General features: G+C 32.8%; 53 protein-coding genes and 1 pseudogene (2 of these 54 cut by a window edge). 29 read left to right on the forward strand and 25 right to left on the reverse strand.

Features of this window, described 5'->3' with window-relative positions; translation table 11 throughout:
- The 3 genes in view from PKK00_01675 to PKK00_01685 are tightly spaced (at most 35 nt apart) and all read left to right on the forward strand, a layout consistent with a single transcriptional unit that may run on beyond the window.
- Positions 1-976, forward strand: the end of a protein-coding gene (locus tag PKK00_01675) for a TonB-dependent receptor (GenBank protein ID HNW97104.1). 1,754 nt of this gene lie to the left of the window's left edge; 976 of the gene's 2,730 nt are visible here — the last part of the coding sequence; its start codon lies beyond the left edge, outside the window; its stop codon occupies positions 974-976.
- Between the two features lie 26 nt (positions 977-1,002).
- Complete coding sequence (locus PKK00_01680; GenBank protein ID HNW97105.1) at positions 1,003-1,791, forward strand: DUF5689 domain-containing protein; 789 nt, start codon at positions 1,003-1,005, stop codon at positions 1,789-1,791.
- 35 nt (positions 1,792-1,826) lie between these two features.
- Positions 1,827-3,134: a DUF5689 domain-containing protein gene (locus PKK00_01685; GenBank protein ID HNW97106.1), complete on the forward strand. Its 1,308-nt coding sequence runs from the start codon at positions 1,827-1,829 to the stop codon at positions 3,132-3,134.
- Positions 3,135-3,187: 53 nt separating this feature from the next.
- Here PKK00_01685 and mfd read toward each other — a convergent pair whose 3' ends face one another.
- A complete protein-coding gene (gene mfd, locus PKK00_01690; GenBank protein HNW97107.1) occupies positions 3,188-6,571 on the reverse strand; it encodes a transcription-repair coupling factor in 3,384 nt (1,127 codons plus the stop codon).
- A 126-nt stretch (positions 6,572-6,697) separates the two neighbouring features.
- Between mfd and PKK00_01695 the strand changes: the two genes are divergently transcribed.
- From PKK00_01695 to PKK00_01705, 3 genes are read left to right on the forward strand one after another with little or no spacing between them, the layout of a single operon-like run.
- Complete coding sequence (locus PKK00_01695) at positions 6,698-7,585, forward strand: hypothetical protein (GenBank protein ID HNW97108.1); 888 nt, start codon at positions 6,698-6,700, stop codon at positions 7,583-7,585.
- 13 nt (positions 7,586-7,598) lie between these two features.
- On the forward strand, positions 7,599-7,943 hold the full coding sequence (locus tag PKK00_01700) for an STAS-like domain-containing protein (protein HNW97109.1): 345 nt from the start codon (positions 7,599-7,601) through the stop codon (positions 7,941-7,943).
- 3 nt (positions 7,944-7,946) lie between these two features.
- The gene (locus PKK00_01705; GenBank protein HNW97110.1) at positions 7,947-8,492 is read left to right on the forward strand and encodes a PIN domain-containing protein; all 546 of its coding nucleotides are present in this window, start codon (positions 7,947-7,949) and stop codon (positions 8,490-8,492) included.
- A 65-nt stretch (positions 8,493-8,557) separates the two neighbouring features.
- Here PKK00_01705 and PKK00_01710 read toward each other — a convergent pair whose 3' ends face one another.
- The 3 genes from PKK00_01710 to PKK00_01720 are packed head-to-tail and all read right to left on the reverse strand — an operon-like array spanning position 8,558 to position 11,740.
- Positions 8,558-9,793 carry a 6-phosphofructokinase gene (locus tag PKK00_01710; GenBank protein HNW97111.1) on the reverse strand — a complete coding sequence of 412 codons (1,236 nt, stop codon included), beginning with the start codon at positions 9,791-9,793 and terminating at the stop codon, positions 8,558-8,560.
- A gap of 31 nt (positions 9,794-9,824) precedes the next feature.
- A complete protein-coding gene (locus PKK00_01715) occupies positions 9,825-10,769 on the reverse strand; it encodes an NAD(P)-dependent oxidoreductase (protein HNW97112.1) in 945 nt (314 codons plus the stop codon).
- 56 nt (positions 10,770-10,825) lie between these two features.
- A complete protein-coding gene (locus tag PKK00_01720) occupies positions 10,826-11,740 on the reverse strand; it encodes a diacylglycerol kinase family lipid kinase (protein ID HNW97113.1) in 915 nt (304 codons plus the stop codon).
- A gap of 140 nt (positions 11,741-11,880) precedes the next feature.
- Between PKK00_01720 and PKK00_01725 the strand changes: the two genes are divergently transcribed.
- Complete coding sequence (locus tag PKK00_01725) at positions 11,881-13,905, forward strand: DUF2723 domain-containing protein (GenBank protein HNW97114.1); 2,025 nt, start codon at positions 11,881-11,883, stop codon at positions 13,903-13,905.
- 12 nt (positions 13,906-13,917) lie between these two features.
- Here the strand turns inward: PKK00_01725 and PKK00_01730 are convergent, their stop codons facing one another.
- Both PKK00_01730 and PKK00_01735 read right to left on the reverse strand, forming a co-directional pair.
- Positions 13,918-14,091, reverse strand: a complete 174-nt coding sequence (locus PKK00_01730) for a DNA-binding protein (protein ID HNW97115.1) — start codon at positions 14,089-14,091, stop codon at positions 13,918-13,920.
- A 3-nt stretch (positions 14,092-14,094) separates the two neighbouring features.
- A complete protein-coding gene (locus PKK00_01735) occupies positions 14,095-14,961 on the reverse strand; it encodes an SPFH domain-containing protein (GenBank protein HNW97116.1) in 867 nt (288 codons plus the stop codon).
- Positions 14,962-15,070: 109 nt separating this feature from the next.
- On the opposite strand from PKK00_01735, the gene PKK00_01740 reads away from it, so the two are divergent.
- Positions 15,071-16,339, forward strand: a complete 1,269-nt coding sequence (locus PKK00_01740; protein HNW97117.1) for an Nramp family divalent metal transporter — start codon at positions 15,071-15,073, stop codon at positions 16,337-16,339.
- Here the strand turns inward: PKK00_01740 and rsmA are convergent.
- The 3 genes from rsmA to PKK00_01755 form a co-directional block, all read right to left on the reverse strand.
- Complete coding sequence (gene rsmA, locus PKK00_01745) at positions 16,336-17,100, reverse strand: 16S rRNA (adenine(1518)-N(6)/adenine(1519)-N(6))-dimethyltransferase RsmA (protein HNW97118.1); 765 nt, start codon at positions 17,098-17,100, stop codon at positions 16,336-16,338. The two genes, PKK00_01740 and rsmA, sit on opposite strands and share 4 nt — an antisense overlap.
- Positions 17,101-17,143: 43 nt before the next feature.
- Complete coding sequence (locus PKK00_01750; GenBank protein HNW97119.1) at positions 17,144-18,208, reverse strand: hypothetical protein; 1,065 nt, start codon at positions 18,206-18,208, stop codon at positions 17,144-17,146.
- A 304-nt stretch (positions 18,209-18,512) separates the two neighbouring features.
- The gene (locus PKK00_01755) at positions 18,513-19,277 is read right to left on the reverse strand and encodes an IS5 family transposase (GenBank protein ID HNW97120.1); all 765 of its coding nucleotides are present in this window, start codon (positions 19,275-19,277) and stop codon (positions 18,513-18,515) included.
- Positions 19,278-19,420: 143 nt separating this feature from the next.
- Between PKK00_01755 and PKK00_01760 the strand changes: the two genes are divergently transcribed.
- The 3 genes from PKK00_01760 to PKK00_01770 all read left to right on the forward strand — a co-directional run bounded on the left by PKK00_01760 (position 19,421) and on the right by PKK00_01770 (position 21,770).
- Complete coding sequence (locus PKK00_01760; protein ID HNW97121.1) at positions 19,421-19,591, forward strand: hypothetical protein; 171 nt, start codon at positions 19,421-19,423, stop codon at positions 19,589-19,591.
- Between the two features lie 71 nt (positions 19,592-19,662).
- Positions 19,663-20,409, forward strand: coding sequence for an ABC transporter ATP-binding protein (locus PKK00_01765; protein HNW97122.1), 747 nt, complete (start codon positions 19,663-19,665; stop codon positions 20,407-20,409).
- Positions 20,406-21,770, forward strand: a complete 1,365-nt coding sequence (locus PKK00_01770) for an O-antigen polymerase (GenBank protein HNW97123.1) — start codon at positions 20,406-20,408, stop codon at positions 21,768-21,770. The genes PKK00_01765 and PKK00_01770 overlap by 4 nt, the downstream gene beginning before the upstream one ends.
- 149 nt (positions 21,771-21,919) lie before the next feature.
- Here PKK00_01770 and PKK00_01775 read toward each other — a convergent pair whose 3' ends face one another.
- From PKK00_01775 to rplU, 5 genes and pseudogenes are all read right to left on the reverse strand, one after another.
- Positions 21,920-22,516 carry an IS3 family transposase gene (locus tag PKK00_01775; protein HNW97124.1) on the reverse strand — a complete coding sequence of 199 codons (597 nt, stop codon included), beginning with the start codon at positions 22,514-22,516 and terminating at the stop codon, positions 21,920-21,922.
- Between the two features lie 285 nt (positions 22,517-22,801).
- Entirely contained in the window at positions 22,802-24,637 is a 1,836-nt protein-coding gene (locus PKK00_01780) for a tetratricopeptide repeat protein (GenBank protein ID HNW97125.1), read from the reverse strand.
- 27 nt (positions 24,638-24,664) lie between these two features.
- On the reverse strand, positions 24,665-25,936 hold the full coding sequence (serS, locus tag PKK00_01785; protein HNW97126.1) for a serine--tRNA ligase: 1,272 nt from the start codon (positions 25,934-25,936) through the stop codon (positions 24,665-24,667).
- Between the two features lie 166 nt (positions 25,937-26,102).
- Positions 26,103-26,366 (reverse strand): 50S ribosomal protein L27, encoded by a 264-nt coding sequence (gene rpmA / locus PKK00_01790; GenBank protein HNW97127.1) that lies wholly within the window; start codon positions 26,364-26,366, stop codon positions 26,103-26,105.
- A gap of 87 nt (positions 26,367-26,453) precedes the next feature.
- Positions 26,454-26,756: pseudogene (gene rplU, locus PKK00_01795) on the reverse strand (50S ribosomal protein L21).
- A gap of 338 nt (positions 26,757-27,094) precedes the next feature.
- Between rplU and PKK00_01800 the strand changes: the two are divergent.
- The 6 genes from PKK00_01800 to PKK00_01825 all read left to right on the forward strand — a co-directional run bounded on the left by PKK00_01800 (position 27,095) and on the right by PKK00_01825 (position 33,512).
- The gene (locus PKK00_01800; GenBank protein HNW97128.1) at positions 27,095-28,042 is read left to right on the forward strand and encodes a ribose-phosphate pyrophosphokinase; all 948 of its coding nucleotides are present in this window, start codon (positions 27,095-27,097) and stop codon (positions 28,040-28,042) included.
- A gap of 44 nt (positions 28,043-28,086) precedes the next feature.
- On the forward strand, positions 28,087-28,776 hold the full coding sequence (locus PKK00_01805) for a 50S ribosomal protein L25/general stress protein Ctc (protein HNW97129.1): 690 nt from the start codon (positions 28,087-28,089) through the stop codon (positions 28,774-28,776).
- 460 nt (positions 28,777-29,236) lie between these two features.
- On the forward strand, positions 29,237-30,067 hold the full coding sequence (locus tag PKK00_01810; GenBank protein HNW97130.1) for a hypothetical protein: 831 nt from the start codon (positions 29,237-29,239) through the stop codon (positions 30,065-30,067).
- 12 nt (positions 30,068-30,079) lie between these two features.
- Complete coding sequence (locus tag PKK00_01815; protein HNW97131.1) at positions 30,080-30,616, forward strand: T9SS type A sorting domain-containing protein; 537 nt, start codon at positions 30,080-30,082, stop codon at positions 30,614-30,616.
- Between the two features lie 45 nt (positions 30,617-30,661).
- Complete coding sequence (locus PKK00_01820) at positions 30,662-31,867, forward strand: hypothetical protein (GenBank protein HNW97132.1); 1,206 nt, start codon at positions 30,662-30,664, stop codon at positions 31,865-31,867.
- Between the two features lie 148 nt (positions 31,868-32,015).
- The gene (locus PKK00_01825; protein ID HNW97133.1) at positions 32,016-33,512 is read left to right on the forward strand and encodes a glutamine synthetase family protein; all 1,497 of its coding nucleotides are present in this window, start codon (positions 32,016-32,018) and stop codon (positions 33,510-33,512) included.
- An 8-nt stretch (positions 33,513-33,520) separates the two neighbouring features.
- Here PKK00_01825 and PKK00_01830 read toward each other — a convergent pair whose 3' ends face one another.
- Together PKK00_01830 and PKK00_01835 are read right to left on the reverse strand one after the other, a co-directional pair.
- Positions 33,521-34,219 (reverse strand): TrkA family potassium uptake protein, encoded by a 699-nt coding sequence (locus PKK00_01830; GenBank protein ID HNW97134.1) that lies wholly within the window; start codon positions 34,217-34,219, stop codon positions 33,521-33,523.
- A gap of 60 nt (positions 34,220-34,279) precedes the next feature.
- The gene (locus PKK00_01835) at positions 34,280-34,948 is read right to left on the reverse strand and encodes a VTT domain-containing protein (protein ID HNW97135.1); all 669 of its coding nucleotides are present in this window, start codon (positions 34,946-34,948) and stop codon (positions 34,280-34,282) included.
- A gap of 221 nt (positions 34,949-35,169) precedes the next feature.
- Between PKK00_01835 and PKK00_01840 the strand changes: the two genes are divergently transcribed.
- Together PKK00_01840 and PKK00_01845 are read left to right on the forward strand one after the other, a co-directional pair.
- Positions 35,170-35,586, forward strand: coding sequence for an Hsp20/alpha crystallin family protein (locus tag PKK00_01840; protein HNW97136.1), 417 nt, complete (start codon positions 35,170-35,172; stop codon positions 35,584-35,586).
- A 139-nt stretch (positions 35,587-35,725) separates the two neighbouring features.
- A complete protein-coding gene (locus PKK00_01845) occupies positions 35,726-36,274 on the forward strand; it encodes an NlpC/P60 family protein (protein HNW97137.1) in 549 nt (182 codons plus the stop codon).
- Here PKK00_01845 and PKK00_01850 read toward each other — a convergent pair.
- A complete protein-coding gene (locus PKK00_01850; GenBank protein HNW97138.1) occupies positions 36,271-37,347 on the reverse strand; it encodes a phosphatidylserine/phosphatidylglycerophosphate/cardiolipin synthase family protein in 1,077 nt (358 codons plus the stop codon). The genes PKK00_01845 and PKK00_01850 overlap by 4 nt on opposite strands.
- Positions 37,348-37,446: 99 nt before the next feature.
- On the opposite strand from PKK00_01850, the gene PKK00_01855 reads away from it, so the two are divergent.
- The 7 genes from PKK00_01855 (at position 37,447) to PKK00_01885 (ending at position 43,070) form a co-directional block, all read left to right on the forward strand.
- The gene (locus PKK00_01855) at positions 37,447-38,175 is read left to right on the forward strand and encodes an SIMPL domain-containing protein (protein HNW97139.1); all 729 of its coding nucleotides are present in this window, start codon (positions 37,447-37,449) and stop codon (positions 38,173-38,175) included.
- Between the two features lie 9 nt (positions 38,176-38,184).
- Complete coding sequence (locus PKK00_01860) at positions 38,185-39,060, forward strand: YicC family protein (GenBank protein ID HNW97140.1); 876 nt, start codon at positions 38,185-38,187, stop codon at positions 39,058-39,060.
- A 27-nt stretch (positions 39,061-39,087) separates the two neighbouring features.
- Positions 39,088-39,660 carry a guanylate kinase gene (gene gmk, locus PKK00_01865; protein HNW97141.1) on the forward strand — a complete coding sequence of 191 codons (573 nt, stop codon included), beginning with the start codon at positions 39,088-39,090 and terminating at the stop codon, positions 39,658-39,660.
- On the forward strand, positions 39,661-41,067 hold the full coding sequence (locus PKK00_01870; protein ID HNW97142.1) for a hypothetical protein: 1,407 nt from the start codon (positions 39,661-39,663) through the stop codon (positions 41,065-41,067).
- Positions 41,068-41,072: 5 nt separating this feature from the next.
- Positions 41,073-41,654, forward strand: a complete 582-nt coding sequence (nadD, locus tag PKK00_01875) for a nicotinate (nicotinamide) nucleotide adenylyltransferase (GenBank protein HNW97143.1) — start codon at positions 41,073-41,075, stop codon at positions 41,652-41,654.
- A gap of 117 nt (positions 41,655-41,771) precedes the next feature.
- Complete coding sequence (locus PKK00_01880) at positions 41,772-42,632, forward strand: universal stress protein (GenBank protein HNW97144.1); 861 nt, start codon at positions 41,772-41,774, stop codon at positions 42,630-42,632.
- A 3-nt stretch (positions 42,633-42,635) separates the two neighbouring features.
- Entirely contained in the window at positions 42,636-43,070 is a 435-nt protein-coding gene (locus PKK00_01885) for an SPOR domain-containing protein (protein ID HNW97145.1), read from the forward strand.
- 167 nt (positions 43,071-43,237) lie between these two features.
- On the opposite strand, the gene fbaA is transcribed toward PKK00_01885, so the two are convergent.
- The 3 genes from fbaA to PKK00_01900 all read right to left on the reverse strand — a co-directional run bounded on the left by fbaA (position 43,238) and on the right by PKK00_01900 (position 47,354).
- Positions 43,238-44,317 (reverse strand): class II fructose-bisphosphate aldolase, encoded by a 1,080-nt coding sequence (gene fbaA / locus PKK00_01890; protein HNW97146.1) that lies wholly within the window; start codon positions 44,315-44,317, stop codon positions 43,238-43,240.
- A 97-nt stretch (positions 44,318-44,414) separates the two neighbouring features.
- Positions 44,415-46,103 (reverse strand): gliding motility-associated C-terminal domain-containing protein, encoded by a 1,689-nt coding sequence (locus tag PKK00_01895; protein ID HNW97147.1) that lies wholly within the window; start codon positions 46,101-46,103, stop codon positions 44,415-44,417.
- Between the two features lie 210 nt (positions 46,104-46,313).
- Positions 46,314-47,354, reverse strand: coding sequence for a hypothetical protein (locus tag PKK00_01900; GenBank protein ID HNW97148.1), 1,041 nt, complete (start codon positions 47,352-47,354; stop codon positions 46,314-46,316).
- Positions 47,355-47,411: 57 nt separating this feature from the next.
- Between PKK00_01900 and PKK00_01905 the strand changes: the two genes are divergently transcribed.
- Positions 47,412-48,179, forward strand: a complete 768-nt coding sequence (locus PKK00_01905; GenBank protein ID HNW97149.1) for a porin family protein — start codon at positions 47,412-47,414, stop codon at positions 48,177-48,179.
- 63 nt (positions 48,180-48,242) lie between these two features.
- Positions 48,243-49,928, forward strand: a complete 1,686-nt coding sequence (locus PKK00_01910) for an NAD+ synthase (protein HNW97150.1) — start codon at positions 48,243-48,245, stop codon at positions 49,926-49,928.
- A 42-nt stretch (positions 49,929-49,970) separates the two neighbouring features.
- Here PKK00_01910 and PKK00_01915 read toward each other — a convergent pair whose 3' ends face one another.
- The 5 genes from PKK00_01915 to lysS form a co-directional block, all read right to left on the reverse strand.
- On the reverse strand, positions 49,971-50,786 hold the full coding sequence (locus PKK00_01915) for a PepSY-like domain-containing protein (GenBank protein HNW97151.1): 816 nt from the start codon (positions 50,784-50,786) through the stop codon (positions 49,971-49,973).
- A 55-nt stretch (positions 50,787-50,841) separates the two neighbouring features.
- Positions 50,842-52,134: an adenylosuccinate synthase gene (locus PKK00_01920; GenBank protein ID HNW97152.1), complete on the reverse strand. Its 1,293-nt coding sequence runs from the start codon at positions 52,132-52,134 to the stop codon at positions 50,842-50,844.
- A 12-nt stretch (positions 52,135-52,146) separates the two neighbouring features.
- A complete protein-coding gene (locus PKK00_01925; GenBank protein ID HNW97153.1) occupies positions 52,147-52,605 on the reverse strand; it encodes a transcriptional repressor in 459 nt (152 codons plus the stop codon).
- A gap of 83 nt (positions 52,606-52,688) precedes the next feature.
- Positions 52,689-54,932, reverse strand: coding sequence for a bifunctional (p)ppGpp synthetase/guanosine-3',5'-bis(diphosphate) 3'-pyrophosphohydrolase (locus tag PKK00_01930; GenBank protein ID HNW97154.1), 2,244 nt, complete (start codon positions 54,930-54,932; stop codon positions 52,689-52,691).
- A gap of 195 nt (positions 54,933-55,127) precedes the next feature.
- Positions 55,128-56,843 (reverse strand): lysine--tRNA ligase, encoded by a 1,716-nt coding sequence (gene lysS, locus PKK00_01935; protein ID HNW97155.1) that lies wholly within the window; start codon positions 56,841-56,843, stop codon positions 55,128-55,130.
- A gap of 284 nt (positions 56,844-57,127) precedes the next feature.
- Between lysS and lipB the strand changes: the two genes are divergently transcribed.
- Positions 57,128-57,671 carry the 5' portion of a lipoyl(octanoyl) transferase LipB gene (gene lipB, locus PKK00_01940; GenBank protein ID HNW97156.1) on the forward strand. 149 nt of this gene lie beyond the right edge of the window, so the window shows 544 of its 693 coding nt (coding positions 1-544); its start codon is at positions 57,128-57,130; its stop codon lies beyond the right edge, outside the window.

The raw sequence follows: 57,671 nt of genomic DNA on the forward strand, positions 1-57,671 counted from the left end.
ACGTAACCCCAATAATTCTTATGGAAATTCTGAAAAAAGTAATTATTTAAATCCATCTGTTAAAGGTGGCGCAACATACAAAGTGAACGGACATAATTATATTGTAGGTAACGCAGGTTATATTACAAGAGCTCCTTATTCTAAAAATGCATTTGTTTCACCTTATATCAAGAACACACTTATTACAGGTATAGAAAGTGAGAAGATAGCATCATGTGATATCAGTTATATTTATAAATCACAAAAGTTTAATGCACGTTTAACAGGGTATTATTCTAACTTCCAAAATGGTTCAAGAGTTATCAGTTTTTATCATGATGATTATGCCACTTATGTGGACATGACCTTAACAGGAATTGAAAAAACCATGAAAGGAATTGAAATGGGCGCTGAAATGAAAGCATCAAGCACCATCAGTGTTATTGGAATTTGCGCTCTTGGCGATTACCGCTATACTTCAAGGCCTACTGCAACGGTATCTTATGAAAATGGTTCTGCACCTGATGTTAGCGAAACCATTTATCAAAAGAATTTTTATTTAAGCGGAACTCCGCAAAATGCAGTTTCATTAGGGATAAAATATGCTCATCCAAAATTTTGGTACTTCAATGCAAACGTAAATTATTTTGATAAGATGTATCTTGATTTTAACCCGGAAAGAAGAACAGATACAGCAGTGTTTATGTTAGGCGAAGGCAATCCATTAAGAAACGCTATTACTGAACAGGAAAAATTAGATGGAGGTTTCACTGTTGACGCTTCAATTGGTAAATCGATCACGTATAAAAAATATTATATCAATTTTAATTTCAGCGTAAATAATATTCTTAATAACCAAAAGCTGATCACCAACGGTTATGAGCAGATGCGTTTTGATTTTAATGAAACACAGGAAAAAAATATAGCAAAATTTCAAAACAAATATTTCTATGGAGTTGGCAGAACATTTTTCTTAACGTTATCTGTCAGGATTTAATTTTAATTATTTAAAACATAAGATATATGAATAAGTTCAAAAATATTTTTACAGGAATATTATTTCTTTCGGCAATAGTATTCCTTAACAGTTGTAAAGAAGATGATTTTGACATACCACCGGTGAATATACCTACTGTTAATTTTAGTGCAAATACAACTATTCCAGAATTACTCGCCATGCATACTGCAGGTAGTCTTGAATCGATTGACACAAATATTATTATTAAAGGTATTGTTACAGCTAATGATGAAACAGGAAATATTTATAAAGCGATTTACATTGAAGATGATTCGGCAGGAATACAAATACCAATTAATGATACCTATCTTTATTCAACTTATGCAGTAGGTCAGCCTGTTTATGTAAAATGTCAAGGGTTGGCACTTGGTGAATATGGCGGAAATATTCAATTGGGTTATATTGTAGGCGGAGTTATTGGAAGAATTCCGGTTAATGAAATTGCAAATCATTTATTTCTTGATAGCTTGCCCGGTAACGCTCCTATCCCTGTTAACCTTACAATACCAACAATACTATCTTCTACCAGTTATTATAACAGGTTAGTAAAAATAGACAATGTATTTTTCCCGGATTCAGGACAAACCTTTTCTTTAACAACAGCAACAACAAATCATAACATCCAGGATTTAAATGGGAATATTGTTGTAATGCGAACAAGCAATTATGCAACTTTTGCATCCAGCTTAATGCCATCAGGAACAGGATCAGTAACCGGTATTTTAAGTGTTTACAATGGCACCCGTCAACTTTATATTCGCGACTTAAATGATTTGCAAGGTTTCAATCAATAATAAAATTTAATATAATTATATAAAAAAGATATAATATGAATAAATTTAATAAAATATATAAAAGTTTTTTTATCATAGCTATGCTAACTATTTTTAGCAGTTGCGTTAAAAAAGATTTTGATGATGTTCCTTTAACTGTTCCTTCTGTTGATTTTACATCGAATTGCACAATTGCTAATTTAAAGCAATACTATGCCGACAACAATAATGGCGTACCTTTATTAATTTCAAATGATACAATTATTGAAGGTGTAGTTACAGCCAATGATGAATCAGGAAATTTGTATAAAAAACTTTTTATACAAGATGGCACAGCAGGCCTTGAAATTGAACTCGACAAAGCCGATACTTATACTGAATTCCGAATAGGACAAAAAGTTTTCATAAAATGTAAAGGTTTATATATTGGCGAATATGGCAGTAAAGTTCAGTTAGGATATATAAGTAATGGAGAAATGGGACGTATTCCTTTGGCATATATCAGTGAACATATTTTCCTTGATGGCATGCCGGGAACGGCTCCTGCAGCAGAACATAAGAGCATTGCATCTTTTACAAGCGCTGATTATGATAAACTTATTACAATGGATAGTGTTTATTTTGAAACCCCAGGTGTTGTATACGCAATCACCGGTGATGAAAATATAACCGCCACAGAAAGAAAAATCGTTGATAAATCAGGAACTTCTTCCATCGCATTGCGCACAAGCAGTTATGCAAATTTTGCAGGATATAAAACTCCCAAAGGTTACGGTTCAGTAACAGGTATCCTTGGTATTTATAATGGCACCTATCAATTTTATATTCGTGATACAAACGACGTAAAAGGGTTTGCAGGAAATTCTCCTGTTTATTTAGTTAATGAAAATTTTTCAACTGGCACATTAAATACTTTTACTGAATATAGTGTTATTGGTGATGGACAGCATTGGACTGCCAGTTCTTTTTCAGGTACTTATTTTGCAAAAATAAGTGGATATTCAAGCGGTTACTTTGCTAATGAAGACTGGTTAATTTCTCCTTCTGTTAATTTTGATAATTACACTTCCGAGATATTAAATTTCTTTACCATGATGAATTATGGAAGCGCTGGTGATGGTTCACTCAAGGTATATTATTCCACCGATTATGTATCAGGAAATCCAAATCTTGCTACATGGATTGATATTACTTCCAGTTGTTCATTATCTACAGGTTCATGGACCAATGTATCTTCAGGAGATGTAGATGTTTCTGCAATCACAGGAACCAATGTTCATCTTGCATTTAAATATACCTGCTCTACTTCTAATGTAGCTACATGGGAACTTGGTGGCATTACCATTAAAGGACTTACAAACTAAATTAAAATATTGGTAAAAAATAAAAAAAGGTTTTCTGTTCGGAAAACCTTTTTTTATTTTTTAATTTCTTCTTCGTTCAATACTTCCCGCAATCTTACCAATGCATTAGTTACAGAAAGAATGTTTTCAAAAGTTAAAGTAAGTTTTTTATTCCCCTCTCTCATGCGACATGTACGCTGATTGGCCTGAACATAATGAAGAATTTTTGTGAATATTTCTGTCTGGAAAAATGGAGAATCTTCATCGACAATAAAAAAGCCTGCCAGCTTACCACCTTTCATTACCAATTTTTCGAAACCTAATTTTTTAGCAACCCAGCGTAAACGGATGGTATTAAAAAGTTCTGAAGTCTGCACAGGTATTGGTCCAAAACGGTCAATCAGGTTTTCGTGAAACTGTTGTAATACTTCTTCCGTTTCAATATTGTCAAGGTCTTTATAAAGTGATAAGCGTTCACGTGTACTACTCACATACGCATCAGGAATTAAAATTTCCAAATCGGTCTCAACCTGGCAATCCTTTACAAATTCTTTAACTACGGTATCTTTAAAGTATTCTTTGAATTCTGTTTCTTTCAATTCCTGAACAGCTTCATCCAAAATTTTATGATACATCTCAAACCCTATTTCGGCAATAAAGCCGCTTTGCTCCGCCCCCAGCAGGTTTCCGGCTCCACGAATATCCAAATCGCGCATAGCTATATTAAAGCCGCTTCCTAAATCGGAAAATTCTTCTATTGCACGTAAACGCTTTCGCGCTTCATCAGTAAGTACCGACATTGGCGGCGCCAGTAAATAACAGAATGCTTTTTTATTTGTACGCCCTACCCTGCCACGCAACTGATGCAAATCGCTAAGTCCATAGTTTTGTGCATTATTAATAATTATAGTATTGGCATTGGAAATATCCAATCCCGATTCGATAATAGTAGTGGCAACAAGCACATCATAATTGCCTTCAATAAAATCGAGCATGATTTCTTCAAGCTTATGCCCTTCCAGCTGTCCGTGACCAATTCCAATTTTCACATCAGGGCAAATCCGCTGAATCATTCCGGCAACTTCCTGTATATTATTAACACGATTGTGAACAAAGAAAACCTGTCCGCCTCGCGAAATCTCGTAAACAATGGCATCGCGTATAACTTCTTCACGGAAAACATGAAGCTCGGTAATGATCGGATAACGGTTTGGCGGTGCTGTATTAATGATCGACAAATCGCGCGCACCCATCATCGAAAATTGCAAAGTACGTGGAATGGGCGTGGCTGTAAGCGTTAACGTGTCAACATTAACTTTCATCTGTTTTAATTTTTCTTTTGCAGCCACTCCGAACTTTTGTTCTTCATCAATCACAAGTAAACCCAAATCTTTAAATTCAACATCCTTACTTACTAACCGATGTGTTCCAATAAGAATATCAATTTTTCCTTCCTTTAATTCTTTCAATGAATTTTTAATATCTTTCGATGATTTGAACCGATTGATATAATCAACTTTACAGGGAAAATCTTTCAATCGTTCACTGAACGTTTTATAATGCTGCAAAGCAAGAATGGTTGTAGGCACCAGTACGGCTACTTGTTTACTGTCGGCAACTGATTTGAAAGCAGCGCGTATGGCAACTTCCGTTTTCCCAAAACCCACATCACCGCAAACAAGCCTATCCATGGGGCATTCAGCCTCCATATCTTTTTTTACATCATTGGTAGCTTTTAACTGGTCAGGAGTATCTTCATAAATAAATGAGGCTTCCAGTTCTGTTTGCATGTATGTATCAGGTGAGAATTGAAAACCTTTTTCTTTCCTTCGCTCTGCATATAATTTTATCAGGTCTTTTGCAATATCCTTAACTCGCTGTTTTGTTTTTTTCTTAAGGTTGTTCCATGCATTTGAGCCCAGCCGGTTCATTGTTGGCTCAGTTCCATCCTTCCCGATAAATTTAGAAATGCGGTGAAGGCTGTGAATACTGACATACAGCAAATCATTATCTTTATATACCAACCGAATAGCTTCCTGTTCTTTCCCGTTGACATCAATTTTTTCAAGCCCGTCATAACGCCCAATGCCATGATCGATGTGTGTTATATAATCCCCGGGTTTTAAATCATAAAGTTCTTTTAATGTTATTGATTCTTTTTTTGCGAACCTGTCTTTCAATCGATAACGATGGTATCGTTCAAAAATCTGGTGATCAGTGTAAACAATTATTTTTAAATCATGATCGATGAAGCCTTCATGCAGCGCAATATAAGAAGGAATAAATTCAATGCTGTTCTGTAAATTTTTACTTTTTGAAATATCATCAAAAATTGTTTCAATACGTTCAACCTGTTTCGGGTTATCGGATAAAATGAATTGCTTATATCCTTTATCTTTATTTTGCTGAATATCCTGTATGAGCAGTTCAAAATTCTTATTAAACGAAGGTTGAGGAGAAACAGCAAAATGAATATTTTCTGCTACACCTGAAAAATAATTTCCACCTAATTCAATGATATTAAATTCAGAAATTTTTTCCAAAAAATCATTTCCCTTTACAAATAATTCATGGGGTTCAATATGCTTTATTTCCTTACCCAACAATTGAAATGCTTCGACAGCTTTTTCAAATTCATGTTCAATTTTTTCAGAAATAAATTTTATTTCATCAATCCAAATCACTGTATCTTTTGGAAGCAGGGAAATAAAACCATCGCGCTTTTCAACCAAACTGCTATTCTGAATATCAGGAAGAATACTGATAGAATTTAGTTTGCTAATACTTAACTGCGATTCAGGATCAAATGTTCTTAATGATTCAATAGTGTTTCCGGCAAATTCGATACGATAAGGAAGTTCGTTGGAATATGAGAATACATCAATGATTCCACCTCTTAATGTAAACTGCCCGGGTTCAGCAACAAAATCAACTCTCTCGAAATCATACTCTGCAAGAAATTCCATAACGAAATCAATATTCACCTGCTCGCCGGTACGAAGTTTAAAAGTATTTTTTGTCAGAAAAGATTTTGTTACAACTTTCTCTGCTAAAGCTTCAGGATAAGTAATGATCATATTTTTTTTTCGTCCTGAAGTGATGCGGTTAATTACTTCTGCCCGAAGCAACACATTGGCATTATCAGTATTTTCAAGCTCGTAAGCTTTACGATACGATGTAGGATAAAAAAGCACATGTTTTTTTTCGGCAGGTAATGTTTGTTCGCCAAAAATATTTTCAATATCATTTAAAAAATAGGCGGCAGATTCCTTATCGGGAAGTATTAACAAATGGGTAATAGAATCCTGTCCGAAAACAGCAGATACAATTATTGAACGCGCTGAAGCAATAAGCCCTGAAATGTGAAAGCGTCCGTTGTTACTGTTCCCGAGTTGACGAATAATTTTTTCCGTTCGCTCATCCTTCCGGTATAAGGAAAGGAGTTCCTCTGATTTCACGGGACAAAGATAAAAATATTTATTTTGATTTGTACAGTATTCAAATACTTACAGGCTCTATAAAATAAATTGTATTATTTTTTATTATAATAAAATAAAAGTATTTTTGTTCATATATATTTATCAATGTTACCAATCTACATTCCCCAAAAAGTTTGCTCAGATTATGAAGGTTATTCATTTTTTATTGAATGCATAAGCAATTTAAAGAATGTTGAATTCGAAGATATAATATATGATTTCAATACCACTACTTGGTTTGAAGCAAATCTTTGTGCAATACTAGGCGCCATTATTAATACAGCACAAAATAATTTAAATAATACATATATCAAAAATCTAAACCCTCACATCGAAGATATTTTAAGTAGAAATAACTTTTTAGTATCTTTTGGAGGATGGGAGTTGGTCGACACAAAAGCAACGACTGTAAAATACAGAAGAAACAAACTAACCGAAGAGAAACTGATAAAAGAATTTTTATATAATGAATTAATAAGAAAACAGGATTTCCCTAAATTAAGCGATATTGCACAAAAAGAAATTGTAAGAAGTATTTTTGAAATATACAGTAATGCCATCATTCATGGCGACTGCCTTTATGTTTATAGTTGCGGGCAATACTATCCAAATAAAAAACCGCCACGTATCGACTTTACTATTGTTGATATGGGTAAAACCATAAAAACTAACGTTAATACTTTTTTAAAAGGTAACTTATCAGGTAAAGAAGCAATAGAGTGGGCTGTTAAAGAACAAAATACAACAAAACCTAAAGAAGATAATATTCCTGGAGGATTAGGATTTAAATTAATTATTGATTTTATTGAACGTAATAATGGAAAAATTCAAATAGTTTCATCGGACGGTTATTGGGAATTAAACAAAGGAACAAATCTGGCAAGCTCTTTCAGTTACGAATTTCCCGGTACTATCGTTAATCTTGAATTCAACCTTGACGACAGAAAATTTTACTATTTAAAATCCGAAAAGGCTGAAGATATTATTTTTTAATTACTTTTGTTTTATGGAAATTGAAAAATACACAATAAATATCTTTAATGAAATCGGTGGGGATTCAGCAATAAGTGTTGATGATGGAGATATGATTTATAAAAAAATTGACAACGCATTATCCCAAGGACTAATAGTAATTTTAGATTTTCAAAATATAAATTTAATTATTACAGCTTTTTTAAATGCAGCAATTGGCCAACTATACAGCAAATACACAAGTGAGCAACTAAATAGTAACCTTAAACTTGAAAATATTAAACCTGAAGACGTTCTTCTTTTTATAAAGGTTATTAAAAATGCTAAAAATTATTTTGATAATCCTGAAGATTTTGAAAATACAGTAAAAGAACCGTAAATTATGGCAAAAATTTACGATATTACAAAATACAACCCTTCTTTTAATGAAAATCTGTTTTTCGATAATAATATTTGGGTGTTTCTTTTTTGCCCAATAGCAAATATTAGAAAAGATAAGCAAAAAGTATATTCTGAATTCTTAAAAAATGCAAGACAAAAAAGAAGTGCGATTTTTATAAACTCTCTTGTTATCTCTGAGTTCTGCAACTATTGGTTGCAAACTGAATTTAAAATTTGGAAAAAGGCAAATATAGGTAAAGAAGACTATAAAAAGGATTTTATACTAACTAACGACTTTAAGAATACAGTTGAAGAAGTTAAAATAACATTAAATAAAATATTTCAAATTGCAGAAAAAAACAATGACGACTTTAACGCAATCAATATAGAAAATATAATTACAGAATTTGGCAGTTGCGATTTTAATGATAGTTATTACATCGAATTAGCACGCCTAAAAAAATGGAAAATAGTAACTGATGATGCTGATTTCTTTAAAAATAACAAATCAGATATAGAAATAATTACTGCAAATATCCCAAAATGATTTTATGATAAAAAAACCCGCTTATGAATAATTAAGCGGGTTTTTAAATAATAATATTATTATTTCTATTTCGGTAAAACTACCGGAAAATCATATTTAAATTCATTTTTTTCTGGTTTCTCAAGAATGTGTGATAAGAAATTTTCGTAAGCGGGAGTAAAAGTATATTCATCCAAATTATAATAAACTTCCTGTAAAGGGCGATTACCTATGGAACCCATATCTATAGTTGAAGTATTATATTCTTCCAGTTCAATATGACTAACCATTTTATTCATTACCGGCATAAGTCCATATTCTTCACGAAGCAAAAGATCAGCAACTTTATCAGCAAGTGTAACGGTAAGCTTACGGTCATACTCCTGGCATTTCCCTGAGCGCGGATAATATCCGGTAATCTGTGCTCTTGCTTCAATGCCTAATCTCTTTGTAATTTCAGAACCAATAACACCGCTTATCCCGCCAAAGCGTGGGTGCCCATATTCATCGGTTTCGGAACTTGCATAAACTACATCCAGTTTCCCTTCCTTATCATCATACCACCGTACACCTTCTGAAACAGCAACAACGATAGCCTTTTTAGGAGAACTCAAATAGGCTTCTTTTACTTTTTCAAAAAATACTTCTTTACGTTCTTTTGTCATCTCAACTTCGGGAATCAAAGATATTTCAGCACCTCCGTAAAATGCGCCTCCGGTAAGCCAACCGGCATCCCTGCCCATTACTTCTAATACACATATACGTTGATGCGATTCACAGGTTGTTCTTATACGATTGGCAAAATCAGCAATTCCGGTTACAGCCGAAGGGAAGCCGGGACACAATACGGCTTCGATTTCTTTCCCATTGTATGCATGCATAGTGTGCGTGCGTAGGTCATTATCAATTGTTTTAGGAAAGCCAATAACAGGAATTCCTTCGGTTTCATATAATCTTTTTGCAGCGCCATTTGTATCGTCGCCGCCAATGGAAACCAATACATCAATCTTATAACGTTTAAGATTTTTTAATATCTGTGGCACCCTGCTTTCCGGGTTTTTCTTAGTAGGAAAAGGATTCGTACGACTGGAAAGCAGTGCAGTTCCTCCATACCAGCCATCATAAGGATGATGAGTTAAATTAATTATATCGCCATCGCCCAATAATCCTTTCCAGCCTTTTCGTATTCCGTATACTTTAAAACCGAGCATTGATGCACGGTTTCTTATCGATTCAATGCTGGAATTAAGCGCTGGAGTATCGCCACCTCCGGTCAAAATTGCTAAAGTCTTTCCACTGAAAATTTTATTTTTTACTGCCATAATTATTTTGTTTTATACAAAGTTAAAAAAATTATTTCTTAATTCCTTTTATAATTTTATCTGCCAATACTTCTGCTAATTTAATTTTCGATTCCTTTGTCCAGCCTGCTATATGTGGTGTTAAAATTACATTGTCTGCTTTTATTAAAAATTTATATGCTTCAGGAAGCTTCGATTTTTTTAGGATTTCAAAAGATGTTTCTTCATATTCAATCACATCAAGTGCAGCGCCATTTATTTTTCCTGTTTTAAGATATTTCACCATATCATTTGTTTTCACTACAGGTCCGCGTGATGTATTGATAAGCCAGAAATTATTTTTAAATTTCTTAATAAATTTTTCATCAACCATGTAATGTGTTTCATCAGTCAATGGGACGTGCAAACTAACAATATCAGCCTTTTTAAAAATTTCAGATAGGTTAACTTCTTTTACAAATTTATCAGAAAAATCATTTTTATACTTATCATAAGCAATCACGTTAGCCCCGAAACCGCTTAAACGACGTGCAAAAGCGCTGCCCATATTACCGTATCCAATTATTCCGATCGTTTTTCCGTTTATTTCTTCACCCCTATTTTCCTCACGATTCCACTTTCCTGAACGAACCTGTTTATCGGCGCGGTTCATATTATTCATCAATGAAAGCAGCATTCCCAAAGCATGTTCGCCTACGGCATCACGATTGCCTTCAGGCGAATTGAAACATTTAATTTTTTTCTTTTCTGCAAATGCAACATCAATTGTTTCCATTCCGGAACCCACACGACCAATGAATTCAAGGTTTTTAGCTATACTGATAAATGATTTGTCAATAGTAATACGGCTACGAATAATTATTCCATGATAGTAATGAATAATTTTTTCAATTTCAGCTCGGGAAAGTTTAATTGCATCATCACAAGTAAAACCTGCATTCTCCAGCTTTTTTATCAGGATCGGATGAACTGAATCAATGATTAAAACTTTTTTCAATTTTATATTTTTTCAAAAACAAATTTACTGAGTTTTGGTTAACATCAAAAAGTATTTCAGCCTGAAATTATTTTTAATGCTTTCGGTATAATGCTTATTTCAATCGGAGAAGTACCCAGTGTTTCACCATCTGCTTCAACAGCAATGGCAGGTTCGGAATTAACTTTTATATTTTGTCCTCTATGTGTTGAAACTTTTGGATGTTTTATAAATGAACCATCGTAAAGATTTTTTACATTCCTGATTACTTCAAATTTTGAAAGTCTATTTATCACCGTAACATCAAGTAACCCATCATCGGCAATTGCATTTGGCACCTGCATCATGCCGCCACCACTGTATTTGCAAATACCTACATTCATGCTAAATAAATTTGAACTAAAAATATCCCCATCAACATTTATTTCAGCATTCACATATTTAAATGAGAAAAGCGATTTAAGCAAATTAAGTAAATAAAGAAATTTCCCGCCTTTACCTTTATTCTTCTGGGTATTGACTTTTTTAACCACATCGGCGTCAAAGCCAAAGCCAGCAACGTTTACTAAATATCGTTTATAAAATTCACTTCCGTTCTTATATTTTATTAATCCAATATCCTGAATAAATATTTTATTATTTTTAATAACCTTAATCGCTTCTATAAAATTTATAGGGATATTATACATTCTGCACCAATCGTTGCCTGTACCAACCGGAATCATTCCCAAAGTTACATCATTGCATTTTTTACTTTTAAGAATTCCGTTTGCTACTTCATTCAGTGTTCCATCACCACCAACTGCAATTATTGTTCTATACCCTTTTTCAACAGCAATATGGGCCAGGTAAATTGCATGATATGTTTTTTCTGAAAATACAAAATCGAATTTTAATTTTTCAGATTTTAAAAATGATTCTATCAAGGGCCAGTCTTTTCGCCCTTTTCCATTACCCGCATGAGGGTTTACGATAAAAAATAATTCTTCCATCTAACACACAAATCCTAAATTATTTTTAAATCTATATTTAAATTTCTTAAATAATTTTGAAGCATGAATATACAAAAATTTTCTAATACCTTTGTTCTATTATTTTTTTAAATTTTTGTCTGGCTTACTAAAATCAAAATATGCAAAAGAACAAAATTAAAAAACCTATTAAACAACAAAGAAAACAGACAGATGTAAAAGCAAAAATAGTTTTTCCTGTCAACAAAAATATTTTCTTTTATTCCACCCTTGCGTTATCGTTCTTAATTACTTTTATACTTTATATATTAACATTAGCCCCAAATATTTCTTTTGAAGACAGCGGCGAACTAGTAACTGCGGCTTATACTCTTGGCGTTCCGCATGAACCGGGTTACCCATTATTTACAATTTTCGGAAAAATATTTTCACTTATCATTCCTTTTGGAAGCATTGCTTACCGCGTTAACTTAGCCTCAGCATTTTTTACTTCACTTGCTGCTTTGCTTATTTCGTGGGCAACTGTATTAATTATTGAAGACACATTTATCACTTCGAATTTCTGGAAAAAGAATAACGAAAAACTTTTAAACATCCTTAAATATTCTATTGCATTTAGCAGCGGTTTATTCTTTGGTTTAAGTTTTGAAACATGGGAACAAGCCGTGATGACTGAAGTATACGGGATCAACAGTTGCTTTACTGCGTTATTTATTTTGCTTGCATTAATTTGGAAAAGACAGGAAACTCAGGAAGAAAGAAAAAAATATTTATACATAATAAGCTTTGTGATTGCCCTTGCATTTACCAATCATACCACATCCTTAATGCTTATTCCAATATTCGGAGTATTTCTTTTAGCTGTTGATTATAAAATAATTTTAAACATTAAGACCGTTGCAAAGACAATATTATTCTTCATCTTAGGGCTTACTCCATTTCTTTACCTTCCGATTGCAGCATCACAGAATCCTCCGATGAACTGGGGAAATCCAGGCAACATCACCAATTTTTTTCGTGTTATTTACCGTCACCAATATAATATTGACAGTCCACACACTACGGAAAGGTTTACCAGCCAGTTTAAATATTATTTATCCACGCTACTTCCCGAACAATGGTACCTGCTATTTATCATCTTTGCAATAATAGGGATATTCATTATTTACAAGCATAACAAAAAATATTTCTTTTTCGCAATCATGTTTTTATTGTTAAGTATGCCTGTTACAACTTATTTTACAAACTTCGATATTTCATCTAACAAGCTTGTAAACATTGAGAATGGAGCTTTAGTATCGGTATTTTATATTCCTTCGTATATGTTCCTTTCGATATTGACAGGAATAGGATTTTTCTATTTGATTTCCATAATCAAAACCTCACCAAAAATTCTTTATGCCATTGGATGCCTATGCATAATAATGGCTTTCAGCAATACATTTAAAAATTATAAAAAAACGGATATGAGTCAATACTATTATCCGCAGAAATATGTTGAAAATGTTTTTAAAGTTGCCACGCCAAATTCAATAGTAATAGGCGACTGGGATCCATTTTGTTTTCCGTATTTTTATTTTCAATATGTAGAAAATAAAAGAAAAGATATTGTTGCATTAGATATTATGCTGTTGAAAAGAAGCTGGTATATTGAAATGCTAAAACATAATCATCCTGATTTTATAAAGCGTTCGCAAACTGAAGTCGATAATTTTTTAAAAGCTGTTGAACCTTTTGAAAACGGCGAACAATATGATGGAAACGTGATCCAATCATGCTACGAAAATATGATTTATTCGTTCATTGATAAAAATCTTGCCAACAAAGAAGATGTTTATATTACATTCTTAAATAATAATGAAGCCATAAAATTACTTAACAAATATCAGCGTGAATCGATCCTGGCAGCTTATAAAATTCCAAGAGATACAACCTTGTCTCAAATAAATTTTGATGAAGCGGATTATGATATTTTCATAAATGATAAAAACCCAGATGACAGAATGGTTAAGCGTTTCAAAGAATATTACGGCGGCACATTCGCCACAAGAGGATTGCTTTATGAAAGTTTAAAAAACAAAACCGAATCTTTGAAGTATTATAATTTATCCCTTCAATTTTTCAAGAATAATAAATCATTACAAAATACCATTAACCAAAGAATACAAGCATTGAAATCGAATTAAACTGAAATATTTCTATTTTTTTTCATTGCTTTTATTTTTTTTCATTCTGCCGGAATCTTTTAATGCTTTTGTAAGAATATATTCTATCTGTCCATTCACACTACGGAATTCATCAGCCGCCCACTTCTCAAGTGAAGCAAAAACATCTCCGTCAATTCTCAATATAAAAGCTTTTTTATCAGCCATATTTTATTGGTATAACGACCCTGAATTCAAAACAGGTTGTGCTGCTCTTTCGGAACAAAGAACCACCATCAGGTTGCTTACCATTGCTGCCTTCTTTTCATCATCAAGATCAATAATCCCTTTTGCTGAAAGTTCCTGCAATGCATTTTGAACCATACCCACAGCGCCTTCTACAATTTTAAAACGTGCAGCTACAATAGCTGTTGCCTGCTGGCGCTGAAGCATAGCTCCTGCAATTTCTGCTGCGTAAGCCAGGTAATTTATTCGTGCTTCCATAACATTTATACCGGCAATAGAAAGTCGTTCGTGAAGTTCTCCAACTAAAAAATTATTTATTTCATTTCCTCCCGAACGCAAAGTAATATCAGCATCCTGGCTTTCCAGGTTGTCATAACAAAATGTTCCTGCCATTTTTCTTATGGCTGCTTCACTTTGTATTTTTACAAAGTTTTCATAATTATCAACTTCAAATGCAGCTTTATAAGTATCCTCTACACGCCATACCAATACTACGCCTATCATAATCGGGTTTCCCATTTTATCATTTACTTTGAGCGGTTGACTGTCGAGATTTCGTGCTCTTAATGAAACCTTCTTTTTCAGAAAAAATGGATTCATCCAGCAAAAACCATTTATCTTTATGGTGCCCACATATTTTCCGAATAGTGTTAAAACTACCGATTCATTAGGGTTAACAGCCCTTAATCCCGACAGGCAAAAAATTCCGATAATTATCAGTACAATGAAAATAGTAATTAAAAATGGATCTTCTTCTACTGTTGGAATTAGCAATGCGGATAGTAAAAGTACCAATCCGATTAGCAGTCCTAAGTAACCTGATGCAGGTTTATAATCTTTTTCGTTTTTCATAATTTTATTTTTTTATTTGATATCATTTTGATATCGCAATGATATATATAATTTTTTAACCGGCAAAATATTTTTATGTTTTTTTTCAAGTAACTTTGCAAAACTGCATATGACCAATTTCTTAAAAGACATATTACGCAAAGATCACAGGCGGGAATACGGGATAAAAGAATTTCTTAAATATATTGGGCCCGGCTTACTCGTAACGGTTGGGTTTATTGACCCCGGTAACTGGGCTTCAAATATTGCTGCCGGTTCTGATTTTGGTTATTCACTTTTATGGATCATTACCTTATCAACTATTATCCTTATCATTTTACAGCATAACGTGGCACACTTAGGAATAGCAACAGGTTTATGTTTATCGGAAGCTGCAACCCAATACACTAAAAAATGGATTTCACACCCCATTCTTTATTCTGCTGTAATGGCAGCAATATCAACAGCATTAGCTGAAATACTTGGCGGTGCAATAGCATTAAAAATGTTATTTCATGTCCCATTAAAAATTGGAGCAATACTTATAACAATCCTTGTTGTTTATTTTTTATTTTCCAATTCCTATAAACGAATTGAAAAATGGATTATTGGATTTGTTTCCATTATTGGAATATCTTTCGTTTATGAATTGACTTTGGTTGACATTCCATGGCAGGAAGCGGCTTTAAGCTGGATACATCCAACATTTCCAAAAGGTTCAATGCTGATAATAATGAGTGTAATTGGCGCTGTTGTTATGCCTCATAATCTCTTCTTACACTCCGAGGTGATTCAAAGCCGACAATGGAACCTGGAAGATGAAAAAATAATAAAAAAACAATTGGAATACGAATTTGCGGATACACTGTTATCCATGATCATTGGCTGGGCTATTAACAGCGCCATGATATTAATTGCCGCTTCGGTGTTCTTCGCAAATAAAGTAAATATTACCGAACTTCAGCAGGCAGAAGAAATGATGCATCCTTTACTTGGAAATGCTGCCGCAATTGTATTTGCTATTGCTTTACTTTTCGCCGGTGTGGCATCATGTGTAACAGCAGGAATTGCCGGAGGTTCCATATTTGCCGGGTTGTACAGTGAACCATTTAATATTAAAGACAGCCATTCCAAACTCGGAATCGCTATTACATTTTTAGTTGCACTATTGCTGATATTCTTTATAGGTAACCCTTTCAAAGGACTTCTGATTTCGCAAATGATTTTAAGCATGCAACTCCCGTTCACTATATTCATTCAAATCTACCTGACCTCTTCAAAAAAAGTGATGGGAAAATATGTGAATACTATAAGGACTAAAATTATTTTATTGATAATTGCAATAGTTGTCAGCTCACTGAATATTGCTCTGCTTTGTAGTTTTTTCAATACGATTTAATAGTTATCGCTAAGTTTCCTGGTAAGCCAAACAAAATCCTCAACACTTAATCGTTCGGCTCTTTTGGTCCATATAATGTCGGAAGTATCTTTATACCCAAACGATGATAACGCATTGCGTAATGTTTTTCGTCGCTGATTAAAGGCGGTTTTCACTACTGATATAAAAAGTTTTTCATCACACTCCAACTCTTTTACATTATTTCTTTTTAGTCGTATAACAGCTGATTTTACTTTTGGTGGTGGGACAAAAACATTTTCATTCACAGTAAAAAGATATTCGATATCGTACCACGCTTTTAGCAATACACTTAAAATTCCGTAATCTTTATTTCCCGGCGCCGATGCTATTCTTACCGCAACTTCTTTCTGAAACATTCCTACAACCTCATCAACATCATCCCTGTTTTCAATAGTTCGGAATAGAATTTGGCTTGAAATATTATAAGGAAAATTCCCGATAATGCTAAAATGCCCGTCAAACAAGGTTTTTAAATTATAACGAAGAAAGTCGGCTTGGATAACCTTATTATTAATTTCAGGGAAATTATTTTTAAGATAAGTTACCGACTCATTATCGATTTCAATAATTCTTAAATCAATACCAGGAATACTTTTCAGGTACTTTGTCAGAACACCAGTTCCGGCGCCTATTTCAAGAACGTTCTTATTTAACGAAAGAGACTCAACTATTTTTTGCGCAATATTCTCATCTTTCAAAAAATGCTGACCAAGGTGTTTTTTTGCGCGTACCGGATACATCTGGATTTATGAATAACAATTTATGATTTGCGAATGTAGTGATTTAAAAATAAATGTATTCATATGTATAAGAACTTTCCAGTTTACCTTTTCTGTAATATTTCATACTTGACACAAAATTCGAAGGGCTGAATTCATTTATTCTGCTTGAAGTTTGTTTTCCCTTGTTATATGTCTTGGTTTCAGTAATATTATCTTTATCGTCAAATGTGCTTACCATTCGGTATGATTCATTGCCTTTCTTATCATATATCGCATATTCCATTGTTTCGCCGGTATGCTCATTATATTTTCCTTTAAAATGGATAACATTATTTTGATAGTAGGTTGTGTATGCTATAAATTTATTATCCTTATTATAAATATATTCGATTTTATAAGGCTTTCCTTTCTCATTGAACTTTTGGAAGGTTACAATTTTATTTCCTTCGCTATCGTAATTTTCTTTTCGGCAAACAGCAGTAGTATCTTTATGTTTTGTTGCTAATTCTCCTTCTGGCTTGCATTCATAATTCCATGTATACAAAATTTTTTCTTTTGCATTATAAACAATTGATGATTTCCTTGATTTATCAGGATAATAAGTATACACCCACTTTCTCTTAAATTCCGGGCTTCCATTTTTATAATAACAACTTTCAAGAATTTTTAATGAATCAAATTTTGAAGTGATCTTCATTTCAGGTTTTCCATTATTAAAAGCTTCTTCTTCTATAACACAATTATTGTTATCATACTTATAATTGTATTGTAAGTTTTTTTTCCCGTTTTTACTTTTAACGATATAAGATGTATTTTTATTCGCCTGGGAATATTCATAAATATATTGTTTTAAGAGGTTCCCGTTTTTTTTATAAAAATCCATTGACGTATAATTCCCGCTATCATTATAATTAACTTTTACCCATAAATATTCCTTATTCCCTTTTTTAATGGTTTCGGAATATCCCTTAAGTTTAGCTGCAACAACTTTTTTTCTTAAAGGGTTGTTATCAATATAAGTTGGATAACTTTTCCAATTTTTTTTCAAATAAGCATATTCATCTTTTTGAGCATGTACAATTATTGCAATGAATAATGCAGCGAAAATGAAAATAGATTTTTTCATAGTGTATGATTTTAACTTTTATATAACACGAAGATTACAAAAGTATAAACACGAACAGGTAACAAAATATTTTATAGTGATGAAAAAATATTTTTCAGTTGGGTAGTTAAAAACTGATATAAATATGATTTGGCTTTCATGAATTTTATATACCTTAATACTGATATACGCTTACCAGGTACAAACCCAAACCTGCAACTTATACGCTAAAAGCTATCATCTGTCAAATGATGCTTGTGAATTTAAAATTTAATATTTTATTTTACAACTTTAAAAGAAATTATTAAGAAACTGTTTTGAATTTTTATTTTAATCTGTTAAGCATAAGTTTTACCATAGCTAATTGGATCATTGTTTCACTTGTATCTGTAAGATATTCGTAATCTTTGCTTAATCTACGGTAACTTTCAAACCAAGCAAAAGTTCGTTCAACTACCCATCTTTTAGGGATTACGGAAAACTTTTTACTGTCATCACTTCGTAGTACAATCTCAAGTATCCATCCCAAAGACCGTTTTACCTTTTCTATTAATTCGCCTCGATAACCTCCGTCAGCAAATATTTTTATTAAGCGGTTAAACCGACCTTTAAGTCGGTTTATAACCTCCATTGCAGCTTTGCTATCATGGATATTTGCGGCATGTACAAACACGACCAACAACAATCCCATTGTGTCTGTAACTATATGTTGTTTTCGTCCTTTTGTGATTTTTCCACCATCAATACCTCTGTCAACGCCTCCGGAACGTGATGTTTTTACGGAACGACTATCGATACATGCTGCACTTGGAGATTCTTCTCGTCCAGCTTTTTTACAAATAAAATTTCTGAGACATTCGTGTATCTCTTCTATCAATCCATACGTCTTCCATTGGCGATAGTAATAATATACCGTATTCCATGGAGCAAAATCATTTGGCAGCATACGCCATTGACAGCCGGTTTTAAGTAAATAAAACAGGGCATTCATAATATCACGCAAATTATGTTTTCGCTTTCTTTTGTTATTCAAAATATTTTCTATAATTTTCCATTGTGAATCGGTTAAGTTAGGTGGGTAGTTTTTCATATTATGTGTTTTATTTGACTGATAATCAAAATGATACGATTAATAACCCAATTAACTAACTGATTATATTATAGTTATAAACATTTTTATTCATATGCATTCTCTTTTTAAATTTCAAAACAGTTTCTTAAATTTATTAAAAAATGCAAAATTTAAGTTATGAAAAAATGCAAACCATTGAAGGTGGAACTTTTCTTGGTGGGTTTTGCGCTGGTGTAGCTATCGCATCCTTAGTAGCACCAAATCCTGTTACTGGAGTACTTGGTGTTGGCTGTATTGGCTATGCTATAGGATCCGAATTTAATTGGTGGTAACAAAAAAAATCAGGGAGCTTAAATACATAGCTCCCTGATTTTTTCATATCGTAATTATTAAAAATTAAAGAATGATATTAAAAAATATTTCAAAATCATTTAAAAAGAAAAAAGTACTTGATAGTTTTACAGCAGAATTTAATCTAAATACTTGTAATGTAATTGTTGGGAAAAATGGCTCAGGGAAAAGCACACTATTTAATATAGTTGCAGATTTAACTGAACCTGACACTGGAGAAATTATTATTAACGATATAAATTATTTTAATAAAAAAAATATATTTAAAAGTAAATTTGGGTTTTTATTAGATGAGACAGCATTAATAGAAGAATTTTCCGGTTTCGAATTTTTACAGTTTATTTCAAAAATAAATAAAGTTAAAGAAAATAAGTTAAGTGATAAGATAAAAAGTTTGTTATTGTTTTTATTTGATAAAGAAGAAGAAATTTATAAGAAAATATCTTCTTATTCTATAGGAATGAAACAAAAAATAGCTATAGCTGCATCAATAATTCACAAACCAGATATTTTAATATTAGATGAACCATTTACAGGGCTTGATATTTTTACGGTAAACAAATTAATTGAATTAATAAAAGAATATAAAAAGCAAAGAATTATTATTTTTTCATCACATGACTTAACACATATCGAAAAATTAGCTGATAAAATAATTGTTATTGATGAAGGTAAAATATTAATTAATTCAGATTTGCCGGAATTTACGCAGAACGGGTATAAGCTTTTAGAAGAGTCATTATATGAATTATTAAAAGAAAAAGAAAATAATTTAAGTAGTGTTAGCTGGTTATTATGATAATAAATACAATTATATATTTAATAAAATTAAAGTTTAAGCTATTTTTTATTAAGAAAAAAACCGCGGTATTAACTAATATTTTTTATTTAGTTCTATTGTTTTCTGTAATCTTTAATGGTATTTTATTTAGCATTATTATCAATAAATTAGAAGAAATAAATAAACTACCATATAATTTTAAAAATTATTCTTATTTAATTATCATTTTGATAATTTGCATAAGAAATATTTTTCCGGTTTATAAACCTTTTCAAGATTACTTTCCTAAATATTACAATATCAATATTATTGAAAAAATTGTATACAAATCAATATATGATATTTTTTCACCTTTCTTTATTCTATTATTTGTTTTTTATTGTATAATTATTTTTTTATCAAAACCTTTTTTTGTTAATGATTTTATTTTATTTTCAATAATATTAATTACAGGATATTTCTTTGAATTAATAATAAAAATCTTAATAGAGCATAGTTTTAATAAATTTAGAAAAAAAGCACTTATTACATTCGTACTTCTTTTATTTACTATAATATATATTTGTACTTTATTATTTCTAAACAATTCTTTTGAAACAACTTTTATAATATTCCTTTCTTTTTTATTATCGGTCACTATAATACTTTTTTATTGCTATAAATTTAAAGAGGTTAAAAGTTATAGAATCAAAGATAAGCTTCAAACAAATAATAACCTATTTAACTATTTGATAAAAGAATCTTTTAGAAATAAAAAAATCAGAATTTCATTCTTTTTTGGTCTAATTTTTAAAATGTTATTAGTAATTGTTAGTTTATTTATATTAAAAAAGAAAGGACATGCTTTATACAACTCTGAGTTTATATTATGGCTGTTTTCATCTCCTTTAATTTATTTTACTTATGTATTAAATAATATTTGGGGATATTCAAAAAACATGTGGTTAAGAATTCAATATTCCAGTAATAGTTTCAATAACTTTTTATTAATTTATACAATCAAATTTTCATTGATAATTTTCATTGATTTTGTTATAACAATTTCTGTTTTTATATTTCTTACTGAAAAAAATATAATATTAGATTTTATTTATTATTATTTAAATTTATCTGTTATATTATATTTTATAGGCTTTTTTAATTCATGGTTTTTACCAGTAAATATAATAAATGTTTTTTCATTAGATAAATTTAACAACAATACATCTACTGGGGCTTCGCTAATAACTATTACTTTATTTGTTATTTTATTTTTTCTACCTAAAACAATAGGATTATCTATATGTTATTTTGTAGTATTTATATCATATTTATTTGTTAAAAGAAACAAAAACAAAATAACTGAAAGAACATATAAAATATTTTTTTTAAATGAATAAATGCATGTTTAAAATAGCTTATAGCGCAGATATAAATTAATCATTCCAAGGTATAAATATTAATGATGTAATAAATATCAAAAAGAGTTATAACGATAGATAATTGTAAGCTTCCCCTTTTTTCGGACCATTCAAAATTTGAGTTTCTTTCATAAAATTTCTTTTACCAGATCCATGGGTGCTTTATTTTTTAACGCTTCGTGAGGTCTGTTATAATTGTAATCTAATTTCCATTTTTCAGTTAGTTCTCTTACTTCACTGAGCGTTCTGAACACATAAGCATTAAGAATTTCTTTTCTTAGACTACCGTTTAATCTTTCAATAAACGCATTCTGCGTTGGTTTGCCAGGTTGAATAAATATCAGTTGCACATCATTACCCTTGCACCATGCATCCAGCTTGTCTGAAATAAGTTCAGGTCCATTATCAACACGAATCATCTTTGGTAAGCCTCTTTGTTGCTTCAGTTGCTCTAATACTCTAACGACTCTTAGTGCCGGTAATGAAGTGTCAGCCTCAATCCAAAGAACCTCTCTATTGTAATCATCTAAAATATTCAAGAGGCGGAACCTTCTGCCATCCCATAAACTGTCACTCATAAAATCCATTGACCATACCTGATTTGTGGCATCTGGGTGAAATAACGTTTGTTTAACTCTTGCCGGCAATCGTTTTTTTGCCCTGCGACGAATGTTTAGCTGCATTTGAGTATATACTCGATACACTCGTTTGTGATTCCAGCTAATAACTCTGGCGAGAGCATTATATCATTACCCACAACTTTTAATTCTTGATGAAGCAACTTCTTCTATGGATAAACAAACCGAAGATTTTACAATCAAGTTATTAAACACTATAAAAAAACAAACAGGTATAATTTTTATAACACATAAATTAAATATTTTAAATAAATTCTGCGACAGAATTTATTTATTAGAAAAAGGAGAAATTAATAATTCCGGTAATCATAATGAATTAATTAATTACAAAAATTTATATAGCGATTATTGGAAGGAACTTAATATGTGTCCTTAATTTACAACATCACCTCTTAAGGTTCGATATTTTTTTCTTGCCTCAATTACATATGTACTTCCGGGGTAATTGGTCATCAGCTTTTCGTAGTACTCCATGGCTTTTACAGTATCCTTATATTGTATCTCATAAATTCCTGCAAGCTTATAAAGTGCATCATCGGCCAAAATATCGAAAGCATAACTTTCTTCAACTTTTTTATAATAAACAACTGCGGAATCATAAAGTTTTTCTTTCATATATATTTCAGCTTTCTTATAATATGCCTCATCAAAAAGCGAATGAAATTTATATTTTATAAAAAGTGAATCCAGTGTTTTTATTGCTTCATTATTTTTGTTGCGGAAGAATAAAAGGTCAGCACGGGAATACATCATCAAAGCATCATAAGTACTGTCCATATCTGAATTATCGCTTATTAGTAATGATAAATCCATTGCATCGTTAGCTATAAGTTTTGATGTTGCTGCTTTCAGCACATCGAGTTGAGTTTTTGCCCACTCAAATTCGCCAATGTAATAAGATAATTTTGCATTTTTAAATTTAGCAAGATGACCTATGGGTTCATCTTTAAAAGCCTTTTCCACCTGTGAATACAATAATGTAGCTTCCCATACTTCACCTGTCATAAGTAAAATATCGGCAAGTTCTATCTTACATTCAGCTATTGATTTTGCTTGTGCCGATTTTATTTCAAGAGCTTCATATAATAGTTTTATGGCTTCTTCAGTTTTATAGGAATAAAATGCAAGCAAATGAGCATAATTTTTTATGATGGAAATGGAATATGATGATTTCCCTAATTCATCAAGCGCCGACTTATAATCATTCACAAGACTTTCAATATCTGAATTTGTATATAAGGAAGTCGTGATCTTTAAAAACTTTGTATCTAAAATTTCTGTTTTACTGCTCAGGTAATAATAATTTTCGGAGCCTTTATTAATGATGTATTGGTAAGCAGCAATGGCTATATCATAAAACCCGTTGGATGAAGCAAGGCGCGCAATATTGAAAACTCTTTTACCATCTTCCTTGTTTCGTTTATCCAATGATTTAGCCTGTATCAGGGCTATATCAAAATCTTTTATTTGCGTGGAATACCATAATAGCATTTCCGAATAAAATGTTTCATCTGGATTTTCCTGTATTTTTTTTAACAGTATTTTTTTTAAGGCAGCGCCTTGTTTTCCGTCAGTATCTTCCGTTAAAATATCCTGTATTATTTCCTGAACTTTTTCCAAATACTCCGATGAATTAAACTGAATGAGCTTGATATATTCCTCCATCATTTTTTCATACTCACCCTGCGAGCCATATATTTCGGCTAATTCAAGACTGAAAGGATAATACCCCGACATGGCTTTCCGCATTTTCTCATAAGTCTCAACGGCATAACTTATTTTTTTTCGAAGCAGAAATGCATTGGCAAGGTCAATCACGTATTGCTTGTCCTTTATAGCATTTTTAATCATCAGGTCATATTGTTCAGCTGCTTTTTTTTCATCACCCTGAACATTGTATAAATAACCCAGGTCAACGCCATACTGAGGAACGGAAATATTTCTTTTGATTTGTTTCTTGATTATTTTTTCTGCCGTTTTATAATCTTTAAGTTCTACAAGGCAGGAAAGGTAAGAGCTGTAATATAGATAATCCTGTTTTTTATTATAAAGCTTTTCATAATATACTAAAGCCTTATCGTATTCTTTATTCTGAAAATATTGTGCAGCCAGTTGTTCATCAGTTTCAGGCTGTGCAAAAGAAAATGATTGTATAAAAAATATCAATAATGAAATAAGAAGAATTTTATTTTGAAAAATTTTTTTCATCATAGATATTTTTTACCGATTTGATAATTAATTTATCAAATCAAAACCTGTATATTCAGCTAAAGCTTTCGGAATTTTTATTCCTTCGGCAGTTTGATTATTTTCCAATAATGCAGCCACTATACGGGGTAATGCTAATGCGCTGCCATTTAGTGTATGTGCAAGTTTTGTTTTCCCATCCGTATCTTTATAGCGTATTTTCATACGATTCGACTGAAATGTTTCAAAATTAGAAACAGAACTCACTTCAAGCCATTTCTGTTGGGCTGCTGAGTACACTTCAAAATCATAGGTCCAGGCTGAAGTAAAACTTATATCCCCTCCACATAATTTTAAAATACGGAAAGGAAGTTCCAGTTTACGTAATATACCAGCAACATAATCTTTCATTTCTTCAAGCGTTGCATATGATTTTTCAGGAAAAGTAATGTTTACAATTTCTACTTTATCGAACTGATGCAATCGGTTTAATCCGCGGACATCCTTCCCGTACGACCCGGCTTCCCTGCGAAAACAGGCTGAATATGCAGTAGTTTTCACCGGTAATTGTTCTGCTTTAAATATTGTATCACGATAAAAATTTGTAACCGGAACTTCTGCTGTAGGTATGAGATAAAGATTATCGGCCGAAGCAAAATACATTTGTCCTTCCTTATCGGGCAACTGACCGGTACCATATGCTGAGTCTTCATTAACAACATAAGGTGGCTGACATTCGGTATAGCCTGCTTTTACTGCATTATCGAGGAAAAAATTTATCAACGCCCTTTGAAGACGGGCGCCTTTACCACGGTATACGGGAAATCCTGAGCCAGTAATTTTCACTCCGGTTTCAAAATCAATGATATTATATTTCGTGGCAATATCCCAATGTGCCAAAGCATTTTTATCGAGTTGTAAAATTTGTCCTTCTTCATGAACAATTAAATTGTCATCAGCGCCTTTACCTTTAGGAATGGTCTCATGTGGTAAGTTGGGAAGCAACACCATTGCATCATTCAGCTCTTTCTCTGTTTTCTGAAGTTCATCGGAAAGCTCCTTTGATATATTTTTTAGTTCAGCGCTTCTTTCTTTTAAAGTTGCTGCTTCTGCTGCTTTTCCGCTTTTGAAAAGCATTCCTATTTCTTTGGCAATATTGTTAGCTTCAGCAAGATTATCGTCCAGTTTTTTTTGCGTTTCTCTGCGAGAGGCATCAATCTGGATTATTTTTTCTACCAATAGAGTTGCATCAAAATTTTTTATTGCAAGTCTTTTTATTATCTCCTGTGGGTTTTCCCTGATAATTCCTATTTGTAACATAATATTAAAGTTGATTTACAAAAGTATGTAAAATAAAAAATCTCCCGATAATTTTGGGAGACTTATTATAAAAAAAATACATTAACTTAAAAACTGCACCTCAAATCATTCAAACAAAATTTTGAAATTTATTTTGTTCTGAATTCTGGGTTTTTAAATTTTATTTTTATTCAGCTGTTGCAGGAACAACCGAAACATATGAACGGTTATCTTTTCTTTTCCTGAATTGTACAATACCATCAGTTAAAGCAAAAATAGTATGGTCTGAACCTAAACCAACATTTTCACCAGGATGATGAACAGTTCCTCTTTGACGAACAATAATATTTCCGGCAACTACCATCTGACCGCCATATATTTTAATGCCTAACCGCTTACTGTGCGATTCACGTCCGTTATGCGAACTACCGGCTCCTTTTTTATGTGCCATAATTCAAATTTTAAAAGTTTATTCTTTATTCTCTGTTTCTGTAGCAGTATCAGCCTTTACCTTTTTAGGTTTAGCGCCTTTTTCTGCTATATTTTCAATCTGTATTTTTGTGAGTTGCTGACGATGACCTGATGATTTCTGGTAACCTTTTCTTCTTCTTTTCTTAAAGATAGTTACTTTATCACCTTTTAGATGTGAAAGAATTTTGGCAGTAACTTTAGCTCCATCAACAAATGGCTGACCTAATGTTATCTTACCTTTATTATCAATCAGCATCACATCGCCAAATTCAAGGGTAGCGCCCACTTCAGCTGCAAGACGATGAACGATCACCTCTTGTTCTTTCTCAACCCTGAATTGCTGTCCTGCTATTTCAACAATCGCGTACATTGTATTGATTTTTAAAAGTTAATCCCTTAAAATTTATATTTTAGGGGGTGCAAAGTTATGAAATTTTTTAAATAATCAAATATTATTCAATAGAAAATAATCTATTTGCCTTCAAATATTTATTAAAAGTGCGAAATAACATATTTTTTACAAATAATTTTAAAAGAAAATGATTTTATAAAAATTAATTATCCGTCATACATATATATATATTTATATAAGTGGTGTGATATCGTGTTATAAAAATTAAAGATTGCTTTAAATTTGTCCCTGACAAAATAAAAGTTTAATTTCGCAGCCCGTAACAGTATTAACAATTAAAAATACTTTATCGGTATATGGGTTCATCAATAGTAAATATAGTATCCGGAAGAGCTTCGCAATATCTTGCTGAGAAAATTGCAGCATGTTATGGTAAGAAGTTAGGAAATGTTCGTGTTTCTACATTCAGTGATGGGGAATTTCAGCCATCATTCGAAGAAACTGTAAGGGGTCATAAAATGTTTATCATTCAATCTACCTTTGCTCCATGTGATAACATTTTTGAACTTCTTTTAATGATTGACGCAGCTAAAAGAGCATCAGCACATTCGGTTGCAGCGGTGATACCTTATTTTGGATATGCCCGTCAGGATCGCAAAGACAAACCACGTGTTCCAATAGGTTCAAAGCTTATTGCAAATCTGCTTACTGCCGCAGGAGTAAATCGTATTATTACTATGGACCTTCATGCTGATCAAATTCAGGGATTTTTCGATGTTCCTGTGGATCATCTATATGGCTCAACCATGTTTGTACCTTATTTAAAAAGTCTTAATCTACCGAATTTAACCATGTCGTCGCCCGATACCGGTGGAACAAGAAGAGCAGTAGCTTATTCTAAATTCCTTAATTCCGATTTGGTGATTTGTTATAAGCAACGAGTGAAAGCAAATGTAGTTGGTAAGCTTACTGTTATTGGCGATGTTGAAGGAAAAGATGTGGTATTGGTTGATGATATTATTGATACCGCCGGCACCATTACAAAAGCAGCTGATATGCTTATGGAAAAAGGGGCTGTAAGTGTAAGAGCCATTGCAACACATCCCATTCTTTCAGGAAACGCTATTGAACGCTTAGAAAAATCAGCTTTAAAAGAAATTATTGTAAGCGATACCATTCCGCTAAAAAAGGAAAGCAGTAAAATTACCGTGCTTTCATCGGCAGGTTTATTTGCCGATGTAATCGGAAGGATTCATAATTACGAATCGGTAAGTACACATTTTAAGTTTAATCCAATATTATAGTTCTTTAATTTATTCTATTCATTAACCAATTAATTTTTAACATTATGAAAGCAGTATCTATTAGCGGTTCTCCACGCGAGAACGTAGGGAAAAAAGATGCTAAGAAGCAACGTAATGAAGGGAATATTCCCTGCGTGCTTTATGGCGGAAAGGATCAAGTACATTTTGCAACCCCGGAATCCAGTTTTAAAAAAATTGTTTATACGTCTGAGGTTTGTACAGTAAAAATCAATATTAATGGAAAAGAACATGACGCTATCCTTCAGGATATTCAATACCATCCTGTAAGTGATAAAATATTACACGCTGATTTTCTTGAAGTATCTCCCGAAAAACCGGTAACAATACATGTTCCTGTTAAACTTACAGGAAGCGCACCTGGTGTATTAAAAGGTGGAAAGTTGCATCATAAGATCCGTAAACTGAAAATCCAGGGACTTTTACCTTATCTACCTGATGACATTACATTAGACATATCATCACTTGAAATAAATGATTCTATTAAAGTAAGTGATATCGTTCGTGATAACATTACTCTCTTAGACCCAAAAACAGCCGTTGTTGTTGGAGTCAGGATCACAAGAGTTGTTGTTGAAGAAACACCAACTGCTGAAGGTGCTGCTCCTGCTGAAGGTGCTACCGGAGCTACTGCTACTCCTGCTGCTCCTGCTGCCGATGATAAAGGAAAAGAAAAGGATAAAGGCGGAAAAGACAAAGGAAAAGAAAAGAAATAATATTTCTAACCTAAACCATTCTAAAAGGCTGTCTCTGGTTTTAAGACAGCCTTTTATTATAATATTTATTCATATTTTATATTTTCGTGAGACATTTTAAATACTAAACATGTTTAATTAAGTTAGTTTTCTTGATAAAACGCCTAACGATTTTAAAAAAAATGATATAATCTGTTTCATTGAAAGCAATGAAATAAAAATGGCAAACTTCATATACATGTGTAAAGACGGGCGACTTAAAACACATAAGTAATTAATTAAAGCGAAAGATGGAACAAGACTTGTAACAACAGCGGAAGCTTTGCTGATGTTGTTATTGACTTATGGATCAACAGGAAAGAAATTGATGGCGTTGCTCATCATTACGTAGGGAAATTTATTTTGAAAAATAGTTAAAAAAAGTTTATCTTTGGACTGTTCTAAAAAATGAGGTCGATAATACATTAATAGAAAAACAAAGATGAAAATATTTTTACTCATAAATCTAATGATAGCGTTTGCACAATCTGCTCTTCCGCAAAAAATAGAGAGAAAAATTATTATTAAAAACAATAACTTTTATTATACCACAATTGATGAAGAATTTCAGATTGCCACTTTGCATATTGGGAAAACGACGGACTCATTAAATGCTGCAAAACATTATGCTTTGCCTGCTGGCAGAAATTATGATGAACCTGTAAATCCTTTTTCATGGGATGTTTGCGACAGTATGTTTTATGCAATTAATTTAATAAATCATTCGCAAAATGATAAAAGAAATTCGTTAAGATGTTTTAGCTTGAACTCATTACATGAATGGGACAGTACGATTACAATCAGAGATATGTTGATGCAAAGTATTGAACAAAATAATTTCGCATCAAATGCGCCTTATTCATTCATCAAGAAAAATGTTTCAAATATTATGAATAACTTTTTCTATGATGGTATAGCAATAAATGATTCGTTGTATAGCATGGCCATTACGAATAATAGGGAATTGACATTTTGGAATTTTAATGGACAAACATGGGAGCATGGAGAAATAAAAAAGTTTTTACTTACTGGACACTTCTCACTTTTTTCTTACAACAAAAAAACATATATGCTCCTTAATAACGGCGAGCTTTACGAAGCTACATTAGATTCGTTTAATCTGGTAAAAAAACTACAAGGCACATTACTTAATGAAGGAACCATTATAATTAACAGGGATGATAACACCATTAAATTTTTAAATAATAATAGCATTAATTATAAAATTCCTTTGAACAAACTCATACAAGAAAAAGCAGTACAAATTTTTTAAAATAAAAATGTTATGAAAAAAATTTCTATTATTCTCATTATATTATTTTCTGCAGCCATAGCAAAAGCTGATGATTTGACTGCTGTTGTTACAGGAACCACAACCGGTGGAAATACAGGGTCAATAAACTTGACTGTTAGCGGAGGGGTGTCTCCTTACACATATAAATGGAGCAATAATGCAACAACAGAAGATATTAGCGGATTAAGCCAGGGAACCTATACCGTTACCGTAACCGATAAATATTGCGGTACGGCTGTTTTATCTGTTTATGTTGATAACACTACTGAAATAAAAGAAAACAAAGTTTCTGCTTCATTACAAGTTTCTCCCAATCCTGCAAAAGGATTGGTAACTATAAATACTACAAACGCATTTACTCAAGCAACCTATAAATTGATTGATATTACAGGTCGTACTGTTATGGAAGGTTCCAATTTTTCAGGAAATGATTTTACAATAGATATTTCTGCACAATCCGAAGGATTGTATCTAATTGTAGTAAATCAGGGAGAAACTTTTTTACGTACAAAAATTATTAAAGAATAAACGCAGTATAAATTTTAGAAGAAATTTTTATTAAACCACTAAACTATGAAAAAGATAATACTTGCTTTTTTTATATCATTCCAATTCTTTTATGCAAATTCTTTTTGTCAGAATTTTACTTATGCTAAAGTAATTCCAAAAACTGTTTCATTCAGCGGAAGTATTACCATCAAAAAAGATGAAGGAGGAAATTATTCTGCACCACAATGGTCATCTTCAAATTCAACGCAAAGTCCTGTTGCATATGTAAGCGGTACTGCGCCTACTGTTTCAGCAACATTCACTACAACATGCTCCAATATTCCATCATCAGTGTATATCAGAGGAACATCATCCGATTCAACATTATTCGCTCAGAAAAATGTAACCATAAGCGGGTCCACTTTTACATACCCATCTACAACAGGCAGTAAGGTTTTTCAACAAGGAGTTGTTCGCTTTTTTGATCCTTATACAATTAATTGGGAGATTTCTTTCGATGCAGGAAACACATGGAGAACTATTGGTTCAACAAGCAACACACTATATGTAACAAAAAGTTCTCAATCCAGTTCTTCTTATAACTACCACACCGTATTTCATCTGAGTTGTAAAAATGCAAATTATCAAACTTCTGATACGGCTATTATAAGCCATGTCTGGGAAGAATTTACTGACCAGGTTATTTTAAATTACAAAAGCGATAGCTTATACTACTACAAAGACTGGAGTTCACCAAATGTTACACTCTCAAGTCTGCTGATGTATAAGGATGCCGAATGTTATACGTTTGCATATTTATTTATTGCTATGATAAAAGTCCAGGGAATTGCAAGCACTAATAATTCCGTTAACATTGAAGCCGATGCTTTATATTACTGTGGTTATACATTGAATGGTTTTCTTGTGAAGAACTGGAGTTTTGGTACTTCACAAACATCAGGCTGTTCAGATTTTCCTTATAAAAACACATTTAATTCTCTTTATAATTCCACTTATAACGGGTATGCTTTTATAAAGTCCGAGGGAACCGATGTACAGGGAGTTGCCGGGCAATGTAATAAAAATCCACCTTCAAGTTTCAACAACCATCAGGTTGCTAAAATAAACGGAGTGTATTACGACCCTGCATATGGCGTAAAATATGGCACTTCGTTAAGTAATATAAAAAACATTGCATTAAGCGGTTGGAGAATTTCATCCTCTGGTCTGTGGTATATGACGAATGATGTTAGCAAAGGCGATTTAGTTGAAACAATCACTACATATTAATTTTTTATTTTAATTATCAGAGTATAAAATCAAATTTTATTTTCGATTTGTTAAAAATATAAATTTGAATTTTTAAAAATTAAAAATTCAAATTTTCACAATAATTTATTATTTTCGCAACCCTTAAATATCAACTCAAACGCATAAAATGAAAGCAAATTTAAACCCAAATCAATTAGTTAGTTTTCTTGATAAAACTCCTAACGACTTTACAAAAAATGATATAATCCGTTTCATTGAAAGCAATGAAATAAAAATGGTGAACTTCAGATATATGGGTGAAGACGGGCGACTTAAAACACTTAATTTTAATATCAACAGCAAAAAACATTTGGATAGTTTATTATCTTCCGGTGAACGTGTTGATGGCTCCAGCCTTTTCTCATATATTGAAGCAGGATCCAGTGATTTATATGTAATACCGCGTTTTAAAACTGCATTTTTAAATCCTTTCACAGAAATACCCTCACTGGATATTCTATGTTCTTATTTTAACAAAGAAGGAAAACCCTTATCCAGTTCCCCTGAATATATTCTTAAAAAAGCTCACCAGACATTGACCGAAAAAACAGGGTTTACTTATGAAACCATGGGGGAATTGGAATATTATGTTATCAGTAAAAATGAAGAATTATATCCTGTAAGCGACCAGCGGGGATACCATGAATCAGCGCCATTTGCAAAATGGGGAACTCTAAGAACAGAAGCGATGCAAGCCATTGCTAAAGCCGGAGGACTTATTAAATATGGTCATTCAGAAGTTGGAAATTTTACGCTCGATAATATTTCTTACGAACAAAACGAGATTGAATTTTTGCCAACCAATGTTGAAGATGCTGCCGACCAGTTGGTAATTGCCAAATGGATTATCCGCATGGTGGCATACAAACATGGAGTTACTATAAGCTTTGCTCCGAAAATTACCGAAGGAAAAGCAGGAAGCGGAATGCATATACATACACGCCTCATGAAAAACGGTAAAAATGTAATGGTTGAAAACGGACAAATATCGGATACTGCTAAAAAAGCGATTGCAGGTTATTTACAGTTGTCTTCTTCACTTACTGCTTTTGGAAACACTATTCCTACTTCATATTTCCGTCTTGTGCCACACCAGGAAGCACCCACAAATATTTGCTGGGGCGACCGCAACCGTTCTGTATTGGTAAGGGTTCCACTTGGCTGGACAGGGAGCTCAAATATGATGAAAATTGCAAACCCATTAGAAACCGGCGAACAGAATGATTATTCAGATAAGCAAACGGTTGAATTCCGCTGTCCCGATGGCTCAGCAGACATATATCTTTTAATGGCAGGACTAACCGTTGCAGCACGTCACGGAATTGAGACTGAAAATGCGTTGGAAATTGCAAAGAAATCATATGTTGATGTAAATATTTTTAAAGATGAACACAAGGAAGTATGTGAAAATCTGGAACAACTTCCTGTTTCATGTTGGGAATCGTCTGAATCGCTGGCGAAACATGCTGATATATATAAAAAATACAATGTTTTTTCTGAAAGAATTATCGAAGGAATGATAACCAAACTTAAAGGTTATAATGATAAAGAACTTCGAAAATCAATAAGCAACAATCCTAAAGAAATCCTTAAGCTTGTTAATCAATACCTGAATTTTGCTTAATGTAAAAGTTATTGATTGATTTCAAGAAATTTTTCTATATCCGGAGTTTTCCCAAAAATAAGAAGTGTATCAGTTTGATACAATATAGTTTTTTGCGGTGTTAATGGAATAACATGTTGTTCATTAACTAAAACTCCATCCTGTTCAGTTTCAAACTCACGTTTTATAGCAACAATATTTAATTTATATTTGGTCATAAAGTCAACATCACTAAAGTTACGGTTGGCAATACGACGGGGAGTTTTTATTTCAACAATTTCATATTGATCGGGAAATTTCAAAACACTTAAAAGACTTGGATTTAATAGTCGTTCAGCAACCAGTATCCCTACTTCATCTTCAGGCGAAAGCACTTCTTTTATTCCAATCTTTTCAAGAATTATTCTTTGTTGTTTGCCTCGTGCACGGGCAATAATTCTTTTTACTTTAAGCTCCAGAAGCACCACGCAGCAAAGCAACAACGATTCAAAATCTTCACCAATGGCAACCACAACGGCATCCATATCCTGAATATTCTGTGCTTTCAATGCTTTTTTATCTGATGCGTCAAGTGTTACCGCATGCGATACATCTTCTGCAACTGCCTGAACATTTTCTTCGTGACTATCAATTGCAAGCACATCACCTCCACTATTTGCAAGGGTAAGAGCAATTGCTTTCCCAAACTGACCCAAGCCAATTACGGCAAATTTATTTTGATGCATCATATACTAAATTTTTGTGCTAAAATAAATGTTTTAAAAATATTAAATAAGAATTTAATAAAATCATTTTCCCATTTTTTCATCAGCTTTTTTCTTTCGGATTAATCTTCTTTCCTTTATTAAAGCACTAATAAAAGGTATGGTGGTTATTACAATAAGAAATATTACAACATAAGGTAAATATGTTTTCATACCGGGAATATAAATTCCGAGGAAATATCCTGAAAGAATCATAATATTCGACCATAGAGCAGCACCGGTAATATTATATTTTATGAATTTACCATAATTCAATTGTACTGCACCTGCAACAATCGGGGCAAAAGTTCGGATAATAGGTAAAAACTCTCCTAATATTATTGCTATACCGCCATGCCTGTCGTAAAAATCTTTAGCCGCACGTAAATGTTTAGGCTTAAAGAAAAAAGATTTTTCTCTTTTGAATATTGCTTTTCCTGCTTTTTTACCAAAAGCATATCCTGTAGTATTTCCTGAAATAACAGCTATACAAACCCCTGAAATAACAAAATAAATAGGAATATTAATGATTCCTGTAGCTGTTAATAGTCCTGTAGTAAATAACAATGAATCACCCGGGAGGAAAAACCCAATAAACAAGCCTGTTTCAGCAAACACTACAAATAAAAGAAACCAAAAACCCCCATATGTAATAATGCTTTCAGGGTTCATTAATTCTTTTAAAAAATTCCAAATATCATTTAGGACTATCATATATTTTACAAATGTGCAAAAATTATTTATAAAAACATACTTTAATTACATTTTATAAATTATTTATTATAAATTACTTACAAAATCAATATGTCAATATGGCTTATAAGTAAAATACAAATACGCCATTATGGCTTATTTATATATAAAATTTCGATTGGTATAAAAATTGAAAAAATCCTTAGAAAAAAAATTAAACTTAATTAATGGAGGACAAATATATGAACTTAGTAAAATGGAATCATCAGCCAGTTGTATTCGATCTTTTTGACGAAATGGAACGTAATTTTTTCTCTCCTTTTAAAGAAGGTGGACTTGTTCCGGCAACAAATATTAAGGAAAATGAAAAATCATTTGAAATTGAGCTTGCAATTCCCGGAATGAAAAAAGAAGATTTTAAAATGAATCTTGAAAACAATGTTCTTTCTGTATCTTCTGAAAAGTCATCAGAAAAAAAGGAAGAAAAAGAAAATTACACAAGAAAAGAATTTCAGTATGGCTCATTCTGCCGTTCATTCACTCTGCCTAAATCTATTGAAACCGATAATATAAAAGCAGTGTATGAAAACGGGATATTAAAAATTGAACTTCCTAAAAAAGAAGAAGCAAAAGTGTCGAAAGAAATTCAGATAGCATAATACATGCTGATTAAACTGGCGAAAAGGTTGTTCTTATAAGAGCAGCCTTTTTATTTTCTGAACAATATATTGTGAGTATTTTAATTTTATAAAAAAAGAAACAGAAGTATTTGAATGTATTTTTATATATCTGTTTTTTATGAAAAAATTTAAACAAATATTTTTTTCTCTACTGGCTGCATTAATAGTTTTTATTTCTGCATGCGGTACACATAAAACCGTAACTAAAACGGATTACCACAATGTTAGTTCTTCTGATTCAATAAAGCCTTATTCAAAAATATTCGGAACAAATTTTACAGGTACAGAGGATAAAAAATTACTTGACGAACTTTCCACATGGATAGGTACACCCTACGTATTCGGAGGTAAATCAAAACAAGGAACTGACTGTTCGGGTATGGTGCAGAGTGTTTATAAAACAGTATACAATATTAGTCTTTACCGCACTGCTGCTGATATTATAAAAAACTGTGAAAAGATTAATAAAAAAAATCTTCAAAGTGGCGATCTTGTTTTCTTTAAAATAAAAAGTAATAAAATTACACACATAGGGATTTACCTTGCCGATAATAAATTTATTCATGCTTCATCATCAAAAGGAGTTACCGTAAATGATCTCACCGAAAATTATTATTCAAAATATTTTTATTCGGGAGGAAGAGTAAAAAACACAAAGCAGAATTAGAATAAATGCCTGAAAGGAATCAGAAGATGTTCAAATATTTTCTGAATTATTGGTCTTTCCGCCCATTTTTTAAATTCAAACGGACTGCATTCCGAAATGGTTTCATTAATATGTGTTTCCAACAGATTCATAATTTTCTTGTCCTTGCCTAATAAATTAATTTCATGCATAAACCGGAAACTCCGATAATCGAAATTTGAAGAACCAACAATAAAATAAGTTTTATCGATTATAAAAACTTTAGCGTGTAAATTTCGTGGAGTATAAAATAAAATCTCAACATCATTTTGATACATCTCGCCAAGATAACGATTTCGCAACATGTCTACAACATTAACATCTGAATGAAGAGGCATAATTATTTTAACTTTAACACCACGATGCGATGCTTCCATTAAGGCTTTACGCATAAAGCTTCCCGGAAGGAAGTATGGGGTTTCAATAATAATTTCCTTCTTTGCAGATTTAATTAATTCAAGATATTTTTTACGTGTTGATTGGAAAACAGTACTTGGTATATCGCGGATTATTTCAAAGCCATCATAAAATAACGATTTTGATGCGCTTAATTTATCATAAATGTATTTGTTATAAATTTTATAACTGGCATTAAAAGCTTCTTTAAAAGGCAAAGCCATATTTCCGACAATCCGCAATGACGACTCGCGCCAGTTCAATGCATAGGCAGCAATATTAGCTGAACTGATATATGTAATACTATCGTCGATTATTATTAATTTGCGGTGATTCCGGCGGTGATTTTTCGTAAAAAAATCGATACCTAATCTTATTTTTTTAAAAATCCTTACCTCTCCTCCATATTTTATCATTTCCGAAAAAAAGTTTTCAGAAACATAAGCGCCCCAGGAATCAATAAGAATCTGGATTTTTACACCCAGCTTGGCCTTTTTTGTAAGGATATCGCGAAACTTAATTCCTATCTGATCATTACCATATTTATACGTTTCAATAACAATAGAATTTTCAGCATGCTCAATATCTTCAAGCATGGAGTTATACATCTTTAGCGGATCATCAAAGAAATGATATGTATGATTTTTTGTAAGGGGCATAATGTAATTCCCTGTCCAAATATAGTTTAATTATACGATTATTTTTTTATTTTGATACAAGTTTCAATACATTTGTGCTATTATTTAATTTAATTTTTTATGAGAAACCATTTAAATACGATTATCATTGCAATAACAATTATTATAACTGCAGCAATTCTTGGTGGCGCATGGAAGAGTTCTCATACCCGTAATGAATCCATAAATGTAAACGGACTTTCTACCCAGGATTTCATATCCGATTTAATAGTGTGGGAAGGATATTATACTTCTGAATCCACATCAACCAAAGAAGCCTATGTTCAACTGAAAAAAGATGCAGAAGTAATAAAAAAATATTTACTCGATAAAGGTTTAAAAGAAAAAGAAATTATTTTTTCATCAGTGAATATTAATACAAATTATGAATATGTTTCTGATAAAGATGGCAATTCTTCAAGGAAATTCAAGGGTTATACACTTACCCAGAATGTTACTATTGAATCGAAAGAGGTTGACAAAGTTGAAACCATTTCACGTGAAGTAAGCGAATTAATTGACTTGGGAGTAAATTTCATCTCCTACCCTCCTCAATATTTTTACACAAAGCTATCGGAATTAAAAATCAGTATGCTTTCAAAAGCTACTGAAGATGCACGTAACAGGGCTGATGTAATTGCAACAAATTCAAAAGCAAGTTTGGGTTCATTAATAAAAGCCAACATGGGAATTTTTCAGATAACCGCACAAAATGGTAATGAAGATTATACTTATGGTGGTGTGTTCAACACCAGCTCAAAAAACAAAACAGCATCGGTTACCGTAAGATTGGAATTTGGAATAAAATAAACAAAAACTATGATTTTATCAATGACAGGTTTCGGTAAATCAGTAGCCGAAATTGAAGGCAAAAAACTGAATATCGAAATTCGGACTCTGAACAGCAAACAACTTGATTTAAATATACGGATGTGCCGTTTATTAAAAGATAAAGAAGTGGATATCCGTTCCATTGTTACGCGGGAACTTCAACGAGGTAAAGTTGATGTTGCCATTTACTTCGACAATAAAGAAGATGCAACCAACATTTCTATTAATAAAGCATTGCTTGAAAAATATTTTAATGAGCTGAAATCTATTTCTGCAGAAATTAAAAATGATTTCCCTACCGATTATTTTTCGCTGGCATCGCGGATGCCCGACGTACTTGCAACAGGCGATGAAATACTTGCTGATGAGCATTGGCATAATTTATTAAAATCATTTGACGATGCCTTAAAACAAGTCAACACGTTCCGTAAAGAAGAAGGAAAAATTCTTGGCAATGATATCAAACAACGTGTTAACCTTATTTTAAAACATCTTGAAAGCATTGCTCCTTTTGAAAAAGAAAGAATTGAAATTATTAAAACACGACTTCATAAAGATCTCGAAGAATTCGTAAATAAAGAAAATATTGATGCAAACCGCTTTGAACAGGAACTGATTTATTACATTGATAAAATCGATATTACCGAAGAAAAAATAAGATTGCAAAAACATTGTAACTATTTTATCGATACCATGAAACAGCCAGAAGCCAATGGCCGCAAGCTTGGTTTCATCACACAGGAAATGGGACGCGAAATAAATACTATCGGCTCAAAAGCCAATGATGCCGACATTCAGAAAATTGTAGTTCAGATGAAAGATGAACTGGAAAAAATAAAAGAACAGCTTTTAAATATTTTATAAAAATTTCTATCAAGCTTTTTTAAATTAATGAACGGAAAATTAATCATATTCTCAGCCCCATCAGGCGCAGGCAAAACAACATTGGTAAAAAAAATTCTTGAATCGCGCAACGATATGGAATTTTCAATTTCTGTATGCAGCCGCAATATGCGACCAAATGAAAAACACGGAGTTGATTACTATTTTATTTCCGCCGATGAGTTCCGGAAAAAAATCAATAATGATGAATTCCTTGAATGGGAAGAAGTGTATGAGAATAATTTTTACGGAACTTTAAAATCTGAATTGGAACGAATATGGAATAAAGGAAAACATGTAATTTTTGATGTGGATGTTATTGGCGGATTGAATATAAAAAAATACGGAAAAGAAAATGCGCTGGCAATTTTTGTAATGCCGCCATCGATGGAAGAATTGGAAAATCGTTTAAAAAACCGCTCAACCGAAACTGCTGAAACATTGAAAAAGCGTCTTGATAAAGCAACATATGAAATATCATTTGCCAAACAGTTCGATATAATACTTATTAATGATCATCTTGAAGAAGCCGTAGATAAAGCAAAATCAACAATTGACAACTTTCTTTCAAAAGATAAATAAGTGAAAAAGGTATTCTATATTTTAATATTTCTATTGTTTAATTTCAATCTTTGCTTCGGTCAGGTTGAATTAATCCCATTTATTAATCATAACAAATTTTATAAAAGTGCACTTGATTATCACTTTTCTGAAATTATTGATTACACCTATTATAAAAATTATTTTGCTAAGAGATGTGTTAAAACAATTCAAATGGTGTCTCAAAAAGAAAACAGGACAGATACCACATCAAAGTATATTGCCGTGTTCTCTGAAAACAGTATATCTGTTATAGCATATGATGAAGGTAGTACATATCCTGAAATACGTAATTACTTTTTTGATTCAGGAAAATTATCACAAATAAAAATACTTTTTTCCGGAAATATTTATTGTAAATATAATAATAGAAATAATATTGAAAGCATAACCGAAGTGAGTGAAACGAACGACACAACTTTTATTGGAAAATATTTTTATAAAAACAAAAACCGATTAATTAAAAGCATAAATATTTCTAAGAATTATAGAGGCAACATTAAATATGATACAACAATAAAAAGTTACGTATATCGGTTATGCAAAAGAGTTGTAAAAATCTATGAAGACGATTCTTTGATCACTAAATTCAGATTACGTAAGGATTCTACAATTAAGAAAACTGAAAATAATGAAGATGGTTATGAATTTCGTAAATATTATTATTTGAAGAATACCGTGTTTAACGAAATAACTTATAATCCAAACAAGGAACAAGTACAGGATAAAAATTTTGATATATATTATTATCAGGATGGAAATTTAAAATACAGGTCGTGGCTCTCAACAGATAATAACAGTACCCAGAATATAATAAACTATGATTATAACCATAATTTTTTAATTAGTAAAAAAGCCAGATTATTTGATGATTACGGATTAGAAACATATTATTCAAAATATAATTATACTTTTTACGATTGCTCTTGTGTAACTGATTCCACGTTTTTAAATAAAAAATATTTAGTCGTATCATTATTTTATAATGAGACTAACATAAGTGGATTGACAGGTACAGTTATTAAAGGTTCTATCTTTGATACAGCAGCTTGCTTCCGGTTGCAGGTGGATACCTTGACTTGTATAAATGACTTTATAAATTTAAATAAAGGATGCCTTATTTTTGACCTTGATACATTCAAAGCGCCTTTAGATTTGTCACTTAAAGAATTGACTATTGTTCCTGTTACTTCAACGGGTTCCGATTTCGAAAGTACATTAAAAAACACCGATTGCATTAATAACAATACAATAAATTATTGGTTAAAATCCACAAAAAATAAAAAAAATTATTTCACTCAATTAAATATAGAGTTTATAAAAATTCAGGATAAAAATTCGGGGACAACATTTAACTTTCCCTCGTTATCTTTTATTTTTAAACATTAATAAAAATGAATAACAAAATAGGATTATTCTTTGGTTCTTTCAACCCCATTCACATAGGGCATATGATTATTGCCAATTACATTGTTGAATATACTTCACTGAAAGAAATATGGTTTGTAATTTCGCCACATAATCCGTTGAAAGAAAAAAGCTCACTCCTGCCCGACCATCATCGTCTTGCCCTTGTAAATATTGCCGTTGAAGATGATGTTCGTTTTAAAGCCTGCGATATAGAATTCAAATTACCTCAGCCATCATTTACAATTCACACTTTAACATACCTGAAAGAAAAATATCCGAATAATGATTTTTCAATTATCATGGGAGCCGACAATCTGCAAAACATCGACAAATGGCGTAACTACGAACAGATAACTGAAAATTATAAAATCATTGTATACCCACGCCCTGAAAGCGATGGAGGAAAATTTAAAGAGCATAAAAATGTAATGTGGGCTAACGCTCCGCTAATGGAGATATCTTCAAGTTTTATTCGCAAAGCAATTAAAGAAAAAAAAGATATTCCGTATTACTTGCCTTCCAAAGTATATAAGTATATCAGGGAAATGCATTTTTACGAAAAATAGCATTTTTAATTTTACAATCGGTATTACTATTTTTTAATGAATTTTCGAAACAAGTATAAATTTTTTTAATCTATATTAAAAAAATTATAACTTTACGCAGTAATAAGCAACCGGTTTATGAAAAAAGAAAAAGAAATTTTAGTAGCTATCGATTTTTCAAAATGCTCAATTAAAGCATTGGAATTTGCAATAAGTATTGCAAATTATATGGATGCAAATATTATGATGGTTTATGTAGACAAACCTCAAAGTACGGAATCGATATATAGTAAAAGAGGTCTTGAACACCAGGAAAAACTGGTTAACAAATTTGAAAAACTGATCAAGCAATTTGCTTCGTCATTAAATGGAAAAATGGAATATAAAATCCGTAAAGGAAAAGTGTATATTGAAATTTCCAACCAGGCAAAATATAGTGATTCTTATCTTATTGTAGCAGGAACACATGGTGTTACCGGTTTTGAAGAATTCTGGATAGGCAGTAATGCATATCGTATCGTAACATCAGCGCCCTGCCCTGTAATTACAATAAGAGAAGCATTTATATGGAATAAAAAACACATTTCAAAAATTATACTCCCTATCGACAGCTCGATAGAAACCAGGCAGAAAGTTCCTTTTACCACTGAACTTGCAAAATTATTCGGGGCAGAGATACATGTACTTGGCATACACTCTACAAAAGTTAAAGATGTTATTGCTCTTATGGAAAGCTATGCACGACAAGCAATGGATTATATAAGGGAAAATAATATCCCCTGTCATTATAAAAAAATATTTTCAGAAAATATTACCTTAGGCACCATTGACTATGCAAAAGAGATCAAAGCTGAACTTATCGCTGTAATGTCCGAGCAAGAAGGCTCTACAAAAAATATATGGCTTGGAACCTATGCACAGCAAATGGTTAATCATTCACCTGTTCCTGTGCTTATCATTCATTCCAAGCAAATTTATGATGCACAGTTGAAGAAATAATTTATGAGAATTAAGTTTTTATTTTTAATATTATTGATTTCATTTTTTTCAGCGTTAAATGTTTTTTCTCAAAAAACAGGAAAAGTTGAAATAATTATTTCTGATTCCCGTATCAACACTCTTGTTGAAAAACACCATTCATGGTGCGAAACCCGCGGAGGTATTGACGGTTTCCGAATTCAGATTTATTTTGATTCAGGCAATAATTCAAAAAGCCGTGCGGTTACTGTTATGAATGAATTCAAATCCAAGCATCCGAAAACTGAAGCATACCTAATGTTCCAGGAACCTAATTACAAAATCCGTGTAGGCAATTTTCGTTCAAGAATAGATGCTCAACGTTTCCTGCATAAGATTACTGATGAATATCCAAATGCTTTTATTGTTAAGGATAATGATGTAAAGTTTCCATTACTTGAAGATGAAAAAGATAATTAAATAAAAAACCCCACTGAGTTAGCGGGGTTTTTTATTTTTATGTTTATACCAATTGTTAATTTAAAATAGTCCAAAGGATATTTTAAATTTTACAATGATTATGCCGATGACATATATGTAATAGTACAATTTATTGGACTATTACATATATACAATCGGTATTACACTTAATTCCTGTTTATACAATTCAAATCCTCGAAAGCAATCTTTAATCTTTCAACCATTGCTTTTTCGCCATCGCGTAACCATGCGCGTGGGTCGTAGAATTTTTTATTAGGTTTGTCATCGCCTTCAGGGTTCCCTATTTGTCCTTGTAAATAGCCTTCATTCTTTTTATAATATTTCAGAACACCGCTCCAAAAAGCCCATTGCGTATCTGTATCAATATTCATTTTTATTACTCCATAAGAAATTGCTTCACGAATTTCGCTCTGTGCCGAACCCGAACCACCGTGGAATACAAAGTTTACAGGCTTTTCAGCGGTTTTGAATTTTTTCTGAATATAATCCTGTGAGTTCTTTAATATTTTAGGCTGCAAATGAACATTCCCCGGTTTATATACACCATGAACATTTCCGAATGATGCAGCAATAGTAAAGTTTGGACTTATGTTCAATAATGTTTCATAAGCTTTTGCCACATGTTCGGGCTGTGTATATAATCTTGCATTGTCAATTCCAGTATTATCAACACCATCTTCTTCTCCGCCGGTTACACCTAATTCAATTTCAAGTGTCATCCCTATTTTGCTCATACGTTCCAAATAACGTTTGCATATTTCAATATTTTCTTCGAGGGGTTCTTCTGAGAGGTCGAGCATATGCGAACTGTATAAAGGCTTTCCGTGTTTTGCAAAATATTTCTCACCGGCATCCAACAATCCGTCAATCCAGGGAAGTAATTTTTTTGCAGCATGATCGGTATGAATTATAACCGGGACACCATATATTTCAGCAACTCTATGAATATGTTCTGCACCAGAAATAGCGCCGGCTATAGCGCCTTTTTCTTTTTCATTTGGAATAGCTTTTCCTGCATAGAACAATGCACCTCCATTTGAAAATTGAATAATAACAGGTGAATTTACAACTTTGGCTGCTTCAATCACTGCATTAACGGACCCCGTGCTAACTACATTAACAGCAGGTAATGCAAATTCATTTGCTTTTGCTATGCGGAAAATTTCCTGCATATCCTTACCGGAAACAACTCCCGGAGCTACTTTATCCAATATTTTTTCTGACATAATATTTATTTATTAAAAATTATTTTTTCGTAATGTCAAAGGTATAAAATTGAACAGAAGAAAAATGATAATCGGGAAGAAAAATTATTGAAATAATTTATCTCAATAAGGTAACCGTTCCATGCTGGCTGTAATCCTTGGTTTCTGAATTAGCATGCAATATGTAATAATAAGTTCCTTCAGATGAAAGTTCGCCGGAAAGCGATTTCCCATCCCAACGCGAAGCAGGGCTATTGCTTTCATATACTAAAACACCCCAACGGTCAAATACCTGTAAAAAGAAATATGACATTCCGCTGCAACGAATATAGAAATCATCATTAAACCCATCTTCATTAGGAGTGAATACATTGGGTACTATCATACCTTCTTCCACTTCAATTGTTTTGCAAATTATATCCTCACAATCATCGGCGCTGTTAATCCAAAGGCAAACTTCATACATTCCGGGATGATCATAAATATGATAAGGGCTTTCCTGCGTGGTAGCTTTATCATCGCCAAATGTCCAGTAATATTCAATGGCATTAACGCTTGTGTTAACGAAGTGAATAAGGTCGTATGCAAATAAATGTGCTGTATCACTTTGGGTGATATAGAAATCAGCTATAGGTTCAGGATATACTGTAGTAAAACAATGCGAAGCATAAGAATAACAATGTCCCCAATTTGTAATCTCCTGTACAGAAACAATACCGGTACCGGGAACATCCCAATGAATGTAAACTGTTTGCCCTGTAGCATTACCCACAATATGCCCGCCTACAACAGTCCAGTAATAATTATCGCTAAAGTCGCCTCCCCATGCATTGTACTCGAGAGAGTCGGTACTATTTAAACAAAAATACTGAGGACCGTTAATATAAACTGAATCCGGTTTTTTCGCTGCAAGCGCATAAGGCTCATCAGTCCATGTATTCCAATTATTTTTAACGACGCCAACCATAGGTGAAAAAATCATTGAATTAGGAGCAGTGTTTTGCCAAATATCATTTAATGAATCCCAATTAACTATTCTATTCCAATAACCATCGGTAGCTTCGTCATAATAAATTGTTAAGTTAACAGGATTCGTTCCCTGTTCACGCATGATACGATGATAGTAAACAGAATCGATCATACATATTGTAGTATCATGCTTATGAGTATCAAAGTTATCATTTGTAGCATTATAATTAAAGAAACCTACTTTATAAATATTATCATCAGCAACTGTAGGCTTTATATCAACAGGTCTATAGCGCATAGGTCCGGAACTGGATCCCATTGGAAATGTATATGGGGCACTAACCGATGTTAACCTATATAACCAACCGGTTAAACTATTACTTACAAAACCTTCTGTCCTTGTAATTGCAAAAGGGTTGGTATTGGTAACCCATAATTCATGTGATGTCAGTGATAATTCCCTATCGTTAAGATTTAAAAAATGAGTAACCGTATCATTCAGTGTAGTAAATTTAATTCCGACACCTTTAAGAGTGAGGTCATAAAATGAAGTTATACTTGTTCCTTTAATTTCCTGATCAATAACAATAGCGGGAGGTCCAAAAGGTTCATTATTCATAATGACTTCGCTTTCCCCATGTTTAAACACACTGTTATTTATCCAGTGAGCTCCAATTTCATAAATCCCATCACCGGAAATAAGTCCGTTATTTGTAAGGTTGCCACAAATGGTAATATGTCCAAGATTGTATAATGAATCGCCGATGTTATTAACCGAGCCATGCACCCATACAACAGAACCTTCAGCGCAATGGAAAACAGCATTGTTGTTGGTCATAATCGGTTGGCAATAAATAAAATTATGGGCTAAAAATAGTATTACGAAAAAGAGTAATCTTTTCAATTTTACCATAGTAACGGATATTTTTTCCAAATTAATAAACAAAGTAACAAATTTTTATACGAATAAACAAATTTTATCTAATTAATTAGTATCTTCATCTACTATAAGTTTACGAAAAATGATAAGTAAAGGTTGCAAATGATATTACTCTTTTCTGGGTTTGTATTTCGACTTTGTTAGTATATCCTGTGAATCTTGATTCATGAATAATTCCGTTAAAGAAACATTTTCATTTTCTTCCATATATTTCCTGATGATTTGCCAGCCAATCCAAATTCCGGTACGTGAAGGCGATTGTTTAGAAAAAACCGATGTAAAAGGACCGTCAGAACAAAGCTTTGATATCATTGTAACATCTGTTGAATACAAAAGTTTTCTGTCGATAATAAACGACCACATATTTGCTTCATTATCTTCGCACCATTTTAATTGGGCAGGAGTGTAATACATTTTTAAAGAATCAGGAGTATCAGGCAAAGTAGCATCTAAAAAATATAAGATCTTTCCTTCGTAAGTTATGTAATCCAAAAAGTTTTTATTTTCTTTACTGTTATCTACTAAAGTGTATGCAATTTCTCTCATGCAACCAGGAATGATAAAATCTTTTTTGAATCTTTTAATTATGTATGAAGGCACATAACTGCTTAATGCATTTTTATAATTTATATTATCCTTTCCTAAATACATGTCTAAAGAAATAACCATAACACTATCTGAAAATTTTATAGGAAGTTCATAATCCAATCCCGAAACACAAGAATATACTTCCGGGATTTTTTTCTTGGGAAAATAAAATTTATACAGGCTAAATGCTTTACCCAGGTTCGTTTCTATGTCAGTAAGGTCCGGGTATATTTTTATACAATCATCATAAAGTGAAACGATCAAAGGATCGGTAAGAAAATTTTTCATTTGCAACAGCGAAAGGGAATCGTTAAGTTCTTTTTCAGGAATAAAAAATGAATATTCAGGCAGAAGTTTTTTTAACTCGCTTCTGATACTTTTTTTATTAATATTAAAAAGTGCTTTTTCATAACGATGAATTTTTATTTTTACTGAATCTTTTTCTTCCAGTTTTACGTCCTTAACAATTTCGGGAACCTTCGATTTTTCATTACAGCGGTTGCAGGAAAATGCAAGAAAAACAAACAAGATTATTGAAATAAATAAAAAAGATTTTTTCATAAATAAAATTTTATTAGTATACTTGCATTAGAAATCTTGAAATTAAAATTCAAAAATATGAAAAAAATATCATTATTTATAATTGTAATTGCATTGATGATCATTGGCAAATCTTCATTTGCACAGGATAGTGAAAAAAACTTTCATTTCGGACTAAAAGCAACTCCGTCGGTATCATGGTTTACATCCAGTGATAAAAAACTTTCTAATGATGGCGTTAAATTCGGATTTGGTTATGGTTTGATCACTGAATTTGCTTTTTCGAAAAATTACGCTTTTTCAACGGGACTTGAAATATTGAATGCCGGCGGGAAATTAGCTTTTCCAAAATCACCGGATAGCACATATTATCCCGTAGTGAATGAAGATGTAACACCTAACCGTACTGACACTTTTTTACTTCAATCACGAAGCTATCGCATAAGGTACGTGAATGTTCCTTTGCTATTAAAACTTAAAACAAATCAAATTGGTGCTATGACATATTTCGGACAGTTTGGATTTGATGTTTCGTTCAAGTGGAAAGCGATGTGTGATGATGATGGATATTACATAGGGTCACAACCTACAACACGTAAAGATGTTGATATTTCAGAGGATATAAATTTTATACGCCTGGCTTTAAATGTAGGATTAGGAGCAGAATATAATCTTTCTGGTTCTACATCATTAGTGTTTTCGGTAAATTACAATAACGGATTTACAAATGCACTCCGAACAGATTCAAAAACATTATGCCTGTATAAAGTTGGCAAAAAATCAAATCCTTTTGAACAAAAAGCCATGTTGAATTATGTTGGATTAACTGTAGGCATTTTGTTTTAACGATACCACAATTTTTACAACCCGATTCACAAACCGAATCGGGTTTTTTATTTACTTTGCATCATGAAAATCGCACTTGCACAATTAAATTTTCATATCGGGAATTTCGAAAGCAACACAAAAAAAATTGTTGAAGCTATCTGTAATGCCCGTCAGCACAATGTTGAACTTATTGTCTTTCCCGAGCTTGCCATAAGCGGTTATCCACCGCGTGATTTTTTAGACTTCGAACATTTCGTAAAAAGCTGTAAAAAATGTATTAAAGAAATTGCGAAAGAATGTAAAGATATTGGTGCTATTATTGGCTCTCCGGGTTTCAATCCAAATGCAAAAGGAAAAAAGCTTTACAATTCCGCGTACTTACTTTATAATGGAAAAATAGAATCGGTGCGTCATAAATCGCTTTTACCAAATTATGATATATTCGACGAATACCGCTATTTTGAACCCAATACAAAATTTGAAATCGTACATTTTAAAGACCTCCGTATTGCTTTAACAATCTGTGAAGATTTATGGAATATTACCGATAATCCTCTTTATACCATCAATCCTATGGATGAGCTGATGAAGCAAAATCCGGATGTGATGATAAATATTGCTGCATCGCCATTTAATTATGAACAAGCTTTAAAAAGAAAAAAAATCCTGAAAGCTAATATTGATAAATATCATCTTCCATTATTTTATGTAAACCATTGCGGAGCACAAACAGAACTGATATTTGACGGCGGTTCGCTTGCATTTGATAATAAAGGAAAAATTGTTGAAGAGCTTGAATACTTTAAAGAAGGGCTTGCTGTATTTTCGCTGACATCAGCTAAAAACAAAAATAAAATCGAAACGAATATCCAAAGCGAAAAACAACAAAGCATAAATTTAAGAACACACCAATCCGAAAATACACAGATATCATTAATACGCCGTGCGCTGGTAACAGGAATAAATAATTATTTTGAAAAACTGAATTTCAGTAAAGCCATCCTCGGTCTTTCCGGTGGAATTGATTCAGCGCTGGTTTGTGCACTTGCAGTTGAAGCATTGGGAAAAGAGAATGTCCGCGGAATATTATTGCCTTCCCATTTTTCATCAGAACATTCCATTACTGATGCAAAAAAACTTGCAGAGAACCTGGGAATACCATATGATATTATTCCAATTGAAGAAGCATTTAACAGTATTGAACATTCATTAAAGCCCGTTTTTAAAGGACTTCCACCTTTTGGACTGGCCGAAGAAAATATGCAGGCACGAATAAGAGCCATTATACTGATGGCAATAGCAAATAAAATAGGATATATTTTGCTTAACACTTCGAATAAAAGTGAAGCTGCTGTGGGTTACGGAACCATTTACGGTGATATGTGCGGTGGGCTTTCCGTTTTGGGCGATGTATATAAAACACAGGTTTACGAAATTGCAAAACTGATCAATAAAGAAAAAGAAATCATTCCGCAGAATACCATAGATAAAGCTCCATCAGCAGAGTTAAGACCGGGACAAAAAGATTCCGACTCCTTGCCTGAATACGATATCCTTGACAAAATTCTTTATCAGTATATTGAAAGATCAAAAGGTCCTGATGAAATTATTACCATGGGTTTCGACAGTGCAATGGTTCATCATGTGCTGAAACTTGTAAACACAAATGAATGGAAGCGCTACCAAACTCCACCTATCTTGCGTGTTTCACCAAAAGCTTTCGGAATGGGACGCAGAATGCCTATTGCAGCAAAATATTTATCTTGATTTTTTTGTAGATTATTTTTCCGGGATCATTCGTAGCGAAAATTATTCCCCTACTTCATTTTGATTTTCTTTTTTTATTCCGCCTTCCAGGTATTTTCCAGCAATATTAAATTTAAGTTCCAATACTTCTTTTACCAGGTCTTTTTTTATTTTTACAAAATAAAAAGCATCTTTATCTGAAATATTCAGAACAGCTTCTTTTATTGCATATCCCTGGTAATTACTTTTTATATATGTAATGATTGGCGATGGAAGTTCTTTGGGGCTAACCATTTCAACAGTATTACTCAGCTCATCTTCTTTTGCATGAGTAAATGCAGTTCTAATACTGGAAATGGAATCGGCAATTCTGGTTTGATTTTTAACTGAATCGGATGGAAGCAACAATGAGTCGGTTCCAATTGTTTTATCAGAAATACTTTTATCAATAGGTTTACCGGCAAGTGTATAATACAGCTCAGCGCCCGGCTGCGCAATTCCTTCTTTTTTTACATATATAAAATAATAATCAGCGCTTCCCGGTTCCTGAACCATTTCAGAAAGTTTAATTTTATACTCGTAATAATTATTTTTAATATCACTTATAATTGGTCCCGGAAGTTCTTTTTCGGAAATCGTATATTTTGTATAATTCCATGTGCCGTCGTAAACAAATTCGGCACAGCCTTTCATTTCATCATAAGTGAAGTGAGCAATATAAAGATCGCTTTCTCTTTTCCACGATTCAATTGTTGCATTTGGGAAAATGGCATCAAAATTATTTTTTACTTCCGCGGGCACTTCAGTAGGCTTATATTGCTGGGAAAATAAATCAAAAGAAAAAAACAAGAATAACATCAGGCATGAAAATATTTTCATAACACTAAAGCTTTTTAATTTAAAAAAAAATTAAACATTTAACTTGTTTCATTATTTACCTGATGATTGTTTGTGTCCTGTCGGGTCCGACTGAAACAATATAAATAGGCGTATTTACTGTATCTTCAATAAATTTAATATACTTCATTAATTCAGCCGGTAATTTTTCTACAGAAGAAATATTCTCAATAGGTTTGTTCCATCCGTCAAATTCCCTGTAAACAGGGGTAACTTCGCCGGAAGAAATATCAAATGGAATATAATCGATGGTTGAATTTTTATATTTGTAATGAGTACAAACATTTATTTTTTTAAAGCTGCTAAGTACGTCGGCTTTCATCATGATGAGTTTGCTTGTTCCATTTAGCATTATGGAATATTTTAATGCAGGAATATCGAGCCATCCGCAACGCCTGGGTCTTCCGGTTGTAGAACCGTATTCATTACCATTTTTACGTAATATCTCACCGGTTTCATCAAACAGTTCTGTAGGGAACGGACCACTTCCAACCCGTGTGCAGTATGCTTTAAAAATTCCGTATACCTCTCCTATGGTTCTTGGCGAAACTCCTAAACCTGTGCAAACACCGGCACATACCGTATTTGATGAAGTAACAAAAGGATAAGTACCAAAATCAATATCAAGCATTGATCCTTGCGCTCCTTCGGCGATGATACTTTTATTTTCAGAAAGATTTTTATTGATATATACTTCGCTATCGATAAAAGGAATTTTTTTCAGATGTTCAATTGCTTCGAACCATTTCTTTTCGTAATCGGAATATAAGAGCCCGTCAATAGTATAATCTGAATAATCAAAGTGAAGAAAATTAACCAGTTCGAGATGACGTTTTTTCTGCGATTCATATAGTGCAATAAAATCTTTTTCTTCAATGTTGCCTATTCGTATCCCGTTCCTTGCAGATTTATCGGTATATGCAGGGCCAATACCTTTTAATGTAGAACCTATCTTCCCTTCGCCTTTTGCCGTTTCGTTAGCCGCATCGAGCAACCGGTGTGAAGGAAGTATCAAATGCGCTTTTCTTGAAATCAAAAGATTTTTACTTACATCAACACCACGTTCAGCAAGTTTTATAATTTCATTATGAAGAATAACCGGGTCGATCACTACTCCATTCCCGATGACATTCATTTTGTTCTTATGAAATATTCCTGAAGGAATGGTATGAAGAACATGTTTTATCCCATCAAACTCCAGGGTATGACCTGCATTCGGGCCACCCTGAAAACGGGCAATTATTTCATAATTCGGGGTAAGCACATCTACAATTTTGCCTTTTCCTTCGTCGCCCCATTGCAAACCGATTAATACATCTATATTTTTCACAGAAAAAATTATTTATGATTTAGACTTGGTATGCTTTTTACACCTACCATAAAATATAAGCGAATGATGTGATATTTCGAAATCGAGCATTTTCATGACCGATAATTTTATTTCATGAATTCGCGGGTCGCAAAATTCCATCATCTTTCCGCATTCAACACAAATTGCATGATCGTGCTGTTTAAACTTGTATGCTTTTTCAAATTGTGCAACATTTTTACCGAACTGGTGCTTTACAATCAGGCCGGAAGCCAGGAGCAGTTCAATCGTATTATATAATGTCGCCCTGCTAACGCGGTACCTATTATTCTTCATGCGTATGTAAAGCGATTCAATATCGAAATGTCCTTCCTGAAGATAAATTTCTTTTAAGATGGAATAACGTTCAGGGGTTTTCCTGTGTTGATGCGATTCAAGATAATTCGTAAAAATTTGCTTGACGTTATCCAGAGTTTCCTGATCGATCGACATAAAAAAAACATTTATTTCAAAGCATAAAATTATTAAAAAAATCTTACGCCGGGAAATTAAAAGAATAATTTCTGAAAAAGGATTTATTCTGCTTTATCAATTCTGAAAACTCTTTGAACCCCGTCAACTTTCTTAAGATTTTGGATAAGGTCGTTCAAATGCTTTGTATCGTTCACATACAGCATAACCGTTCCCTCAAAAGTACCGGCATCGCTTTCAATACTTATGGAACGCATATTCAGGTTTAATTCATTTGAAATTATTTTTGTAATATTATTAACAATCCCCATTTTATCGCTTCCAAGAATTTTAATTCCCGCAAGAAAAGCAATGGATTCGTTGTTTGTCCATTTTGCTTTAACGGTACGATAGGCATACTTCGAAAGCATGTTTATCGCGTTCGGACAATTGGCGCGATGAATTTTTATGCCTTCATTAATTGTAACAAAACCAAAAACATTATCGCCCGGAATAGGGTTACAACAGGGAGACAACGTATATTGCAATTTATCCATATTATCGCCGATTAATAATGTATCGGCTTTGTCTTTCATTATTAAATTAATATTGGATGTTTTGGTTTTTACCGGATCGACTTTTTCTTTTCCGGCAAGACGCGAGAACGGAGAAGTAAGATACTTAAGCCATTTACCTTTATCTTTTTCCTGGAATGCTTTTATTTCACGCAGACCGATTTTCCCAATAGCAACCTGGTAAAATAATTCCTGTGAGTTTGGAAGTTTATAAAAGTTGTGAAGTTTGCCAAGAACCGTATTATTGAATTCCATTTTCAACTGCTTGAACTTGCGCATCAGGATTTCTTTTCCTTCTTCAGCAACCTGTTTTTTATCATCTTTCAGTGAAGCTTTAATACAGGTTTTTGCTCTGGCAGTGATGACATAATACAGCCAGTCTTCTTTCGGTTTTTGTTTTGCAGAAGTAATAATTTCAACCTGGTCGCCACTTTTAAGTTTATGATTGAGCGGAACCAGTTTATGATTTACTTTTGCGCCAATACAATTATCGCCAACTTTCGAGTGAATATTATAAGCGAAATCAAGAGCCGTAGAATTTACAGGAAGTGTTTTCAGATCACCTTTCGGAGTAAAAATAAACATTTCATCAGCGAAAAGGTTCAATTTAAAATCATCAAGAAAATCAAGGGCATTGGCTTCATTGCTTTTTAAAAGTTCACGAATTTTCTTAAGCCATTCATCAAGTCCTTTTTCCTGGTTGTCATGGTCTTTATATTTCCAATGTGCCGCATAACCTTTTTCGGCTATTTCATCCATTCGTTCCGAGCGGATCTGAACCTCTACCCATTGACCGGTATTGCTCATTACCGTAGTATGTAATGATTCGTATCCGTTTGCTTTTGGGTTTGATATCCAATCGCGAAGCCTGTCGGGATTGGGGCGATAGAAATCAGTAACTATGGAATAAACTTTCCAGCATTCTGATTTTTCATTTTCAGGTGGAGTGTCAAGAATAATACGTACAGCAAATAAATCATAAATCTCTTCAAAAGGGATTTCCTTTTTTTTCATTTTTTCCCATATGGAATTTATTGATTTCTGCCGGTGTAAAATTGTATATTTTATACCCTGTTTTTTCATTTCCTTTTTAATAGGACTCATGAAACGGGTAATAAATCGGATTCTTTCTTCTTCTCTTTCTTTAACTCTTTGAGAAATATTTTGAAAAATTTCCGGCTCTGTATATTTCATAGCCAGATCTTCCAATTCGCTTTTTATGGTGTACAGCCCTAAACGATGTGCCAGCGGGGCAAAAAGATACGATGTTTCATAAGCGATTTTAAGTTGCTTTTGTTTGGGCATTGCATCAAGAGTGCGCATGTTGTGCAGCCTGTCAGCCAGCTTAATCAATATCACCCTTACATCATCGGAAAGAGTGAGCAGCATTTTACGAAAATTTTCGGCCTGCATTGAAGGAGAGCTGTGGTCGAATATTTCCGATATTTTTGTTAACCCATCAATGATACGTGCAACTTTTTCCCCAAAAAGTTCACGAATATCAGTTAGAGTATAATCTGTATCTTCAACAACATCGTGCAATAATGCACAAACTATAGAGGTAGTACCCAATCCGATTTCGGAGGTGGCAATAGTAGCAACAGCAATGGGATGATAGATATATGGCTCACCTGATTTTCGCCTCATATCCTTATGCGCTTCCACTGCAAGATTAAAAGCTTTTCTTATTACTCTTTTATCTTCAGCAGAAGTATATACTTTGCAAACCTTCAGTAAGCTCCTGTACCGCTTAATAATTTCTATTCGTTCTTTTTCAACATTTATTTCCTGCATGAATACAGAATTATTTTTAGTTCTACAAAAATAACTTAAAAAGAAATGAAGTCAAATTAAAAACGAATGTTTTTAAAAAATCAGGGGAATATAATAAAATTATAACTGCTGTTATACTTAGCTTACCGCATTTCCGTTATGGATTAAGAATAATAAACCATCTGATTAATCCAATATTTCTACAACAAAAAAATACTACTGTCCTGTCCATTGTTTCACCTGTTCAATTGTAGGAGCAGGAATTTCGAGTTTCATTTTTTTTCTTAACCCACAAAGGTCGTTGAAAAATTTATTCGGATTGGCTGATTTAACCGCATCAACAGTTGTATAGCCTGCTTTCATAACTACAGGAATCCAATCTACAGGAATTCCTAATAAAATAAATTCATCGTTCGATACGGTCACAGCTTTTTTCTCGGGTCGCATCTGCGGGAAAAACAGAACATCCTGTATGGATTGTTGGTTGGTCATGATCATGGTTAGTCGGTCGATACCAATACCAAGACCTGCTGTTGGCGGCATTCCGAATTCCAATGCACGGAGGAAATCTTCATCAAGCACCATGGCTTCTTCATCGCCGCGTTTGCCAAGTTCCAGCTGTGCTTCAAAACGTTTGCGCTGGTCGATCGGGTCGTTCAATTCTGAAAATGCATTACAAATTTCTTTACCATTACAAATGGCTTCGAAACGTTCAACCAGTCCTTCCTTACTGCGATGCTTCTTTGCCAATGGCGACATTTCCACAGGATAATCAGTAATAAAAGTTGGTTGTAATAAATTGGGCTCGCAACATTCACCGAAAATAGCATCAATCAATTTTCCGCGTCCCATGGTATCATCAATCTTCACATTCAGTTTCAGTGCGGTGGTTCTTAGTTGCTGTTCATCCATTTCAGAAATATCGATCTCTGTATAATGTTTTATTGCTTCATACATTGTAAATCGTTTCCATGGGCGTTTGAAATTAATCAGGTTTTCACCAATTGTTATTTCTGTTTTCCCATTCAAATCAAGGGCAATACGCTCCACCATTTCTTCAACAGTATTCATCATCCATTCGTAGTCCTTATAAGCGACATACAATTCCATTTGTGTGAATTCGGGATTATGAAAACGGTCCATCCCTTCATTACGAAAATCTTTAGAGAATTCGTACACTCCTTCGTAACCGCCAACAATAAGGCGTTTCAGGTAAAGCTCGTTGGCTATTCTTAAATACAAAGCTGTATCGAGTGTATTATGATGGGTTTTGAAAGGACGTGCAGTAGCGCCACCATAAATAGGTTGTAAAATTGGGGTTTCCACTTCTAGGTAACTTTTTTCATTTAAAAAATTTCGCATGGAATTCACCAGTTTTGTGCGTTTCATAAATACTTCACGTACCTGCGGATTCACGATCATATCAAGATAACGCATACGGTAACGTTGTTCAGGATCGGTAAACGCATCGTAGGTTATACCGTCTTTTTCTTTTACGATAGGCAACGGACGCAACGATTTTGAAAGCATCTTAAATTCCTTCACATGAATAGTGGTTTCGCCCATCTGCGTGGTGAAAACATAACCTTTCACACCAATAATATCGCCGATATCAAGAAGTTTTTTAAAAACGATATTGTATAAACTCTTATCTTCTCCCGGGCAAATATCATCGCGTTTAAAATAAAGCTGGATACGTCCTGCGGCATCCTGTATTTCTGCAAACGAGGCATTACCCATTATTCTGCGGGTCATGATACGACCGGCAATACTTATATCCTGGTATAAAGTTTTATCGTTTGGAAACTTTTCCAGTACATCTTTTGTGTTTGCATTCACTTCAAATAAATCAGCGGGATAAGGATTAATTCCCAACTGCTGTAGTTCTTCCAGCGATTTTCTGCGGATAACTTCCTGTTCACTTAGTTCCATGCTGCATTAAATTTAATTTCGCGCAAAGTTAAAGATTTTCATTAATCGAAATCAGATTATTTTACATCTTTGCAACATGAAATATCCATGCAAACGTAAAATCGCACCAACCGTGTGATAAATAAAATTGATGCGGGAATTAAAAGTGGGATCAAAATCAGTATGGATATTCACAAGTGAGCTAGTGTTGCGCTCCTATGTATATCGGGAGTGGAGCGGATAACAAAAAAAAATATAGTCCTGACAATTCACAGATTTTATACACATTATAATTTTAAATACAGATGAAAAATATATCATACAAAAATATCGGGCTCAAAGGTTACCAGGAAGCATGGGATTTCCAGAAAGAATTACACGAAAAAGTTCTAAATTCAAGAGCATCTGAAAATGACTCAATAAATAAAAATAATTCTATTAATTTCCTGGTTTTATGCGAACATCCACATGTTTACACTTTAGGAAAAAGCGGCTCAATAAATAATCTACTCGTCAATAATGAATTCCTGAAAGAAAAAGGCGCTACATTTTTCAATACCGACCGCGGCGGAGATATCACGTACCATGGTCCCGGACAAATTGTAGGTTACCCCATAATTGATTTGAATTATTTTGGAATTGGCGTAAAAGAATACGTTCATAAAATTGAAGAATCAATCATTCTCACATTAAAAGAATACAAGATCAGTACCGAAAGACTTGAAGGTGCAACAGGCGTGTGGATTGATTCGCAAACAAAGAAGGCACGCAAGATTTGCGCCATTGGTGTGAAAGTAAGCCGTGGTATTACCATGCACGGATTTGCATTAAACGTAAACACCGACCTCT

It is taken from the genome of Bacteroidales bacterium, assembly GCA_035353855.1.
In the GTDB taxonomy this organism is placed as follows: domain Bacteria; phylum Bacteroidota; class Bacteroidia; order Bacteroidales; family CG2-30-32-10; genus DAOQAK01.

What these genes read in the sequence shown, in the direction of transcription:
- PKK00_01830 (HNW97134.1), bottom strand. Translation starts at nt 34,219, where the DNA reads ATGATGCATCAAAATAAATTTGCCGTAATTGGCTTGGGTCAGTTTGGG.
- PKK00_01860 (HNW97140.1), top strand. Translation starts at nt 38,185, where the DNA reads ATGATTTTATCAATGACAGGTTTCGGTAAATCAGTAGCCGAAATTGAA.
- PKK00_01925 (HNW97153.1), bottom strand. Translation starts at nt 52,605, where the DNA reads ATGTCGATCGATCAGGAAACTCTGGATAACGTCAAGCAAATTTTTACG.
- PKK00_01900 (HNW97148.1), bottom strand. Translation starts at nt 47,354, where the DNA reads ATGAAAAAATCTTTTTTATTTATTTCAATAATCTTGTTTGTTTTTCTT.
- PKK00_01810 (HNW97130.1), top strand. Translation starts at nt 29,237, where the DNA reads ATGAAAATATTTTTACTCATAAATCTAATGATAGCGTTTGCACAATCT.
- PKK00_01840 (HNW97136.1), top strand. Translation starts at nt 35,170, where the DNA reads ATGAACTTAGTAAAATGGAATCATCAGCCAGTTGTATTCGATCTTTTT.
- PKK00_01685 (HNW97106.1), top strand. Translation starts at nt 1,827, where the DNA reads ATGAATAAATTTAATAAAATATATAAAAGTTTTTTTATCATAGCTATG.
- PKK00_01765 (HNW97122.1), top strand. Translation starts at nt 19,663, where the DNA reads ATGATATTAAAAAATATTTCAAAATCATTTAAAAAGAAAAAAGTACTT.
- rpmA (HNW97127.1), bottom strand. Translation starts at nt 26,366, where the DNA reads ATGGCACATAAAAAAGGAGCCGGTAGTTCGCATAACGGACGTGAATCG.
- PKK00_01905 (HNW97149.1), top strand. Translation starts at nt 47,412, where the DNA reads ATGAAAAAAATATCATTATTTATAATTGTAATTGCATTGATGATCATT.
- PKK00_01800 (HNW97128.1), top strand. Translation starts at nt 27,095, where the DNA reads ATGGGTTCATCAATAGTAAATATAGTATCCGGAAGAGCTTCGCAATAT.
- PKK00_01850 (HNW97138.1), bottom strand. Translation starts at nt 37,347, where the DNA reads ATGCCCCTTACAAAAAATCATACATATCATTTCTTTGATGATCCGCTA.
- PKK00_01725 (HNW97114.1), top strand. Translation starts at nt 11,881, where the DNA reads ATGCAAAAGAACAAAATTAAAAAACCTATTAAACAACAAAGAAAACAG.
- rsmA (HNW97118.1), bottom strand. Translation starts at nt 17,100, where the DNA reads ATGTATCCGGTACGCGCAAAAAAACACCTTGGTCAGCATTTTTTGAAA.
- PKK00_01910 (HNW97150.1), top strand. Translation starts at nt 48,243, where the DNA reads ATGAAAATCGCACTTGCACAATTAAATTTTCATATCGGGAATTTCGAA.
- lysS (HNW97155.1), bottom strand. Translation starts at nt 56,843, where the DNA reads ATGGAACTAAGTGAACAGGAAGTTATCCGCAGAAAATCGCTGGAAGAA.
- PKK00_01845 (HNW97137.1), top strand. Translation starts at nt 35,726, where the DNA reads ATGAAAAAATTTAAACAAATATTTTTTTCTCTACTGGCTGCATTAATA.
- PKK00_01760 (HNW97121.1), top strand. Translation starts at nt 19,421, where the DNA reads ATGCAAAATTTAAGTTATGAAAAAATGCAAACCATTGAAGGTGGAACT.
- PKK00_01700 (HNW97109.1), top strand. Translation starts at nt 7,599, where the DNA reads ATGGAAATTGAAAAATACACAATAAATATCTTTAATGAAATCGGTGGG.
- PKK00_01755 (HNW97120.1), bottom strand. Translation starts at nt 19,277, where the DNA reads ATGAAAAACTACCCACCTAACTTAACCGATTCACAATGGAAAATTATA.
- nadD (HNW97143.1), top strand. Translation starts at nt 41,073, where the DNA reads ATGAATAACAAAATAGGATTATTCTTTGGTTCTTTCAACCCCATTCAC.
- PKK00_01680 (HNW97105.1), top strand. Translation starts at nt 1,003, where the DNA reads ATGAATAAGTTCAAAAATATTTTTACAGGAATATTATTTCTTTCGGCA.
- PKK00_01895 (HNW97147.1), bottom strand. Translation starts at nt 46,103, where the DNA reads ATGACCAACAACAATGCTGTTTTCCATTGCGCTGAAGGTTCTGTTGTA.
- PKK00_01930 (HNW97154.1), bottom strand. Translation starts at nt 54,932, where the DNA reads ATGCAGGAAATAAATGTTGAAAAAGAACGAATAGAAATTATTAAGCGG.
- PKK00_01730 (HNW97115.1), bottom strand. Translation starts at nt 14,091, where the DNA reads ATGGCTGATAAAAAAGCTTTTATATTGAGAATTGACGGAGATGTTTTT.
- PKK00_01710 (HNW97111.1), bottom strand. Translation starts at nt 9,793, where the DNA reads ATGGCAGTAAAAAATAAAATTTTCAGTGGAAAGACTTTAGCAATTTTG.
- PKK00_01815 (HNW97131.1), top strand. Translation starts at nt 30,080, where the DNA reads ATGAAAAAAATTTCTATTATTCTCATTATATTATTTTCTGCAGCCATA.
- PKK00_01835 (HNW97135.1), bottom strand. Translation starts at nt 34,948, where the DNA reads ATGATAGTCCTAAATGATATTTGGAATTTTTTAAAAGAATTAATGAAC.
- serS (HNW97126.1), bottom strand. Translation starts at nt 25,936, where the DNA reads ATGTTACAAATAGGAATTATCAGGGAAAACCCACAGGAGATAATAAAA.
- PKK00_01740 (HNW97117.1), top strand. Translation starts at nt 15,071, where the DNA reads ATGACCAATTTCTTAAAAGACATATTACGCAAAGATCACAGGCGGGAA.
- PKK00_01705 (HNW97110.1), top strand. Translation starts at nt 7,947, where the DNA reads ATGGCAAAAATTTACGATATTACAAAATACAACCCTTCTTTTAATGAA.
- PKK00_01805 (HNW97129.1), top strand. Translation starts at nt 28,087, where the DNA reads ATGAAAGCAGTATCTATTAGCGGTTCTCCACGCGAGAACGTAGGGAAA.
- PKK00_01820 (HNW97132.1), top strand. Translation starts at nt 30,662, where the DNA reads ATGAAAAAGATAATACTTGCTTTTTTTATATCATTCCAATTCTTTTAT.
- PKK00_01770 (HNW97123.1), top strand. Translation starts at nt 20,406, where the DNA reads ATGATAATAAATACAATTATATATTTAATAAAATTAAAGTTTAAGCTA.
- PKK00_01885 (HNW97145.1), top strand. Translation starts at nt 42,636, where the DNA reads ATGAGAATTAAGTTTTTATTTTTAATATTATTGATTTCATTTTTTTCA.
- PKK00_01855 (HNW97139.1), top strand. Translation starts at nt 37,447, where the DNA reads ATGAGAAACCATTTAAATACGATTATCATTGCAATAACAATTATTATA.
- fbaA (HNW97146.1), bottom strand. Translation starts at nt 44,317, where the DNA reads ATGTCAGAAAAAATATTGGATAAAGTAGCTCCGGGAGTTGTTTCCGGT.
- PKK00_01880 (HNW97144.1), top strand. Translation starts at nt 41,772, where the DNA reads ATGAAAAAAGAAAAAGAAATTTTAGTAGCTATCGATTTTTCAAAATGC.
- PKK00_01750 (HNW97119.1), bottom strand. Translation starts at nt 18,208, where the DNA reads ATGAAAAAATCTATTTTCATTTTCGCTGCATTATTCATTGCAATAATT.
- PKK00_01735 (HNW97116.1), bottom strand. Translation starts at nt 14,961, where the DNA reads ATGAAAAACGAAAAAGATTATAAACCTGCATCAGGTTACTTAGGACTG.
- PKK00_01825 (HNW97133.1), top strand. Translation starts at nt 32,016, where the DNA reads ATGAAAGCAAATTTAAACCCAAATCAATTAGTTAGTTTTCTTGATAAA.
- PKK00_01915 (HNW97151.1), bottom strand. Translation starts at nt 50,786, where the DNA reads ATGAAAATATTTTCATGCCTGATGTTATTCTTGTTTTTTTCTTTTGAT.
- gmk (HNW97141.1), top strand. Translation starts at nt 39,088, where the DNA reads ATGAACGGAAAATTAATCATATTCTCAGCCCCATCAGGCGCAGGCAAA.
- PKK00_01780 (HNW97125.1), bottom strand. Translation starts at nt 24,637, where the DNA reads ATGAAAAAAATTTTTCAAAATAAAATTCTTCTTATTTCATTATTGATA.
- PKK00_01720 (HNW97113.1), bottom strand. Translation starts at nt 11,740, where the DNA reads ATGGAAGAATTATTTTTTATCGTAAACCCTCATGCGGGTAATGGAAAA.
- PKK00_01695 (HNW97108.1), top strand. Translation starts at nt 6,698, where the DNA reads ATGTTACCAATCTACATTCCCCAAAAAGTTTGCTCAGATTATGAAGGT.